This is a genomic window from Verrucomicrobiia bacterium, from assembly GCA_035629175.1.
Taxonomy (GTDB): Bacteria; Verrucomicrobiota; Verrucomicrobiia; order Limisphaerales; family DASXHY01; genus DASXHY01.
On sequence record DASPIL010000095.1, the window covers coordinates 1 to 51,204 of the forward strand.

Below are 51,204 nucleotides of genomic sequence, written 5' to 3' on the forward strand. Positions count from 1 at the left end.
TTGGTTTCATCGCCGAGCGCCTGAAATGAATCCGCCAGTACGCAGGCTTCAGCCTTATTCTTTGAGGTTTCCATGCCACCGAGCCTATGCAGCACCCTCGGACATCCGCGGTCCAAGCGTTTGCTAAATATATAAGCCCGATGTGTGTCCCCTTTTCAGCGCCGCAAAAACTTCGCGACCGCCTCCGTGCGCGTGCGCACCTGGAGCTTTTCGTAAATGCGCCGGATGTAGGTGTGAACCGTCTCGTAACTGATGCCCAGCTTCTCCGCGATCTCCTTGTACAGAAAACCCTGCGCCAAACAGTCCAGCACCTCCTGCTCGCGGGGCGAAAGATTCTCGGTCGCTGACGCGGATGCCGCGCTCTGCTGAAACGACAACACCACCTTGCGCGCAATGTGCGTTGTCATCGGCGAGCCGCCGCGATGCACCTCGCGGATGGCGTCGAGCAACTGCGCCTGCGGTGTGCGCTTCAGCATGTAACCCGTCGCGCCCGCGGCCAGCGCGTTGAATATGTTTTCAGTGTCCTCGTAAACCGTCAGCATCATCACCTGCACGGTCGGGAGCAGCTGCTTCAACTGGCGCACGCACTCAACGCCGTTCATGCCGGGAAGGTTGATATCCATCAAGACCACCTCGGGCTTGACCTGCGACAGGCCCTTGAGCGCGTCCTCTGCATTGGGATAATGGCTGACGCACTTGAACCCCTCCGCACGGTCGAGCACGCGCGCGAGCGTCGTGCGGAAACGATCGCTGTCCTCGACAATGGAAACTGTGATTGGCATGTGGTTATCGTGCTTTCTTGATTGGAGCGCTCAGCCGCACCCGTGTGCCCTTTGTTGCCGCGGGGTCGATCGAAAAACTGCCGCCAATATCCTCCAGCCGCTTTCGCATGTTGCGCAAGCCGTTTCTTCCCGTTTTCTGGTTCATGCCCGCGGGGCCCTTGCCGTCGTCCTCAATCTCAAGCGTGAAACGGCCGGGTTCCAGGTGCAGACGCAACCAGGCGGCGGATGCAGCCGCGTGCTTGATGACATTATTCACCGCCTCCTTCGCGGCGAGGAACACGTTGTGGCGCACTTCGGGCTCGAGCGTCAGCTTCGGCAATTCAGCTGGAACCTCGATGCGATAACGCAATCCAGCGAGCTCAAAATATTCCTGCGCATACTTGCAGAGATAATTCACGAGGCCATCCAACGTGTCGTTCGATGGATTCACCGCCCACACGATTTCATCCAACGCCTTTGTGGTTTCTCGTGCGGTGTCAGTGATCTGCCTCGCGTGGCCTTCCACCTCTTCTGGAAGTTCCTTGTCCGCCTCGGCCAGTTCACCGAGCAGCGCGACCTGTGTGAGGTTCGCGCCCAGCTGATCGTGCAGGTCTCGTGCAATCCGAGCGCGTTCCTTCTCCAATTCCTCCTGGCGTTTCAACTCCGCCAGTTCGCGCTGCAATCGCTGGGTCGAAAGATAATGGACCGTTCCCACAATCAGTCCGAGCGTCACCACCGTGACAAGGGCGAGGAACCATGCCGTCCGCCAGAAAGGCGGTTCCACGCGAACCAGCTGAATGGCGGGATTGGGATTCCAAACTCCATCTTCGTTCGCCGCAGTGACAAGGAATCGATACTCCCGCGGCGCAAGGCGCGTGTAACGCACGCTGCGCGTGGTGTCGGCATCGATCCAATCGTCTTCATGGCCCTCCAGCCGATACCTGAAACGCGACTGTTCCGCAGCGCCAAGGTTCAGGCTGGTGAAGTGAAACTCGAGGCTCTCGCGCCCGGGCGGTATCACGAGCACCTTGGGTGCGATCGCGCGCAGGCGATTCGTGATCTGCTCGATGCCCGCAACGAGAATCGATTCAATAATGACAGGCGGGTGAAAGGGATTCTGCCGCAATCGGTCCGGCTGCACCGAAACCAGGCCGCGTGTTGTTGGAAACCAAAGCGTCCCGTCAGCGGTTCGCGCAGCGGAGGGTTGCGATCCTTGCGTGCATTCGCGCGAAGGCAGGCCGTCGGCTTCAATGTAGGTTCGGCACAACACGCGAGCAGCGCGACCTTCCGCAAACGCATCAAGGCTTTCGCGTGTCACCCGCATGAGGCCCGCGTTGGAACCAATCCAGAGATTCTTTTCCGCGTCCTCGATGACATACCCGATGCTGTTGCCGCTCAGGCCCGAAGCAATTGTGTGATAGATCCATTTACCGCGATGCAACCGTGCCACTCCACTGCCGCGCGTCCCGACCCAGAGTTCGCCCGTTGAGTCGACGTAGAGGCACGAAAGATCATCACTGGGCAAGCCATCAGCTTTTCGAAACGTGGTGAAACGATTCGTCTCGAACATGCTGAGACCATTGCGGGTTGCGATCCACAAATGTCCCTCATGATCCTCGCGGATGGCACGCACTTCATCGCCCGCGAGGCCATCCTGCTGGGTGAATTTGCGAACGCTGGATTCCTGCACCCTCACGAGTCCATTCTGCAGGCCCACCCACATCACGCCCTTGGAATCCTGGAACAGCACGGAGACATTTTCGGTTGCGAGCTCATTATGCCCGAGCGGAATAAACCCCTCCCCTGCCCGCTCGAACAATCGCAGCGGCAACTCCCGCGGATCGCCGTTGTAGCGCAGTCCCGCCAGCAGGCGCTGGCCCGCATCCACGAAGACCGATTTGACGTCGCAGTTCTGCGCGATTCGCGGTTCCTGGATAATCCTCAGGGAACGATTCGTTCCGTCGCGAAAATAATCGACCCGGCTCTCTCCATTGTAGCCGACCCAGATCCCGCCCGCTGCATCTTCGGCAACACTTTGAACCACGCGCCCTTCCGAATCTGCAAGGATGCCGAACGTCCTGCGCTTGACGCGGTGCAACCCGCCGCCGTTGGTACCAATCCAAAGATTGCCTTCGCGATCAATGGTCACCGAAAGCACGGAGGCATGCTGCAACTCGTCGCGAATGTGGACGAACTGGCGGCTTGGCTGAAGCCAGTACACCCCATCGCCATACGTCCCCACGATCAAGTTGCCGTCCGCGTCTTCGCAAGCTGTGAGCACGGGGGTGTCGCCCCACGGATAACGGCCGAAGTCGCGTTCACGCTGGTCGCCGTTCCACTTCTGGATGCGGCCGTCGGCCAGGCGCCAATACCCTCCCTTGCGGCTCGCCAGCAGCAGATCCAGGCGGCCGCTGAGAGGAATTTCGCGTTCGTCCTGCAGCCGCACGAGTTTTGCATCCGTGCCCAGCCAGATGTCGCCCGACGCCTCCGCAACTATGGATTTCCAGGATCCGAAGAACCCGTTCAAGCCTCCGTTCTCGTGCCGCACCAGCAACTGCGCTGTCAGAATCCAAACGACGCCTTTCGAATCTTCGACAATCCTGCATTGCCCGCCGCTTTCCTGGCCCAGGGAAAAGTTCTGCACAGCGCCGTTCGTTTCGATGACTGCAACGCTGCCGTTCTCCATCACCGCCCAGAGCCGTCGCCGTGTGTCTTCGAAAACATTTAATACGCGGCTGTTGTTCAGACCAGGGGTGTTCGATTCATCGAACAGCGTGAACTTCAAGCCATCAAAGCGGACCAACCCAAGCGTCCCCAGCCAAAGATAGCCGTCGTGCGTCACGGTCACTGCGAAGACAGAACTTTGCGGGAGCCCATCCCCAATCCCCCAGGCATCGACGACGAATGGGGATCCCGGAAGAACCGTGGTTACCGCAGCGGGAGTGCGGCCGGAAAACAGGATCGCCAGGAGCATCCAAATTACAACAAGCGATCGTCGCAGCGGCATGCGGCCGATTGTCAGGAAGAAGCGGTATGCAGTAAAGCCGAACTCCAGCCGGGTCTGCGACCCGGAGCGCCGACTTGCAGCCGGCTTTCGATCATCGAAGAACTGATCGCGTCCACAGTGACAGTTGTGTGGGTTCCGCATAAGAGAGCCACGGGTGCAACGCAGCGCCGCAAGCACACTTGGAAGCGCTAAGCCAACGACTGCAAGCCGGCGCTCCGCCGCGGTCGGAATACAATCGCCACAAGCAACGCGAATCCCAGCACACACACGACGGCCGCGCCTGTCGGCAGATCCAGTCGAAACGACGCGTACAAGCCAGCCATGCTCGCGAGAGTCGCCACGCCCCACCCGACAAGCAGCCGCGCTGCAAGCGAGTTTGCGAGATACGTTCCGCACGCAGCGGGAACGATCAGGTACGAGAAGACCAGCAGCACTCCGCCGATCTGCACGAAGCTGGTGACAATCAATCCAAACAGCGCATAAAACAGAAAATCCCAAAGGCGAAAGGACAGCCCTTTATCCACGCGGTCATGAGTGAACGATAGCGCTATGAACTTTCGGCGAAAGATGAAGTGCACCGCCGCGATGGCTGCATACAACACGGCAGTTTTCCCGATTTGTCCGGGCGTCACCGTCAGGAGATCGCCCACAAGCGTGCGCTGCAGTTCCTCCTTGCCGTGCGGGCTTTTGCTCAGCAACAGGATCCCCGCGGCCGCGGCAACCACGTAGATGATTCCAATCAAAGCCTCCTGCGGCACGCGCGCCTGCTTGCTCGCACGGGTGAACGTGAACAACAGCGCGCCCGCAAGCGTGAAGCCAACGGACCAGATGTAGTTGTGTGGATCGTCCGCTTCATGCCCAAGGTACAAACACAAACATGTGCCCAGCGTCGCCACCTGGGCCAGTGCAAGGTCCACGAAGATCACTTCGCGCCGGATGATGTGCAGCCCGTAGTAGACCAGGATCCCTGGCAGCACGAGACACGCAATCATCGGCCACTTCATGACCGATAGGATTTCTGTCATGGCTTTGCTGCTCCGTTCAGCGCGTCCGCCACGGCGTTCACGAGATAATCCATCATGGCGATATAGCCGCCCTCGGTTCCTTTCACCCCTCCCGGGTATTGCGTGACGTTCACCACGGTGGCGCCTGTTCCGCGCGCGACTGTGTCGGCGGTTTTTCGATTCAGATAGGGATCGACAAGGATCACGCGAGCGCGCTCCGCCTTCATCTGCGTCATCACCTTTGCAAGATGTGCCGGCGAAGGCGGGATGCCGGGCTTCGGCTCAAGAAAGATTTCGGTCTTCAAATCGAAACGGCGCGCGAAGTAGAGCCAGGAATTATGGTAGGCCACCAGATGCTGTCCTTTGAACGGAAGCAGCTTCGTTTTCCAGGCAGTGAGTTTCGCCTCCACATCGCTCACAAATCTCTTCGCCTGCTCCTCATAGAACGCGCGGTTCGCCGCGTCCATCGTTCCGAACGCGTCTGCCAGATGATGCGCCACGATGCGGGCGTTCTCGGGATCAACGAGATAGTGCGGGTTGCCCGCAGCATGGATGTCACCACCCGATCGATCCAATTGCGCCGGGATCTCCAGCATCTGCACGCCTTCGCAACAGCGCACATCGCCCTTCGCCGCCGATACAATCTTCGCATTCCGCGCCTGCTGCAGCAGCCTGGGCAGCCAGCCTGACTCCAGCTCAGCGCCGCCATGGATCAACGCGTCAGCCTTGTTCAGCTTCACGATGAAGCTCGGTTTTGCATCGACGAAGTGGGGATCCTCCGTCGGCCGCGCCATGGTGGTGAGCTCAATTTTATCGCCGCCAATTTCCCGTGCGATCGATGCGAGGTCGGGCGTCGTTGCAACCACGTTCAACTTCGCCTGTATGACGAAGGGAAGAACGACGCACCAAAGGGTAATCAATGTTTTCATGGGCACGTTTTAGAATGGATGCGCACCATGCGCACCCAACAGGAATTCGAATTGCAGCCAGAGTGAATGATCCACGCCGATGTTCCGCCGATCGTCATAATTATACTGCAGCCGGAGCTTCGAAAACTCGGTCGGGTACCACGTGAGGTTTGGCGAGAGCCGCCATCGCTGGTCGCGCATCGGGTCCCGTCCAAGTGGCGCTCCATTGAAGCTCAATCCCGCCTGCTCGTAATCGCCGCGTTCGCCCGTGACATAATCCCACCGCACTCCACCGACCCAACCCTTCCGGAAACCATACAACACCTGCGAATAAAAGCCCCAATCGGTCACTGATTCGCGCCTTAGGCTTGCTGGCAGTCCACCCGGGTTGGTGACCTCGCCTTCGTCCGCTGCGTCGTTTTCATTCTCGTCCCAGTTAAACGCACCCAGTTCATAGCGCCGAACCATCGCTTCCGCCTGGAATGAAACAAACGGAAAGCCAGCCTGCGCACGCGCCGGCTTCCACTTCCAATACACATCAGCGCCGCCGATCGCAGTTCGAGTGTCGCCTCCTGCGCCGCTCGAATTCGGACCGAAGGCGCCGGACAAACCAAACAGGAGCGTCTGGGCTTCGGATAGGTCAAACGACAGCGCGTATCTGGGCGTGAACAGCAAATCGTCTATCGCCTTCACCCCACGATCGTTGTCCGGGTGGCGGAATCCCAACGGCAGAGCCTCGTGTTCATCGTCTCCATGGCTGTGTCCGCTGCTGCGAAATGACGCTGCGGTTTCGCCATGGCTATTTTGGATTCCCAAGGACAGTTCCGAGTAGAATGGCGTGGGGGCCAGCCACGAGATCCGCGCGCCGGGGTTGCGCAAGCCGTCAGCTCCGAGGAATCGAGCGCTTGCGAGTGGCGAATCCACGAAAGCCCACGAATGCGGATGCTGCGTATTGTGGCGGCCGAACTCGCTCAACAGCTGCCCCGCCCGAACCTGCAGGTTGCCCGGAAGCGAAACCGTTTCCAGCCACGCCTCCTCCAACTCCACGAACGACTCGCCTTCTGCATCGATGGAAAACAGAATGCTGGCATTGCCGCCGAAATAAGGATCGACCGCGCCTTGCAGATTCAATTCAACGCCTTGGACGGTGAAACCGCGTTGCGCGGGATCGTGTCCTCCAAGTTGCGTTCCACCCTGGATGTCTTCAGCCGTCGAGGTGCCTGCAGCGAATGTGGCGATCAGGCTGAGGTCCACGAATGATTTGCCGCCGTTTCCGATGCGGACGGGATCGGCGGCGTTCCATGCTGGTTCTGCTTCGGACAACGATGAGGCCGCGACACTTGCCGCACTCGCTGAAGCTTGATTCGTCAGCGAATTCAGCCGTTGCGAAAGGGCTTCAATCTGTTCGCGCTGTTCACGCTGCACGCGTTCGAAGTTCTCCTGCATCTGCTGCAACTGCCGCTTGAGAAGCTCCACTTCACTCTCCTGCGCAACGGCAGCCGCGGCCAGGCTGACGCACGCCACAAACAAAAATCGTTTCATAAAATCTCCGGTCTAAAAGGTTGATTCCAACACAACCCAACGCCCTTGAGTGGCATTGAGCTGATAACAGGTGGGGAAATCAACCGACGGGAGGTCCGCGCGTTGGAGCGAGAGAAGGATCGAAAACCGTGCTGGGCGCGCATGACGGCTCAAGTTGAGCCATCACTGTCCCATGTGCGGCATCCAGAACGAAGGCTGTATCGGGAGCGGCAAATCCGCCCTGGGCCAGCAAAGTCACCACGCATTCATGGCCGTGGGTGGCAGCGTCCATATGGACTGCCTGATGCAGGCTTTCGCAAGCGGCAAGAACGTGGACCGCCGCAAACAGCGCGAGGCAAAACACTGCGCAAAGGCGTCGAGAATCTCGCACCCATGCCAACAGCAGTTGCGGCTTGATCGTCATTGCGGCCTATATGTCGGATTCAAACACGTCAGGATCAAGCAGAATTCAGACCCGCAGACGGCACGCGGCGTTCACGCCGCTTCAGCGCTCTCAATCCCAACTCGGCGGCAATTGCTCAACGCGGTCGCAACGTTCCGCGCCCAGGCGGCCTGAAGGCACGCGCTCCGTTGCAGAGGGGTACGTGTCAGCGTCCGCAACACTGCTTGTACTTCTTGCCGCTGCCGCAGGGGCAAGGATCGTTGCGGCCCACCTTCGGGCCCGTCCTCACGGGCGTGGCCCTGGCTTTCTCCACGGCATCCACGGCTTCGCTGACGACATCGCTTGCGTTGTTTGGCTTCGCTGCTCCCGGCGCCTGCTGGGTGTCAGTACCCGTGGCTGGACCGCCGAACGCGCTTGTGGATTGATGGCTGGTTTTCTGCGGGATGTTGCGCAGGAAATTCTCGAAAGCCATGAGGCTCGATGCACTGCGGAAGATGTTGTGGCAAACCTCGGTTTTGATGTTGACCATCAACTCATCGAAAATCCGGAATGCTTCCGCCTTGTACTCGATCAGCGGATCCCGCTGCCCATGCGCGCGCAATCCAATGCTGTAACGCAGGCTGTCCATTTCATACAAGTGCTCCTGCCACAGCCGGTCAATCGCGCTCAGGATCGTGTAACGCTCAATCTCCTTGAGCGCAGCGGGATTCTCGCTTTGAACCTTCAGGTCGTACAGGTCGCGCACCTTGTCCGAAATGAAAGTCACCGCCGCGAACTGCGCATGCGTGAGCCCGTCAAACAACGAACCGGGAACAGGAGGCTCATTGCCGGACTGCGCGGCCTTGACGATTTCCTCCTCAGGAATCCCGAGCGGAAAGTTCAGGTTGACCCAGTCCGCCAACCCGCGAACGTTCCACTCGTTGTTGTCGAACTCGCCCTTGGTGAACGATTCGACCTTCTGCACGACCACTTCCTCCATGATGTCCATCAGGCGGTCGCGAACGTCGTTGGCTCGGATGATCTCGTTGCGGAAGCCGTAAATGACTTCGCGCTGCTTGTTCATCACGTCGTCGTATTCGAGCGTGCGTTTGCGGATCTGGAAGTTGTGCCCCTCGACCCGCTTCTGCGCCTGCTGGATCGAGCGATTCAACAGCGGATGCTCCAGCTCCTGGCCTTCCTCGAGGCCCATCTTTTCCATGTACTTGACGATCTTGTCCGACCCGAACAAGCGCATCAGGTCGTCCTCGAGCGAAATGAAAAAGTGTGACGAACCCGGATCGCCCTGGCGCGCGCAACGTCCGCGCAACTGGCGGTCGATGCGCCGCGACTCATGCCGTTCGGTGCCGATGACGTGAAGGCCGCCAATGTCCGGGACTCCTGCGCCCAGTTTAATGTCGGTTCCGCGGCCTGCCATGTTCGTCGCAATGGTCACCCCGCCCCGCTGGCCCGCGCGAGCGACGATTTCCGCTTCCTGCTCATGGTATTTGGCGTTGAGAACGGAGTGAATGATTCCCTCCTTCTTCAACATGCGCGAAAGGTGCTCGCTCACTTCGACTGAGATTGTGCCGACCAGGATTGGACGGCCCTTGCCGTGAATATCCTTAATCTCCTTCAGCACCGCCTGATATTTCTCGCGGCGCGTCTTGTAAACGGAATCGTTCGAATCCTTGCGCGCGACAGGACGGTTCGTCGGGATGATCAACACGCCGAGTTTGTAGATGTCGAAAAATTCCTGCGCTTCCGTTTCCGCCGTTCCCGTCATGCCCGCCAGCTTCAGATACAACCGGAAGTAATTCTGGATCGTGATCGTGGCGAGCGTCTGAGTCTCGCGTTCAATGGCCACGCCCTCCTTGGCCTCAACGGCCTGATGCAATCCATCGCTCCAGCGGCGTCCCGTCATCAGGCGTCCCGTGTTCTCGTCCACGATGATGACCTTGTTGTCCTGCACGACGTATTGAACATCCTTCTGGTAAAGCGTGTAGGCCTTCAGCAACTGGGAAATGGCATGGATGCGCTGTGCCTTGGCCTGGAATTCCTGCTGCACCTTGGCCTTCGCGTCCAGCCGTTTCTTGGGATCCGCCTCCGCTCCGACATCAATTTCGTGCAGTGCGGTGGTAAGATCGGGCAGCATGAACGCGTCGGGATCCTTTGGGCTGAGGAAATTGCGGCCTTTCTCGGTCAGGTCCGCCTCATGGCTCTTCTCGTCCATAGCAAAGAGCAGCTCTTCCTTTTCCGCGTAGAGCTCTGTCTTGCGCTGATCCGAATGCAACTGCAGCTCAGCCTGGTTCATGAGGCGGAGGTTCTCGGGATTCTCAAGAATCTTCAGGAGGTTTTCCGACCGCGGCTGGCCCATCTTCACCCGGAACAGAAGGCGCCCAATTTCCCGCTCCAGCGCCTCACGGTTCTGCGGGTTCGAACCGTCCTCGGGATGCAACTTCTTGATGAGCGCCTCAGCCTCGGTCAGCAGGCGATCGCACAACTTGACCTGTGCCGAGAAGAGCGTTTCAACGACAGGCCGGTACGTCGCATACTGCTCGTCGTAAGTCACCACGGCCGGTCCGCTGATGATCAAAGGCGTTCGCGCTTCATCGATCAGGATCGAGTCGACCTCGTCAACGATCGCAAAATAATGCCCGCGCTGGACCTGATCATCCTTGCGAGTGGCCATGCCGTTATCGCGCAGGTAATCGAATCCAAATTCCGCGTTTGTGCCGTAGGTGATGTCGCAGGCGTATTGCTGGCGGCGAACGGCGGGGGGTTGGTCATGGAGAATGCACCCGACGGTCAAGCCGAGGAACGTGTAAACCGCGCCCATCCATTCCGAGTCACGGGCGGCAAGATAATCGTTCACGGTTACGACATGGACCCCGCGGCCCGTCAGCGCGTTGAGGTAGACGGGCAAGGTGCCGACGAGCGTCTTGCCTTCACCCGTGGCCATTTCCGCGATTTTGCCGAGGTGCAATCCCATGCCGCCAATCAATTGCACGTCGAACGGAACCATTTCCCAGCGCAGCGGATGCCCGCGCACGATGACATCCTGGCCGCAGAGGCGGCGGCAGGCGTTCTTCACCACCGCAAATGCTTCGGGGAGGATTGCTTCCAGGCGGCGGGCCAGTTCAGCGTTGTCCTCGATCTTGGAAAGCTCTTCCTTCCAGGCCGCGGTTTTTTGGCGGAGGGCATCATCGGACACCTTCTGAAGTTCTGCCTCGAGCGCATTGATTTTCTGCACCAACGGACGCAGCTTCTTCAGCTCCCGTTCATTTTTGGAGCCGATGATCTTTTTGAAAATAAAACCTATCATGTGACCTTAGAAAAAAGTGCTTAACGCTACGGAAACGCCGCCAGTGCGTCAAAGACTTTACGGAGGGTAAGCGGGAGCGCCGAAAACTCAAGTTGCGCCACCCCCAGGGTCTTCGAAGGCGTTCGCCAACCAACGCAGACCTCCGACATTCTTTATCGCGGTCCCGACCTGCGGGGCGCAGTCGACGCAACCGGCCGTGCAGCTCGCGAAAAATCGCATTCTCATGACACAAGTCGTTACCTGCCTTGTCCAATTCCTCGAGACCATGAAAACACGCATCGCATTCCTTATCGGCGGAAGCTTGTTGCTGTCACTGGCCGCCCCGGAAACGCCGGCTTCAGCCGCGGATAGCAAGCTTGTCCTTCACGAATGGGGCACGTTTACGTCGCTTCAGGATGAATCTGGAAGGAGCGTTGGCGGAATCAACACTGACGATGAACCGGTTCCCCATTTCGTGCATCAGCTGGATCCCCAGCTGCTGCTATCCCCAAACGACATAAGGAACCGCTTCGACAAGGGTGCCCCGCACGGCCACCCCGACGCCACAATGCGCCTCGAAACGCCCGTGATCTATTTTCATCTGCCGCAAGGCGGTTCGATTCGGACGCTTGATGTTGAGGTCGGATTTCGCGGAGGCTGGTTAACGGAGTTTTATCCGCATGCGCGGGCTGCCGCTCCAGGTATTGAGGGTGATCGGAGACGATTCGGACTGTATCGATTCGGCCCGATCACGCCGAAGACTTTTGGTTCGCTGCAGTGGAACGGTTTGCAGGTGGGTGGAAACTGGGGTCTCACCAACACCTCAGACCGTGTCTGGACCGCCCCGCGTGCGGTCGATGCATCGCTGGTCCGCGCCACGAACAACGAAGCCGAAAAGTTCCTGTTTTATCGCGGGATCGGAAATCTGGACGCGCCGCTTCGGGTGTCCCGCGATCTCCCCAGCGGGCAGCTCGTCATACGGGGCCAGTTTGATCTTCCCTCGTGCAATCGCCTGGCCATATCCAAACTGTGGCTGGTCGACATTCGGCCGGACGGAAATCTTGCGTACCGCGTAATCCCCGGTTTCGACGCTCAACCCCATTCCACGCGGTTCCTGGGGCGGACGGCGGGGTCCTTTCCTGAGAAGGATTACAGCGCCGGAAATCTTCGACGCCTGCGCCGCGACTTGCGCAGGGCGCTCGTGGCGGACGGTTTGTTCGCCGACGAAGCGGATTCCCTGTTGAACACGTGGCAGCTTTCCTATTTCAAAAGCGAAGGAATGCGGCTGTTCTTCCTCGTTCCGCGCGAATGGACCGATCACGTTTTGCCATTGAAGATCTCGGAGCCTGCGCAGGTGACACGCGTCATGGTCGGCCGCATCGAACTTGTTACTTCGACACAGCAAAAGCTCCTCGCAACGATTGCAAGCTACAGTCCCGCCACGGTCGCCTCAGCCTCAAGCATGCTTGCGGCGAATTTTAATCGAACGCTGATGGCGTCCCCACACAGTTACGCGATGATGGCCCGCGGTTCGGGCTCGATGGCTTCGCATTTCAAGGTGCCAGCCGAATACCAGGCGTATCTGGATCTCGGACGCTTCCGCAATGCACTGGTATTGCACGCCGCGCAGCACCCCGCCACGGCACCCATTACCAACTTCATTTTCGCGTTCCGCCTGAGTGGCTATGATCCGACGCTTGCCGGCCAACCCCAGTAACATTTTCATGCTAACGTATCTTCAAATCAGGATGCGTTGATTTTAAACTTGCACGATGCGGCACGGGTCGCCTAAGTTCCGTGCGTGAATCCGAGTCAGAACTTCAGTGCGAACGCGCAGTTGTTGTTGAAAGCCTTGCAGGAACGCATCGTCATCATCGACGGCGCGATGGGCACCACAATCCGCACCTACGGGCTGGGCGAAGCCGAAATCCGCGGGGAACGTTTCAAAGATTCAAAGAAGGACCTGAAGAACAACGGCGACCTGTACTCGCTGACCCAGCCCGGCACGATCTGCGACATTCATCGGCGCTTCCTCGAGGCAGGCGCGGACATCATTGAGACCAACACCTTCTCCGCCACAAGCATCGGCCAAAGCGAGTTTTTCGTCGATGACCCGCGGGAACACGGCGGCCGCAAAAATCCCGAGTTCTATCAGAAGATCGTTGACGATAAGTGGCTCAATGACCTGGCATGGGAGATCAATGAGCAGTCTGCCAGGCAATGCCGCGAATGGGCCGATCGCATTGCCGACGCAACGGGCCGCCCGCGATTTGTCGCGGGCGCGATTGGACCGTTGACGGTGTCGCTCTCCAATTCACCCGATGCCGATGATGCCGGCTTTCGGGTCGTGACCTTCGACCAGGTCAAAACTGCGTATGTCAACCAGGTGCGCGCGCTGATCGCGGGAGGTTCAGACATCCTGCTGGTGGAAACAATCTTCGATTCCCTGAATGCCAAAGCGGCGCTGGTGGCGATCCAGGAAGTGTTCGCGGCCGACGGCAAGCACCTGCCGATCATGATTTCGGCGGCAGTCGGTCGAGGTGGCGAGACGATGATCTCGGCGCAGACGATTGAAGCGTATTGGAACGCCATGAAGCATGTGAACCCGATTGCCATCGGGTTGAACTGCTCGCTTGGGCCCGACCTGATGCGCCCATTCCTCGCGGATCTCGCACAAAAATCCAACACGGCGATCTCCTGTTACCCGAACGCAGGGTTGCCCAATCCACTTTCCGCAACGGGCTTCGACCTGAAGCCGGCAGACATGGGGAATTTCCTCAGCGAATTTGCGCAGAGCGGGTTGATCAACATTGCGGGAGGTTGTTGCGGCAACACGCCGGAACATATTGCCGCAATCGCGAAGGCGCTCGAGGGGCGGCATCCGCGCGACTTCGAACTCAAGGCATCGACACGAACCATCTTCCCCGCAACGCGGAGCGACGCAACGACGCAACAGGAACCTCCCCGTCCCCTGCGCCTTAGCGGCTCGCAACCGTTCACGCAGCAGATTGGCAATTTCATAATGATTGGCGAGCGGACGAACGTTGCCGGCTCCCCCAGGTTCGCCAAGCTGATCAAGGATAACAAATACGAGGAGGCCGTCGCCATTGCGCGGCAGCAGGTCGAGAACGGCGCCAACATCATCGATATCTGCATGGACGAAGGCATGATCGATGGCGTGAGCGCCATGTCGCGCTTCCTTCACCTTCTCGCGAGCGAACCCGAGGTCGCCAAGGTCCCGTTCATGGTGGACTCCTCCAAGTGGGACGTCATCGAAGCCGGTCTGAAATGCATTCAGGGAAAAGGCATCGTCAATTCCATCTCGCTCAAGGAAGGCGAGGCGAAGTTTCGCGAACACGCCGGCAAGGTGCTCAAGTATGGCGCCGCAGTGGTCGTGATGGCTTTCGACGAAAAAGGCCAGGCAGCGACTTACGCCGAGAAAATCCGGATTTGCGAACGTGCGTATCGGATTCTCGTCGATGAAATCGGTTTCCCGCCCGAGGACATCATCTTCGATCCGAACATCCTCACCGTCGGAACAGGCATCGAGGAGCACAACAATTACGCGGTCGATTTCATCGAGGCGACGCGCTGGATCAAGCAGAACCTCCCACACGCCAAGGTGAGCGGCGGAGTTTCGAACGTCTCGTTCGGCTTCCGCGGCAACAATCCCGTCCGCGAAGCCATGCACAGCGCCTTCCTGTATCACGCCATCCAGGCCGGCATGGACATGGGAATCGTGAACGCAGGCATGCTCGAGGTCTATGAAGAGATCGAGCCCGAACTGAAGGAACTCGTCGAGGACGTGCTGCTGAACCGCCGCCCCGACGCCACCGAGCGCCTCGTGACTTTTGGGGAGAAGCTGAAAGCGGCAAGCGCAGGCACAACCGAGTCCGACAAAAAGGTGGAGGAGGAATGGCGCAAGGGCACCGTCGAGGAGCGGCTCTCGCACGCACTGGTGAAGGGAATTGACGCCTACATCGAGCAGGATTCCGAGGAAGCGCGGCAGAAATACTCCAAGCCGTTGCTCGTGATCGAAGGCCCTCTGATGGCTGGAATGGGAATCGTTGGTGACTTGTTCGGCGCCGGGAAAATGTTCCTGCCGCAGGTCGTGAAATCGGCGCGCGTGATGAAGAAATCAGTGGCGTACCTGACGCCGTTCATGGAAGCCGAGAAGGCGCTGAAACGCCGCGCCCGTGAACTGCGCCTGCTGGCCGAGGAACAAGCATCGAGCGGAACTGTCACGCTCGTGGAAGGTTTCACTTACGAGCCGTTTCCAGAACTTTCTGCGGAGGAACGCGAGATCGAACAGAAGTTCGCCGCGGAACTCGCCGCAAACCTTGAAGGCGCACGCACCCGGTACGAAGCGGAGTTCCGCAACGTTTACGATCGCAACAATGCGCAGGAACTTTGCGCGGAATACGCGGTCGATGCACAGAGCCGGCAGCGCTGGAGCGTCGCGACGCTCGCGCCTGCGGGAGCGTTCATCGATTGGCTTTATCACAAGCGGTTGAGCGAGCTTCCGCCCGAGAGCCTGATCGCGTTCAACGCGGGCGGCCAGGGCAGCGGCAAGACCACAGCAACGCGTCAAACGGACGTTGAACGTTCCGCCGATATCCTGATGGACGGAACGCTCCAGGATGAACCGCGAAGCCTTCAGCACATCCGTGCTGCACTGCAATGCGGACACGCGGTTCGGATTCGATTCGTTTGGTGTCCCTGGACGCACGCTGTTCGAAACATAATCCGGCGGGCCGCGAAAGAAACTGGCCGTGTGGTTCCCTTGAAGCGGGCCGCGGGCGGCCACTTCCATTCGCCGCGCACAGCCATTGCCGTTGCAAGGGAACTTCAGGCTGGCCGCATGCAGCTTCAGATCCTCGTATTTGATAACTCTGATTTCTCGAAACCCGTTCTTCGCGATATGAACTGGCTTCGCGAACACCTCCATCCATCCGTTGAAAAACTCCTTGAATCAGGCCAGCAAGCAGCCGAATCTTATATCCATGAAAACAGCGACGACCCAGACTACCGGGCTGTTAGCAAACGATTCTTCCAAACGACCGACAGTGGAGGAACGCACCCACCAGTTGGTCGAAGCAACCCTGAACGCCTTGCGCGAGGCGGGCCTGGAGCGGCAGCGGAAGGAGCAGGCGGAACAGGCTCTCCGCGAATCTCAAAATCCGTATCCGACCGATCCGAAGAAAACGACGTAGCCGGAAAAGTCGTTCTCGCAACGGTCAAGGGCGACGTCCATGACATTGGCAAAAACATCGTCGGGGTCGTCCTCGCCTGCAATAACTACGAGGTCATCGATCTCGGAGTCATGGTGCCGTGCGAAAAGATCTTTGAAGTCGCACGCCGGGAAAATGCCGACATCATCGGCCTGAGCGGTCTCATCACACCTTCGCTGGACGAAATGGTCCACGTTGCGCGCGAGATGGAGCGCACGGGTTTCAAAATCCCCCTCCTCATTGGCGGCGCCACAACGAGCAAAGCCCACACCGCCGTCAAGATCGCACAGCATTACAGCGAACCCGTCGTTCACGTTTTGGATGCGTCACGCGCCGTTCCTGTTGTCAGCAGCCTCTTGAGTGCTGAAGGCAAGGCTCCGTTCGTCAAGCAATTGAAGGAGGATTACGAAAAGCTGCGGCTCCACCACGCGGGTCCAGCAGTGAAACTGTTGACCATCGAGGCAGCGCGCGCCAACGCACCCAAGTTGAAGCATGACGATCTGCCCAAGCCGGAGTTCACAGGCATTCGCACATTGTCGTCAGGAACCTTCGATGCCGGCCGATGCGACTGTGGCTCCTCACATGGCCATGCGGGCGCATTTCCGGTGTCGATTGAGGAGATTGTCCCGTTCATCGACTGGACACCCTTCTTTCACACGTGGGAGTTGCGCGGCGTTTACCCCAAGATTTTCCAGCATGAGAAGCACGGCGAAGAGGCGCGCAAATTGTTTGATGACGCGCAGGAACTGCTGAAGGAAATCGTCTCCAAAAAGCAACTTGGATTGCGTGCCGTTTACGGTCTGTTCCCCGCCAATGCGGTTGGCGACGACGTTGAAGTGTATACCAATGGTTCACGACGTCATTTGCGAGCGACGCTTCATTTCCTGCGGCAACAGATGGAGAAAGGCGACGGCACGCCGAATTGGTGCCTGGCTGACTTTGTCGCACCGCGCGGATCCGAAATACCAGCCGATCACATCGGCGCATTCGCCGTCACCTCGGGTCATGGCTTGAAGGAACTCGTCGAGGGCTTCAAAGCGAAGCACGACGATTACAACGCCATCATGGCGGAGGCTTTGGCCGATCGATTGGCCGAGGCGTTTGCTGAATACCTGCACAAGCGGGTGCGCGAGGAATGGGGTTATGGAAAGCTGGAGACGCTGACAACGGATGAGATGATCGATGAAAAATACCGCGGTATTCGTCCCGCCGCGGGTTACCCAGCGTGTCCCGATCACACCGAGAAGGAGACGATCTGGGATCTCCTCGATGTCGAGCAGCACACGGGAATTCAGCTGACGGAAAGCTTCGCCATGTGGCCTGGAAGCAGCGTCAGCGGCCTTTACTTCGCCCATCCGGAATCCAAGTACTTCGCGGTTGGCAAACTCGGGCAGGATCAAGTGGAAGACGCGGCCCGCCGCAAAGGAATGGCCGTCGCAGAACTCGAACGCTGGCTGGGACACTGGCTGAATTATTCTCCCGCACCTGTCCCCACACCCGCAACAGCTTAGGCCCATGCTCCTGCCGCGCGCGGCAGGAGCATGGCTGTCACAATCCATTTTCCCGCCGCGCTTTATCAGGACGCCGGGAACGCGCCTCAATTCGCTGACTGCTTCTGCTCGACGAGCCAGCGCATTGCCGGCATTTCGCCATACACCTTCAGCCGATCAAGATACGCCTTGAACTCCGATTCCGAGAGTGTCGGCAGCAACGTCATCGCCTGCCGCGTGAGTTCCTGATTGGAAGCCTTCTTATCGCGGAGGGCCCGTGCCAGCTCGGCTGGCGAACGGCCGTCCAAAAAGTCATAGGCCTGATCTTGCTCCAGGCCCGCAATCGCATTGGCTTCCAACGAATCCGCCACCATCTGCGTGATGAGAAGCTTGCCGCTCTCGCTGTGGCGCAATTGTTGCGAGACGATGAATCCCCGATGCGCGACATTCTGCGCTGAGCTCACGTCGCCTGCCATGACCAATGACTCCGAAACAGACTTCATGCCCTGTGACAATACTTTGAAGTTGCGGAACTGCGGCATGAGTTCACCCGACATCGCAGAGATCGACGCCTGCGCCGAATCCAGATCGCTCATCCCCATGGCGCGAGCCAGAGACTCGAGATCAATCATTGACTCCAGTGTGGAACCACCGAGCTCCGCCTTTTCCGAACCCGCTAGGAACTCGGCAATCGCGTCGTTGGTGCGCCCCTGCTTCAGGTAATCCTCGGCCGAAAGGTAATTCGCGAGCGATTTCGCCGGAGTCGATTCCCTGAATCGATCCAGCCACAGGCGCCGATCGTTGGGGAAGAAATCTCCAGAAAGGATCGCCAACTGAACCATCGGGTCATTTGGAAATTCGGCTGCCGCAGCGTGGAGGTAGTTTGTGTCATCGGTGACGCGGAACGCCGCGAGCAAGTTTCCTGCGGTGCGATTGCGGCCCGCCAGCCACTGTTCGACAAGGGAACCCACTGGTTTGACAGCTTCGGCCCCGTCCATCGATTCCGACGCCTGCTGGCTCCGGCCGCGTGGCGGTCGTGGTTCGGGTGTAGCGGATGCAGCCGAATATTCGGTGGCACCTTGAGGGACCGGAACTGGCAAAGGTTCCCGGCGCATCAGCCAATAGCCGATGCACACGGCGATCGCTGCTGCAAACAGTGGAATCAGAAATCGACGAGCCATGATTGATGAATTGGACCGAATGCCTGGTGCGTTGTCACGGCCGAACAATCAAGGTTTGCGGCGGCCGCAAACAGTATGATAAATCGCATCATGAAGCACCGTCTGACCGCCCTTCTTCAACCCTTCGCGCGTTTCGCCACGTTGCAATTCCCGACAACCTATCGCTCGCGCATTCAATCCTGGATCTGCATGGCCCTGCTGGTCGCGTCGACGGCTGCACATGGAGCAGTGTCGGTTGGGAAATTGCGCTGTGAGTATCTTGCCAACCCGGAAGGCCTGGATGTCGTCCGCCCGCGCCTCAGCTGGATTCTGGATGCGTCCAGCCGTGGGACCGTGCAGACGGGGTATCAGGTTCTGGCCGCCTCCACCGCGGAACTCCTCAAGCAAAACCGGGGGGATCTTTGGGACAGCGGGAAGGTGGAGTCTGATCAATCCATCCATGTTGAATATGGCGGCAAGCCGCTGCGCGCAGGCCAGCAATGTTTCTGGAAGGTGCGGGTTTGGGCGGGGTCTGCAAAGGCTTCCCGGTGGAGCGACCCAGCCAGGTGGTCCATCGGCCTTCTGAATTCGAGCGATTGGAAAGGTCAATGGATCGGAAACCCGGTTCCTGCCAACGATCTTCAGCTGAAGGCTCCCCTTCCTGCACCCTTGCTGCGAAAAAGTTTCGACATCAAGCGGCCGGTCCGCCGCGCCACCGCCTACATCTGCGGTCTCGGCTATTACGAAATGGAGCTCAACGGATCCAAGGTCGGCAATCGCGTCCTTGATCCCATGATCACGCAATACGACAAGCGCGCCGCTTATGTAACCCACGATGTCACACGCCTGTTGAACCGCGGGAAGAATGCCGTTGGCGTAACCCTTGGGAACAGCTGGTACAACGCAACCGTCAGCGAGGCATGGGACTTTGACAAGGCCCCGTGGCGCGCGCAGCCGCAATTGCTGCTGCAGATGAACATCGAATATGCGGATGGGTCCTCCGAGCAGGTCGTCAGCGATTCCACCTGGAAAATTTCCAGCGGCCCGATCGTGTTCGACCAGCTGCGCGTGGGCGAATTTCACGATGCCCGGCTGGAAAAACCCGGCTGGTCCAAACCAGGCTTCGACGATTCCGGCTGGTCCCCCGCCGCAGTCCGCGAAGGTCCGAAAGCCATTCTCACCGCGGCGAACGTGGAACCCATCCGCGTCATGAAAACGCTTGAACCCGTGAGCGTGAAGGAACCGAAACCCGGGGTCTTCGTGTTTGACCTCGGACAGAACATCGCCGGCTGGCCGCGCCTTCGCGTCAAGGGCGCCGCCGGAACAACCGTTCAAATGAAATGCGGAGAACGGCTCAATCCCGATGGAACGCTCGACCAGAAGGACATCGCGCAGCACGTTCGTTCAACCGATTTCCAGCTGACAACCTACACGCTCAAGGGCCAGGGAACTGAAGTTTGGGAACCGCGCTTCACCTTTCACGGATTCCAATACGTGCAGCTCGAGGGCTTCCCCGGCAAACCCGATTTCAGCGCCATCGAAGGCCGGGTTGTGCACACCGCCTTCGAGCGCGCCGGAAGCTTCAAATGCTCGAATGACCTGTTGAATAAAATCCAAACCGCGGCACTCTGGTCCTACGTCGGAAACTTCGTCGGCTTCCCGAGCGATTGCCCGCATAGGGAAAAGAACGGCTGGACAGGCGACGCGCAGCTCATCGTGCAGATGGGGCTCGAATATTTCGGGGCACAGGCGGCTTACACGGAATGGCTGCGGGACGTTGGCAGCATGGTTCGCGCGGACGGCAAACTGCCGAGCATCGTTCCCACCGGCGGCTGGGGTTACAACCGATTGGATGGCCCGGCATGGGAATCGGCCTTCGTTCTGATTCCGTGGGAACTCTACCTCCAGGCGGGAGACCACCGCATCCTCGAGACACACTATGACGGCTTCAAACAGTGGATCGGCTGGTATTCCGGGATCGCAACCAACCACATCGTGAACTACGGCCTCGGCGACTGGTGCCCCGCCCGGTCCCAAACCCCGCGCACTGTGACATCGACCGCCTATTATCACCAATGTCTGCGCATCATCTCAAAAACCGCCGACCTGCTGGGGAAGATCGACGAAGCCAGGCATTATGCAAAACTCGCTGACAACGTCCGCTCCGCATTCAACACACAGTTCTTCAACGCCGAAACGGGCTTGTATGCAAATGGCACCCAGACCGCGCTGTCCTGCGCTCTCTATCAGGATCTCGTGGACGATCCGCATCGAAGCGCCGTCTCGCAAAACCTTGCGGAACAGGTGCGCACGAACGGACACCGCCTGGATGTCGGGATCCTTGGCTCCAAGTACCTGCTGCGTGCACTCAGCGACCACGGGCACTTTGATGTCGCGTGGAAGGTCGCCACTCAAACGAATTCGCCCAGCTGGGGCAACTGGATCATGCTCGGCGCAAACACGCTGTGGGAGGATTGGCCCGGCGCCATGTCCCGCAACCACATCATGTTCGGCGACATCTCATCGTGGTTTATGGAATATCTCGCAGGCATCCGCTACGACTCCCGCGACGTCGCCTACAAACGCATTCTCATCCAGCCCAACATCGCGGACGATCTCACGTGGGCGCGCGCAACCCGTGAATCCATGTATGGCACCATCCGGAGCGAATGGAAACGATCCCCCGATCGCTTCGACCTGAACGTCACGGTTCCCGCGAACACCACGGCCACTGTCGTTGTGCCAGGAGTGTTCGATGGCAACCTCAGGGAATCCGGGCGAAGGATTTCCGGCGCACGCGGCGTGAAGGTCATCCGCCAGGGACTCTCTGAACACGTGCTGGAGGTCGGCTCGGGAACGTATCGATTCCGGCTCGAACGCCGCTGATGCGCAGATGCGCATCGAACGCGTCTGCGCGACAAACCGCGTCCCTAACGAGGGTGCTATTTGCTGACTCGAATCGCGGCCACAGAATGCGGCGGCAGGGCAAACCTCACCCTGTTCGCGTCCATGCGGGCGCGGGCGTTCACGGGCTTGATGTTTGCCTTTTCAGTCATTGAATTCCGCGCCTGCGTCGATGCCGGTGCGATCAGCTTCATCGCGGCCTTTCGTCCCTTGAACGCCCCCTCGAACGCAACGTTCACTTCGAGCGGTTCATCCGAGAGATTCACTGCCTTGAGGATGACCTCATCCCTGCCGTCGGTTGTGGTGGCGACCACGTTCAACCGTTCCTCGTTCGCATTCTGGGATTCCAAACGATTCGGTGCGAAGTGTTCGCGCCACAGCTTCATCACCACGTAATTGGGTCCCGCGAACCATTCCTTGTTGTCGAAGTTGATGAACGCATTGTCCCAGCCGTGCGCGCTCACATGGCGCGCCAACAGTGCAGGCCCCGCCATGGTCAGATACTTCCCGTGCTTCTCAAAAACGTTGAGAATGCCAGCCGCGTAAACGCCCGTCCGCCAGTCTGTCGTCTGCGCGTTCCACTCGGAGACATAGACCTGCACGTCGGAATTCCTTGAGCCCTTGATCAGCTCGGCGACGTCGGTGTAGAGCCGGTCCTGGTCGTTAATTCCAGACACGAAGCGTTCCGCGGCGGTGTAATGATGAATCGAGAGAATCGAGAAGTTCTCCGCCGCATCGTTCACGACGGGCCTGTTGTAATTGCGATCGGTCCCGTTGCCGCCATGGGCAATGATCGTGATGGATGGATCCTGCGCCTTCATGCGTTTGGCAAAGAGGTTCACCGCCTGTGCATAAACAGACGGATTGCGAACCCGCGAACGCCAGAGCTCATTGTCGATTTCCCAAAGCTTCACGTTGTAAGGTTCGGGATGTCCATTCGCAGCACGCACTGCGCCCCACCTGCTCGTTGCAGGGCCGTTGCAGTATTCAATCCATTCGCATGCCTCGACAACGAACGGCTCCCATTCCTCAGGCGTATCGATGAAGTCCCCGTCCTGGCGATTGCCGCCCGGCTTGACCTGGTGCATGCCTGTTTGGACGACGATCAATGGCTCCGAATTAAGCATGCGCGAGAGGCGAATGTATTCGTCAGTGCCGAGTGCGTTCGGATCGTATTCCTCCCACCAAGGCTGGAGGCCTTTCTTGCGGTCCTTCTGCGGTCCGATGCCATGCTTCCAACGATACGTCTCGGCGTAACAACCGCCCGGCCAGCGCATCGTAGTCGGTTGCAATCCGCGGAACGCCTCGAGCAAATCAGCGCGAAACCCGCCTGTGTCGCGCGCTGACTTGGGCATCAGCGACACCTGGTCAATCAACACCTGATGTTCGCCATCAAACACAATTCTCAGGGTGGCGGCATTTACGGTCCTGCGGCTGTTGAGACGAAGTGGAAACTCCTTCCATTCCGAAGCCGGCGCCGGGAGTTTCTGTTCCGCGACCACGGAATCCCCGTTCACCAACTGCACCGTAACGCCGTTGGGCGCACTGCCCTTGAGCCACAACGAACCTTCAAGTGGATCGTTTCTCTTCAAATTAAAATCCGGCTGCCAGAGATCGTCCGCCCCGTGCCTGAAAGTTCCAGGCAGCGCGCATCGTTCAATGCCTCTCCGGGTGTATCGACAACGCGCGCTTTTCCGCCCGTCACGCTCCAACGTTCAACAATCGTGCCGGGAACATTGGCTGCCAGCGGACGATTCCAAAACACGGTTCCGTCGAGGCCCTTGACCAGGAAATTGCGAAACTGAGCCTTGGCGCCCGCAACGCCAACTCCGATCCAACCAGCGCTGCGGATTCGGGAGGGCCCGCCATTGGTTGGCTGGACGTCAAAGATCCGCTTTCCGTCGAGCCAGGCTTCAACCCGCTGATCCTCCACTCGAACGCGGACCTTGTGCCATTTGTCAGGCGCGAACGCTCCCTGCACAGGCTCGGCGAGTGCAACCGGCCGGGAGTCGCCACCGCCCTGGCCGCGGCCACGAAGCGGCAGAACCTCCAGGACGTGAACTGAATTGCTCTCCGCTCCCAGCGTGAGCGCGGCCGAACCGCGGAAAAGAACACGCACGCCGCCCTCCCCTGCTGTCTTGCGGACTTCAACCGTGTAATCCAGGTCGCGGAATTCAAAGCCGCCAAGAAGGCGGGACTGGGGCTCGGCACCATCGTATGAGATGATCTCGCCACGCGTGGTCCAACCCGGCGATCCCATTGCGTTCTCGCGATCCTGTTCAAACGATCGGTTCCAAACCACGTCCCCCCACAAACCGTTGTTCGCCGAATGGTAAATGTGCTCAAAGAAATGGCCGTATACGAGCTTGTCGACTGTATTGGCCACGACATCGGTTCGCACACTCACCTTCACTTCCGCAGGTGGCGCAGCGTCGGCAACGCTCGGGAATGCCGCGCCCAGCCAGAGAACCGACAGGCACATCGACCAGCGGCAGCGAGGGGCCGTCCAGCGGGAAGAGTCGTTCAGGGATGCAGTTTTCATGATCATCGTCTATGCAGAGGGCAATCACTACCGGCAGGTTTCCGTGTTTTCGATTTAAGCCGCCTTCGCTCTTTTCCCCCGGATCCAAATCCTGAGGGTGCGATGTGCCTTGCGAATCCGTGTTCATCAGCCTCCTTCAGGGCTTCAACTCGTCTTCGCCGTTCTTGGACGTATTCGATCTTTGTTCGTGTGATTCGTGTGTTTCGGGTTAACCCCTCCTCACCGGAAACGTTTGCGTTTTGGCATCCGTGTTGATCCGTGTCCCTCCGAGGTTAAGTTCCTCTCTTCAATTCGCGTAATTCGCGTAAACCCGTTTTCACCCTTCCCGTTTCGTTGCGGCTCTGCCTCGATGTGGCTCCGTGATTCCCATCCAAGCGACGAAGAACCTTTTTTCGTCACACGTTTGTAACAATTCCGCCGAGGACCTGTAACACGGCGCTGTGATCCTGACGCCGTAACAGAATTGAAACACGCATGAATACTAAAACGGTCGCAAGGGTCCTGGTCTGCGGAGCCATCGCAGGTCTGATGGGATCCGCCTCGAATGCCGCTGACACTCCAGGGAAAGGCATCGATCCGTTGACAGACGCGCTGGTTCGCAAAGGAATCCTCACGCCAAAGGAAGCGGAGGAAATCAAAGCGGAACTGGGAGAAAAGCCGGCGAACACCCTGAACTTCGCATGGAAGGATGGCATCAGCATCCAGTCGGCCGACAAGGAAACCTTCAATGGCAAACTCGGCGGACGCATTCATTTTGACGCGGGATTTGCCTCCCAGGATGACGACCTTGAATCGTTGGCGGGCCAGACTCCCGCCGGCGTTGAATTTCGAAGAGCGCGGATCGCGTTGGAGGGCGAGCTCAAACTTTCCCTGCCGACGTTTTACAAAATCGAACTCGATTTCGGCGGGGCGGAAGTATCGTTCAAGGATGTGTTCATTGGATTCGCCGATCTGCCGTTCGTGGGCTCGTTCCAGGCCGGACATTTCAAGGAGCCCATCAGCCTCGACATGCTCACGAGCAGCAGGTTTATCCCATTCATGGAACGCGCGGCTCCCGTGGAAGCCTTTGCACCCGAGCGCAACACGGGAGCGATGTTCCAGAATGCCCTGCTAAAAGACCGGATGACCTGGGCACTCGGCGCGTTCACTGAAAGTGGCGAAAGCGGCAACAGCGAACTGGATGGCACCTTCCGTGTGTCCGGGCGAGTTACCGCTCTTCCGTATTGGGATGAAGCATCGAAGGGACGGAAGTTTGTACACGTGGGACTCAGTGGAAGCGTCATCGAACCATCGAATGGCGAGGCGCGATTCCGCTCGCGTCCCGAATCACACCTCGCGCCGCGGTTTGTCGACACCGGCGCTTTTGATGCCGATCAAACATATCTCGCCGCGGCGGAACTGGCGGCCGTGGTGGGACCGTTCTCCCTGCAAGCGGAGTATCTGCGGAACTGGGTTTCTCTTCCGGGATCGGGGGAAGTTTCGTTCGATGGCTACTATGTCCTGGGCAGCTTCTTCATCACGGGTGAGCATCGTCCTTACAAACGATCGAGCGCAGCCTTCGACCGGATCCGGCCGCGTCACAATTTTTCGCTAACGGAGGGTGGCGCCGGAGCGTGGGAACTGCTCGCCCGCTACTCACATCTCAACCTCAACGACGGGGCAATCAGCGGCGGAGAGATGGATGATATCACGCTTGGGTTGAACTGGTATTTGAACCCGAACACCCGCGTGATGTGGAACTATGTCTTTTCCGATGTGGAGCGGAGCGGGGTTGAGGCCAGCGCGCACATCTTTCAAACGCGGCTCGCAGTGGATTTTTAACCCGCCTGCAACGCGAACGAATCATCAGGAACAACAACACACGATCATGAAGAAAATACTTTCCAGCCAATTTCTCGTTGCGGCACTGAGCTGCGCCTGCAGCGTCGCTGTCGCGCAACCCGTCAAGGTGGACGAAAAACTTCCACCTTATGAAACCGTCTCCGGCGTTTCCGGCAACTTGAACTCGATCGGGTCGGACACGCTGAACAACCTGATGACACTCTGGGCGGAGAGTTTTCAGGCCTATTATCCGAACGTAAAAATCCAGATTGAAGGAAAGGGATCCTCAACAGCGCCGCCAGCCCTTATCGAAAACACCGCTCAACTGGGTCCGATGAGCCGTCCCATGAAACAGGCCGAAATTGACGCATTCGAAAGCAAGCACGGCTACAAGCCGGCGGAGATCAAAGTCGCAATCGATGCGCTTGCCGTTTACGTGCACAAGGACAATTCCATCCCGTCGCTGTCGATGAAGCAGGTCGACGGGATATTTTCGAGCACCCGGAAATCGGGCAGTTTGCCGCTCGCAACATGGGGCGACCTCGCCATGCCAGACACATGGAAAAGCCGGCCGTTGTCCTTGTATGGACGCAATAGCGCGTCGGGAACCTACGGATTCTTCAAAGATGTGGCACTGCGCGGCGGGGATTTCAAAGCCACAGTCAAAGAGCAACCTGGCTCCTCATCGGTTGTACAGGCGGTGGCGAACGACCTGGCAGGCATCGGCTATTCTGGAATTGGATACATGACTTCGGGCGTGCGCCCGCTGCCGCTTTCTGGCGCGGATGGGAAACCGCACCAGCCGTCGCTCGAGAACTGCGTGAGCGGCAAATACCCGCTCGCGCGATTCCTCTACATCTACGTTAACAAGAAGCCTGGCCAGCCCATGGACAAGCTGACGTCTGAATTCATCCGTTTCATTTTGTCGGGGCCCGGCCAGGAAATCGTTGTGAAAGACGGATACTTCCCCCTTCCCGCCGAGCCCGCAGCGGCCGAAACGAAAAAGGTGACAAACAACTGATTTGAGTTCCGTGCCGCCATTCAGACACTCGAGCTGGACGTGAAGATATGTCGCTGATTGAACCACCGGGCTCCATCAAGGCCCCCGCCGTTTCGGAAAGATTCCAGACGGCGAGGTCCACATTGTTGATGGACCGTTTCATGACGCAGTTCATCAAAATCGGCGGCGTCGGCATCATCACGGTAGTGCTCGGAATCTTTCTGTTCCTCCTGTGGCAGATCATTCCACTGTTTCGCACCGCAAAGGTCCAGGAATTACAATCGATTCAACTTCCGCCATCGACCTATCGGGTGCTCGCACTCGACGAGTACGCGCAATTGCCGATCCTGGCGGATGAGCGCGGGCGGCTCACTGTTGTGGATGCTGCAAACGGCGGAATACTTCTGACGAACGCGGGATTCACGGAAACCAATGCCGTGTTCACCTGTGTCAGTTACAACGCAGTCGCCCAGGAACTCATCTACGGAACCGATGACGGGCGGTTTGCGATCGTGAAAATTGGCTACCGCAGCGAGGTTCGGGATGGAAAACGCCATGTTTGGGCGCAGCCGCAACCTGGCCCATTTACCCCGATCGGAAAGCCGGGGCATCCAATTCGCGACATCAGTTATGGCGACGCAGGAGATTTCAAACTGGCGGCCGCGTTGCAGGAGATCGGGGGCCGCCTGGAATTGCATGTCACAAGCCTGTCGCAGCAGACCACCTTGTTCGGATCGAGCGAGGCAACGGGCGGGAGGACCTACGATCTGACGAGTAAAATCCGGGGCCACCCCAGGAAGGCTCTTGTCAATGATGAAGCAAACAGCGTGGTGGTGTTCAACGACCTCGGAGAAATATCTTATTTCCACCTCATTGATGAAGAGTTCCAACTGCGTCAGACGTTCACGCCTTTTGCCGGCCTGGCCGAGAAATCCATCGCCTCAATGGATTACCTCTTTGGCGACGTGACCCTGGTGCTGACCAGCAGCGAGGGAGTGAACCGGCTGTTCAGCCTCTACGTTCCCGCAGGTGGCTCGCAGCGGATGTTCGGCAAGACCAAGGAATTCGATCCGCTCACGTCAGGCGCCGCGTTCTATGCACGCAGTCTTCGCAACAAAGCCTTCCTGGTTGGATCGGGACAGAACGCGAGCCTTCGATTTGCAACCACAGAGCGGACTCGATGGGAACAAACGATGCCCTTCGAGGCGACGCTCGCCGCCATTGGGACCAAGTATGATGGCCTGGCGTTCCTGGATGCTGATCACCGTATTCATTTGTATTCCCTCGACGACCCGCATCCCGAGGCGAGCGTCAAGGCGATGTTCGGAAAAGTGTGGTATGAAGGCGCGAACGAGCCGCGATACGAATGGCAATCGACAGGCGGTTCAGATGAGTTTGAACCCAAGCTTTCCATGATCCCGCTCATCGTTGGGACGTTGAAGGGAACGATCTACGCGATGCTGTTTGCAGTGCCAATCGCGTTCCTCGCTGCTCTCTACACATCGCAGTTTGCGCACCCGCGTTTTCGATCCGTGTTCAAGCCCGCCATGGAGATGATGGCATCCCTTCCATCGGTCGTTCTTGGCTTCCTTGCGGCGCTGTGGCTCGCGCCTTTGCTGGAGACAAGGGTGCCGTCGATTTTGCTGATGGTGATTTTCCTTCCGTTGAGCGCAATTTGCTGGGGCTCACTCTGGAGTGCCTTGCCGGCGCGCCATCGTTCACTCATCCGGCCTGGTTTTGAATTTGCCGCGTTCGCGCCGCTGTTCATTGCGATGGTCTGGATGTGCTGGGAGATGGGGCCAGTCATCGAGCGGGGTTTGTTCGTGATCACGGATCCCGAAACGGGCCAGCGTGCGGGAGATTTTCGACTTTGGTGGACCCAGTTCACAGGCGCGGATTTCCAGCAGCGCAACTCACTGGTCGTGGGATTCGCGATGGGGTTCGCCGTCATCCCGATCATTTTCACGATTGCGGAGGATTCTCTCAGCAATGTGCCGGGCGCCTTGAAGAGCGGGTCACTGGCGTTGGGCGCCAGCCGCTGGCAGACGGCGTTGCGCATCGTTCTCCCGACTGCGTCCGCGGGCATCTTTTCGGCCGTAATGGTGGGTTTGGGACGGGCCGTCGGCGAGACCATGATCGTGGTGATGGCGACGGGAAACACACCGATCACGGATTTCAACCTGTTTTCCGGAATGCGAACGTTGTCAGCCAACCTTGCCGTGGAACTGCCCGAAGCCCCGCACCACGGCACTTTATATCGCACGCTTTTCCTGGGCGCGATGCTGCTGTTCCTGTTGACGTTTTCGGTGAACACAGTCGCGGAAGTACTGCGGCAAAAATTGCGCGAACGATACAAGACGATTTGATGAGCACAACGCCGTTGAACAACAGGCGGAGTCGGAGACCCGCGGGCGAATCCTTCGTATGGCTCGCTGCAATGGGCCTGACGATTGGGCTCGCGATGATCCTGGGACTGCTCGGACTCGTGGTCGTGAAAGGCGTGGAACCCTTCTGGCCGAAACGGGTGGTCGAGATCACGCTCCGCGCCGGCAGCGAACACGCATTGCAGGGCTCGCTCACCCTTGGAGGTGAAATCGTGATGCAGCGGGTGAAGACATCCCATGGCGTTTCGCAGGCCGGCGGCAACGCAGACGCGCCGAGGGAATGGCAGTTGTTTGTTGGAAACAAGGACGCTTATGGCCTGAGCTTTCGATTCGTCGATGCGACTGATATTGCGGCAATCCGGCATCCACAGGACGTTGTGCGTTTCGAACGGATCGAGTATGGCCCGGCCATTGGCATTCCCGTCGCGCTGGAGACCAGCCGGAACGGAATGATCTCGTCGACGAACGCCGAATTCGAAAGCGCGTTGCGACAGCGCATCGACGATTCCAATAAACGGCGGCGCGCGATTGAACGAATCGAGCGAACCGAGATCGGCACGATCAACCGGGAGATGAAGGATCTGGCGATTGAGCGAGCGGCGCTGGAACGAAGGGGAGTGGAGCGTTCGGAACCCGGCTCGCGGTGGGAAGCGATCGCCGCTCGCGAGGCCGGCCTTCAAAAAACATATGCGGCACTGGCAGCACGCGCTCGTGAACTCCGCGACCAGCATGACGATGACATCCTTGTTTATCGCCTGCTCACAGGAGCTGAAATGCGGATGCCGGTCGGAGGAGTGATTGATTTCATTTATCCCAACCAGGTTGGAAATCTGGAGCGTCTGCAAGTTTTCTTCAGGAACATCTGGGTGCTCCTCAGCGACGAACCGCGCGAAGCAAACACCGACGGCGGCATCTTTCCGGCGATCTTTGGAACATTCCTGATGACATTGCTCATGAGCATTGCCGTGACACCGTTCGGCGTGCTGGCTGCCATCTACCTTCGAGAGTATGCAACGCAGGGGCCGCTTGTTCGCGCAGTGCGGATTGCAATCAATAACCTCGCGGGCGTTCCGTCAATCGTGTTCGGAGTGTTTGGGCTCGGATTTTTTGTCTACTTCCTGGGCGGAACGATCGACTCCCTCTTGTTTCCAGACCATCCTTCCGCAGTTTTCGGAACGGGCGGCATCCTTTGGGCATCGTTGACCCTGGCCTTGATGACAGCGCCGGTGGTAATTGTGGCAACGGAGGAAGCGCTGGCATCCGTAACCCGCGGGGCTCGTGAAGGATCGCTGGCCTGCGGCGCCTCCAAGTGGCAGACCATTCAGCGCATCGTGCTCCCTGCTGCCGCTCCGGGAATCCTGACGGGTCTCATTCTCGCAATGGCGCGGGGCGCGGGCGAAGTCGCGCCGTTGATGCTGGTAGGCGTGGTGAAGCTCCAGCGTGACCTGCCGTTCAGCCTGGATTTTCCGTTCGTTCACCTCGATCAAAAATTCATGCACCTTGGGTTTCACGTTTATGACCTTGGATTCCAATCCCCGGATTCCGACGCCGCCAAGCCGATGGTCTTTGCGACAACGCTTTTGCTCATCGGCCTCGTGATCGTCCTCAACCTGATGGCGATTGTGATTCGAGAGAGGCTGCGCCGGAGATACGCAACCGGGGCATTTTGAAGCGTGATGAATTGAATATGCCTGCAAACCCTGCAATATCGCTGTATCAACGGCCAGAAACGATGGATGTGACCCAACATAACGGCGCGGATTCTTACGCCGGCAGCAAAGCGAAAGCACTGCATCCCGGGCCTGACAACGACATGCGCGCTAGCAACCCTTCGCAACCGTTCGATCCGCGCCTCGTCAGCATTGAGAACTACGATTTCTTTTACGGCACCGCGCAGGTTCTTCACAACGTGACCTTCGAAATCCCGGAGCGGAACGTGACGGCGCTGATCGGACCGTCGGGATGCGGCAAGAGCACGCTGCTGCGAAATCTGAACCGGATGAACGACCTCATCGATGGGGTGCATCACAGGGGCGACATCAAGATTCGCGAGCAAAGCATTTATCATCCGCATCTCGAAGTCATTGCATTGCGCAAACGCATTGGCATGGTTTTCCAAAAGAGCAATCCGTTTCCCAAGACGATTTATGAAAATGTGGTTTACAGCCTTCGCGTGGCGGGGTTGAAGAACAAGGCCAGGCTCGACGAGGCGGTTGAGCGCAGCCTCAGCGCTGCGGCGTTGTGGGATGAAGCCAAGGACCGCCTGCACACCAGCGCGTTGGGCCTTTCAGGCGGGCAGCAGCAACGTCTTTGCATCGCACGGGCCATTGCCAATCAACCAGAAATCCTGCTGATGGACGAGCCTTGTTCCGCTCTGGATCCCATTGCAACGAGCCGCATCGAGGACCTGATCCTGCAATTGAAAAAGCAATTCACCATTGTGATCGTGACGCACAACATGCAGCAGGCGGCGCGCATAGCGGATCGCACCGCCTTCTTCTATCTCGGCAGGTTGATTGAATACGATGCCACTTCAAAAATCTTCACCAGTCCTGCGAACAAGCAGACCGAGGATTACGTGACGGGGCGATTCGGCTGAACGGGAGCGCATCATCATGGAGCATCTCATCGATATGGAACTCGACGCACTGAAGCAGGCCTTGCTGACAATGGCGAGCCACGCTGAAACCGCGGTGAATCGCGCCGTGCGCGCCCTGCAGGAGCGTGACCACGCTCTGGCCTCGCAAGTGAACGACGATGATGTCGTGATCGACCGTTATGAAATTGAGATCGACGAAAGGGCGATCCAGCTTCTGGCGAAAGCTCCGCTGGCAGGCGACCTGCGGTTCGTAACCGTGGCAATGAAGATCTCTCAGAATCTCGAACGCGTGGGCGACGAGGCAGCGAAGATTGCCAAGCGCGCTCGTGACCTGAGCGGCGAGGCGCCCGTGCGGGTCCAGATCGACGTGCAGCCAATGGCGGCGCTCGCCATTTCCATGTTGCGGGATGCTTTGGATGCATTCGTCCGGCGCGATGCTGCTGCAGCTCGGGAAATTCTGCCGCGCGATCGCGGCGTCAATTCGATGAACAAGCAGTTCAGCGCCGTCCTTGCGGATCACATGTCGAACCATTCAAGTGAAGTGAAGGGGTGCTTGAAGCTGATGGTGGTGGTTAAGAGCCTGGAACGCATTGCCGATCACGCCAAGAATGTGGCCGAGGAAGTTGTTTTCCTTTGTGAAGCGCAGGATATCCGTCATGCCAGCAAAGCACGCTTTTCCCAGGGAAGCACTCGCTAGGATTGTCATTGTAACCATTTTGTTACATGCGTTCGACCGCCCCATCATGTTATGCAATGGCTGTGAAATCGAAGATACTCGTCGTGGACGACGAACCCGAAGCGGTGGAACTCGTCGAGTTCAACCTGCAGCAGGCGGGGTTCAAGGTCATCACCGCGGCTGACGGCGCTGAGGCACTGGAAAAGATTCGCACCGAGCCTCCTGATTTGATCGTGCTGGATTTGATGATCCCTGAGATTGGCGGATTGGACGTCTGCAAGATCTTGCGGCGCCAGCCAGTCACGGCCAGCATTCCGATCATCATGCTGACGGCGCGGGCTGCGGAAGTGGACCGCGTGGTGGGCCTGGAACTAGGCGCCGACGACTACGTTACGAAACCGTTCAGTCCCCGCGAACTTGTCCTGCGGATTCGAAAGCTGTTGCAGCGCGGCAAGGAGGATTCGCAGGACGTAATACGGTTTGGATCGCTTGTCATCGACATTCCGAGGCATATGGTCAGCTGGCAGGGTGAATCACTGGACCTTACGGCGACCGAATTCAAGCTGCTGACGCTTCTCGCGCAGCGCCGCGGCCGGGTTCAGTCAAGGGACCAGTTATTGCGGGACGTGTGGGATTACAACAGCCTGGTCGATACACGCACAGTCGATACCCACATGCGGCGCCTTCGAGAAAAGCTCGGACCTGCCGCAAAACATCTCGATACCGTGAGAGGCGTGGGCTACCGCTTCATCGAAGCTCAATAAAGTGCTCTGGCCGGCCCTTGCCATCCTGTTCCTGGTTGTCGCTGTCACGCTCCATTTCCGGTGGCAGAACCGATTCAATCGAGCACAATCCGACGCGCGGCGGCAGATTCGTGAACTCGAAGATCGCCTGCACAGCGAAGTCCTCGATCGCGAGGCGCGGCAGCAACGCGTCTTCGACAGCATGGTGGAAGGATTGCTCGTTCTCGATCCGAATGACAGGATCGAGTTGGCAAACCGCGCCTTCATTCGGCTGTTCCAGATCGACACCGATGTGCGCGGAAAGACGGTCCTGGAAGTCTTGAGACGCCATGAACTGGCTGAGTTGTTGAAGCGCGCCGACAGCAACACGCCTGGGCAGGAGTATGAATTCACCCTGGAAGGTTCGGCTGAGCGCTGGCTTCACATCAATTCTGCGACATTGCAGGACAGCGAGGGCACTCGCCAGGGCGCGATCCTCGTCTTCCATGACCTGACCCGCGTCAAGCAACTGGAACGCACGCGCGAGGAATTTGTTGCGAATGTGAGCCACGAGCTGCGCACACCGCTTTCGTTGATCAAAGGCTATGTAGAAACGCTGCTGGACGGCGCGCGCGATGATCCGGAGCTTTCAACAAAATTTCTCCACACCATCCGCCGCAATTCCGAACGTCTGCAATTTCTTATCGAAGACCTGCTGACCATATCGGAATTGGAGTCCGGACGGATGGCAATGAACGTTCAACCGGTTTCACTGCGCGCAGTCATCGATAGAGTGATCGACGATCATCGATCAGAAATCGCAGCGCGCCGCACTGTTGTGGAAAACGAATCGCCAGAGATGATGATTGATGCGGATAGCGACCGGCTGCACCAGGTGCTTGGAAATTTGATCAGCAACGCTTTGAAGTACGGGAAGCCCGATGGCACGGTTCAAATTGGCGCGCAACAACAACAGGGCGGATGGGTGCACGTGTGGGTTCAGGATGATGGCCCCGGAATTCCATTGGATGCGTTGGGCCGCGTCTTCGAACGGTTCTACCGGGTTGACAAGGCAAGATCGCGTGAAACAGGCGGCACGGGATTGGGCCTATCGATTGTGAAACACATCGTTCAAAGCCATGGCGGCACGGTCTGGGCCGAGAGTGACCCTGGGAAAGGCGCGACGTTTCACTTTACAATTCCAGCGCACGTCGAAAATCCCTGAGCACCGGAACGGCCTATTTTCTTTCGCTCACCGCATCCATCGCGTGAACCAGCCCGTAACTGCGGTCGTTGACCTGCTTCATCGCATCCAGCAACGGCCTGTACGGCAAATAGCGATTACTCACGATCCCCTTATTGGAATCCACGTTTGAAGGGTCAACCCCGACCGCGTCGGGGTCGTTGTCGGTGTATTTGAACCAATCCCAACCGACACAAATTTTGGATTCGAGCAGGCTCAGGGTGAAGTTCTGGTAGAATCGGCCGCGGTCAGCTTGTGTTTTCACGGTCCATCCGGCGCCGCTCCGATTCGCAAGTCCCGAGTCCATGCCCTTGGCATACCATTCCGTGATCATGACGGGACGGCCGGATTCCCGATTCCACATTCCCATCAAGTTCGCGTCAGGTGTCCATGCCCAATAATAATTCACTGCGATCACGTCCAGGTAAGGAGCCGCAGCACGAAAGATTTCAGGATACGTCGTGGCACGGCCATTGATGCGCGACCCGAGAAAGAGATGGTTGGGGTCGTATTTCTTGATGGCCCGCGAAACGATTCTGAAATAGCGGTCTGCAACGAATCCCAGAAAATCCCTTTCATCCTGCTCCGCGATATCCGCCACCGTTGCGTCCTGCCCATGCCTCTCGCGCAACCATTTCAAAGCGGCCTGATGTCCGGGATCATTCTCGGGGAACTTGAGAAATCCCTTCAGCGACGTGCGCCAGAGTGGAAGCTCGTTGTCCGAAAAATGGCCCAACAGCCAAGGGTCGTCCTTCTGCGCCGAAAGCCGTTTTGCGTGTTCATCGCAGAAAGCCTCGAACCCGGGATCAAAGACAAAAATGCAATCGTTTGGATACCCCATGTGCCCGGATTTTTGGTAGATGCCACCGCGTTTGGTCCCATAGCCGCTCATGAAGTTCCATATCCGGGTGTAAACAAGGGGCGGACTCGCCTGGCGCAAACGTTCCGTGTCGGACCACGCACCGAGCCCGTTGAATCCGTTGGAACGCATCAACTGCGCCGTATGCTGCGCCCATTGCTTCTCATTGCCAAAAATTTTCCCGTGTGCTGCACGCGCGCCGGGGGTGTTCAGCTGGGATACCGCCGCGATTCCTTTGTGCAGAAATAAGAAACCTTCGGGATCCGCAAGCCACCAGCGCCCGGCGATGTTCGTGGCATAGAAAAAACCCGTCGCCTGAACCTGCCTGCCCTTCCATCCGCCGTATTGACTCAGGTTCGCATCGGCCGGCAACGCGGCGAGTTCGGGAAGATCCTCGAGCGTCCGCGTTGCGTAAGCCGTGTAAGGGCCGCGCGGCTCCCGCGCCACTTCGACTTCGCTGCCAACCATCGCAGCGGGGACGATCAAGCTGAGGCACACCGCAATCCCAGCCCATTGTTTTCGTTCCAATATATCCATTTGATGGCCGCATTTTACGGTGTGGAAACAGCCTCTCCACCCCACAAAACGATAGGGAGGAACAACGCGAGGCGATCAACCTGGCGGCAGGCGCGCGCTGGATTGCCGCAATTTATTAACGGCCTGGACGCGGCTTTGCACATGCAGCTTGCGGTAAATCTCATGCAAGTACCAGCACACCGTACTCAAAGTAATCGTGAGCCGATCGGCAATCTCCTTGTTGGCGTAGCCGTTGGCAACCAACTCAAGAATCTCCCGTTCCCGCGGCGCCAGTGCTTCGGTCTCGTCGCGTTCGGGCTTCGGTTCGTGAAATGCCGCGATCACCTTGCGCGCAATTTCACTCGTCATCGGCGCCCCGCCCCGATGCGCCTCAGCGATGGCATCAAGGATTTCGGCGGCAGTGGCCTGCTTCAAAAGGTAACCACCCGCCCCCGCCCGCAACGCTTTGAAGATATGTTCGGCATCGTTGTAAACCGTCAGGACGACGACACTGAGATCCGGAAGCTGCGACTTCAAACGAGCCGTCACTTCAGGTCCCGACGAGTCGGGCAGATTCAAGTCCATGAGCACCACGTCCGGTGGATTTCGGGGAATCGCTTCAACGGCTTCCGCTCCTGTCGTGTACTCGCCAATGCAGGTGACGTCAGGCCTGGATTCGATCACCTTGCGCAGGCTTTTCCGAAAACGCACGTCGTCTTCAACTATGGCCACTTTGATCATCATCATCAAACCTTCGGCAGCGGAAGGCTGAAGGTTACTGCAGTTCCGCGGCCCTCGTCACTTGTGATTTCACAGTGACCGCCGAGGCGATCCAGGCGTGCGCGCATTCCTGCAAGTCCGTCCTGGCCCGCCTTGTGTTCGAACTTGCCGGCACCGTGTCCATTGTCCTCGATGCGGATTTGCAGTTGTCCGTCCGTTGCAAGAAACCGGATTTGGACTTCCGTGGCGCCCGAATGCCGCAGCACATTGTTCAATGCCTCCTTGAACGCGTGGAAGAGTTCATGGCGCCGCTCTGAATTGAGTGCCCGGCCCGTCAAAGGCCCGCTGATCTCAAGCCGGCATCGAATGCCAGCGCGGCCAAGCAGTTTTTGCGCGTATGGAAAAAGATAATCCACCAGCGACTCCGGCGTGTCGTTCGCAGGATTGATGGCCCACACAATTTCATCCAGGGAGGCCGCCAGCGACCGCGCGCGGCTGGAAATCTCACTGACGTGTTCGCGATGGGTTGATGCAAGACTGCCCGCGCCGGCGAGGTCGCCGAGGAGCCCGATCTCCGTCAACCCGATGCCGAGGTCATCGTGCAGATCCCGCGCGATGCGGGTGCGTTCCATTTCGACTGCGCGCTGGTGCTCGACACGTTCGAGCTGGAGTCGATGCCGCCGCCGCAGCGCGAACACGACGAGTCCGCACGCGATTCCGAAGCTGGCGGTGGTGGCAGCCACTTTGAACCAAAGCGTTTCCCAGACAAAAGGTTCGAACACGACTGGCAGCGAATCACCAACCTTGTTCCAGATGCCGTCGTTGTTACAGGCGGTGACTTTGAAGCGATATCGACCCGGGGGCGGATGCGCGTAACTGACTGTCCGGCGGTTTCCTGCATCGATCCAATTTTCGTCGAGTCCTTCAAGCTGGTAGCGGAATTGAACGTTTTCCGGGGCAACAAAGCTCAAGGCGGTGAATTCAAATTGGACCTGCTGCTTGCCAGGGCCGATGCGCAGTTCGCGCCGGGCCGGCCGGTTGCGCAATTCCACCGGCGCGGAAGTGTCGGAACGAGGCAGAAGCTGGTAGGCCGCGACCACGCGTTCATCCGCCAGCACACGTTCCACCACGACTTCCGGCGGGCGATAGTTCAAGCGGATCCGATCGAGGCGAACCTCGGCCAATCCCGACAGCATGGTGAAAATCAATCGTTGATCGAACGTTTGAATTGCAGCCGGGGCATAATCAAAGCTCGCCTGCAAGCCTGGCATCCCTTCGCCACGCCCATAAATCATCGGCGTCAGCCGCGTCACAAGTCCGCGCGCCAGGTCATCAAAGTCGCTCTCGCGCACCTGAAAAATTCCCTGGTTCCCGGCGAACCAAAGACTATCCCGATCATCGTGCAGAATTTGGGAGACGTAATCGTTCGGCAAACCGTGTTCCGTGGTGAAACGTTGGAGTTGTCCCGCCCGCAGGCGTCCCACGCCGCCGCCAGCAAAACCCAGCCACAGGTCCCCTTTCGGTGTTGCATGCAATCCACGAATCGACAGACCGGTGGTCTTGGAGGTTTCATCCACCAGGTCCTCTCCCGTCACGCGAATCAGCAGGCCATCCGATGCGCCCGCCCAGAAATTACCTGCTGCATCCTCCGCCATGGCGCGAACAAACCGCCGGCCCGAAGGCAGCGCAAAAGCACGCAACTGGTTTTCCCGAAGCCGGTAAATGAAGTCCGAGGCGTCCGTCCCAATCCACAAATCACCATTCCGTGCAACCAGGAATGCCCGCAGCGATTTCTCCTGCAACTGCTCGCGCACATTCAAGTTGGTGAACTTCCCGTCCTTCCATCGAAACAATCGCCCTCCCCGCGTGCCGACCCAAACGTTCCCCGCTTCGCCGGAAGCCACGCACGTAGCGTAGGCTTCCGGCCCACTGACCGCGATTGTTTGAATCTGCCAGCCCCCATTCTCCTCACGGGCAATGACTCCGTTGTCACCGACGGCCCAGAGCGCTCCCGTCGAATCCTGACAAACTGATTGAACGGCGGCGAAAGGCAGGCCGGCGTTCTGGCCCGTGAGCGTCGTCAGCCTTTGCCGGACACGATGCAAGCCGCCGCGCGAGCCCACCCAAAGATTGCCCTCGCGGTCATCCGTAAGACTCAAAATTCCCGCATTCGGCACCTCCACGCGTGTGACCTGGTTTGTTTCGCATCGATACAATCCAGCGGAAACGGTACCCACCCAGACAGCACCCGCCCTGTCTTCAAAAAGCACTGCGGGTTCCATCCCTGAGCGATCCCGCCTTTCTGCAGGAAGGCGGCTCCACTCTGTCGGTGCATTCGTGCCGTCGCATTTGAACAGTTGAAGGCCGGAACAAACCCAGACGCCACCATCGCGCGCCGGAGCCACCCGCAAGGATGAGGCGGCAAACACATGGCGCGGCTCGAAATTGCCGTCGCGGAAAATCCCAACGCTATTTCCCTTGGCGAACCACAACGTTCCGCTGCGATCGGTCGCGAGCCAGACGATGCCACTGCCGCGCGGCAGTCCTTCCGCCTGCGTAAAGATTTCGGCCTGTTCTCCCACCGCAAGCCGCACAAGTTTCCCGGCGCTATGGGCAATCCAAACTCCCCCAGCGCCGTCCACAGCAAGCGACCGCTGGGCTTCGTTCTTCAACAATCCCTGCTCGGCACCAAACATGCGCATCCCTGTGCCTTCGAAGCAAAACAGCACTCCTCCCTCCTCCTTCGCGAGCCAGATGCGGCCGTTCCGATCGAGCATTAACACCCGCATGGTGCCTGCTATCAACGCTGGGACACCGGGTCGATCGACGCGCTGGAACCGCACTCCATCAAACCGCACCAGGCCGCTCTGGGTAGCCACCCAGAGGAATCCGTCAGGAGCCTGCACCACTCCAATGACGCGATTCTCCGGCAATCCATCATCCGCCTGCCAGGTTCTGATGGAAAAGGATTCATCAGCATCCGTCGCCGATAAGGCGCATGTAACAAACAGGATCTGCGCCCCCAGCAAAAGAAGCGCACGCCAAACGGACTGGCTGCATCGGCGCATCAGACTGGGCTGGTGAGGGAACATGCTGAATTTCTAGTCATGGCTGCGTATCATTGAGCGACAAGTTCGCCCTGGTTGCAACCCGCTTCGTCACATCGAACTCGCAGCCCTTGCGCATGCGGGATCGGCCGCCGGGGAGCCGACTTGCAGCTTAAGGCTCAATACTGGCTGACGAGGATATTCGGCGCTGGTTGTCCTGTGCGGTATGGCTTTCAGTTTTCGTTTCAGCGTGTGGTTTGAGAATCCGTGTCCGTCCGTTGTTAACCTTCCTCTTCAATTCGCGAAAATGAGTGAAATTCGCGTAAACCTGTTTTTCCCCTTCCCGCTTTGGTTGCTGCTCTGCCGCGCGGTTGCAGGGCCGGTTCCACTGTCCACGCTTCACCGTAACCAGTCATGGTTCGCCGCGTCTCAACCGTTACGCCCGTGTAATCATCGATGTCACCTCGTGAACTAATGCAGTCCTCCATCCACAAAAAGCCATGCACCATGCCACCGCGGCGCTCACCCGCCTCTCTCACTATTCGAGCGTGCTCGCCATTGCCATCTGCGCGTCTGCGCTCACCGTCTCTGCCCAACTCGCACCGGTGAAACCCGGAGTGTACCGCTGGTCCGATCACACCGTGCAGGCGGACAGCAACCGCGAGACGCGGGCCATCCTGGAGGGGACGTCGCCGCACCTGTCATTTCTGAAGATCCATGCCACAACGCAGCCGGTCGGCGCCCAACCCCGGCCCGCGCGGGCGAACGACGACGCCGAGGAGTTGATCATCGTGAAGGAAGGCTTGCTCAAGATGACGTTCGACAATCACAGCGAAGTCCTCGCGGCCGGCAGCGTTGTGCACCTGATGCCGGGGCAGATGCATCAGATCGCCAACGTCGGCGATGTTCCGCTCACTTACTACGTGATGAAATATCGATCCGAAAAACCGATGCAGCTGGAGCGCGCCACGGCGTCCGGCGCCTCGCGCATGTTCGATGTGACGAAGCTCCCTCTCAAACCGAGCGCGCGCGGCGCGGGCCGTGCGTATTTCGACCGGGCGACAGCCATGTGCGAACGATTTGAACTGCACGTTACACAATTGCATCAGAGCGGCCCCAGCCACGCGCCCCATTCCCACGTGGAATCTGAAATCATCCTGGTCATTTCTGGCGACACGGAGATGAGCATTGACGGTAAGGATTACAAGGGTTCAGCAGGAGACTTTTACCTGGTTCCCTCGAACCAACCCCACGGCCTTCGCAACCTTTCGGACAAACCCTGCGCCTACTTTGCCTTCAAGTGGAAGTGACGCCTTCGGTCCATCCGTGGTTAAAGCTCCTCTCTTCAATTCGTGAAAATTCGCGAGAATTCGCGTAAACCCGTTTCCCCCTTCCGTTTCGTCGCGGCTCTGCCCCGCTGTGTGGTTCGTGGTTGCATTCGGTTTTGCAGGGTCGTCGAGGGTCGTGGAAATATCAGCGCGCTCGGTTTCGCACGTTGCCGCGCCCGCGGCAGGCACACTCCGTTCCGCGAAAGCCGCGTGTACAAAACAAAAGCCGGACAACAGGTCCGGCTTTACACACGGCGCAATGAGAACTTAACGCCGACGCCCATAACCTTACGCGAACCTTGGAATCGCGCATGTCCCCAGTGCTGGGGACAAAGCATGAAAAAAATGGTCGCTGCAGTCGGTGCTCCGAACATGGGGATCACCGCCGATGGCACATTCACCGGAATCAGGCTAGTGTCCGCCCATGTTCATCATCGGAATTGGAACTGCCGCCCCGCCAAATCGCTACTCGCAGATGCAATGCTGGGAGGCGCTTCAGTCGTCCATCCAGTTTCATCAGCTTGCCCCGCGTTCCCGCGCGATCCTTCGAAAGGTGCTCACGAACAACAATGGCATTGCGACTCGCCACCTCGCCTTCGACAACCTTTCCGAAGCCTTCGATCTCACGCCCGACGCCCTCCACCAGCGCTTCATCAAGACCGCGCCCGCGATTGCGTCGCAGGCAGCCGAACGCGCCATGAAAGATGCGGCAACGGATCCGAAGGACATCGATGCGCTCCTGATCAGCACGTGCACGGGGTACCTCTGTCCCGGCCTTACCAGCTACGTCGGCGAGCGGCTCGGGCTGCGGCCCGATGTCTTCGGCCTCGATCTCGTTGGCCAAGGCTGCGGAGCTGCGCTGCCCAATTTTCGTTCAGCCGAGGCACTGCTCAAGTCAGGCCAGGCAAAGCGGGTCCTTTCCATCTGCGTGGAAGTCTGCAGCGCTGCGTTTTACCTGGATGACGACATCGGCGTGCTGATCAGCGCGTGTTTGTTTGGCGATGGCGCGGGCGCCGCGGTGCTGGCAAATGAACCTTCCACCAACCGCCGCGTGAAGTGGCGAACCAGCCGCTCGATGCTTCAACCCAACGACCGCGAGTTGCTCCGCTTCGAACAGCGCAATGGAATGTTGCGAAACATCCTCGCACCGCAAGTGCCGTCGATCGCAGCCGGGCACGTCGAAAATCTCTTCACCTCCACGCTGCGCGATCATGCGGTGTCGCCCTCGGAAGTTGCAGGCTGGGTGTTTCATCCAGGCGGACGCGATGTCCTGACCGCGGTCCGTGATAAACTGAATCTGTCCGCCGATGACGTTCGCTGGAGCGAAGCCGTGCTGCGCGACTTCGGAAACATCAGCAGTCCGTCTGTTTACTTCGTCCTGCAAAATGCGCTTCAAGACAGCGTTCCTGACGGGCTGTGGTGGATGAGCTCGTTCGGAGCGGGGTTTAGTTGTCATGGCGCGTTGCTTGAGGTTGGGTAAACTCCACTGCAATGAACCGAGTTGTTCAACCTGAGTTGCTCGACGTCCTGTCGCCGCAAGATCCCAAGGCCATCCGCTCGCGCGAGGACCTGCGCCGTCTGAATGCCGCCATGGGCCATGCGCGGCTGCTTGCCGACAGCCTCCAGGCGCAACTGGAAAAACCAAAAGCTGTCACGCTCGTGGAGTTGGGCGCCGGGGATGGCATCTGCCTTCTGCGCGTCGCACAACGGCTCGGGCGCCGCAACCCTGCTGCGCGCGTGGACGTCACGCTGGTTGACCTGCAGAACCTTCTGACCGCTGAAACAGAACGGGATTTTGAGCGCCTCAACTGGCACGTGCGCGCTGTCCAATCGGATGTCTTCGATTTCCTGCAACGCGACCGTGATCGCAGCAACCTGATGTTCGCCAATCTGTTCCTGCACCATTTCACCGACCTGCAACTCAAGGATCTTTTGCAACTGATCAGCGAACGGACGGATTTCTTTCTCGCCCTGGAAACGCGGCGTGCCCGATTCCCGCTGATTGCCGGCTGGATGGTCGGGTTGATCGGCTGCAATTCCGTCACGCGCCACGATGCGGTCGTCAGCGTCGAGGGGGGATTCGCCGCCAACGAACTGGGCCGTCTCTGGCCGCGCGGTCCCGGCTGGCAACTCGACGAACACTCTGCTGGATTGTTCAGCCATCGATTCGTCGCAAAACGGGGTGGATGATGCCGGGAGACGCGCCCATTACAATCATTGGGGGCGGACTCGCAGGACTCGCTCTCGGGATCGGATTGCGCCAGCACCAGGTCCCAGTGACCGTTCACGAAGCCGGCAGTTATCCACGCCACCGCGTTTGCGGGGAGTTCATCAACGGGAAAGGACTCCGTGTTCTTGAAAAGCTTGCCTTGCGTTCGCGCCTGGAACAAGCGGGCGCAATCATCGCGACGACGGTTCAATTCCGGAGCCAGAATGCCTCGTCACCCGTGCGGCAAATTCCTCCTGCCTTTTGCCTGTCGCGCTATCGCATGGACCACATCCTTGCCGAAACTTTTCAACAGCTCGGAGGCACGCTCCTGACAGGCCAGCGCGTTCCCCGCTCGCTTGCCGGCGGCGAGGTCCAGGCGTCGGGCCGTCGCGCGAGTCCCACCGCTGCAGGGTGGCGGTGGTTCGGGATCAAGGCGCACGCGCGGGGAATTCACCTGGATGCAGATCTCGAAATGCATCTCTCAACCCGCGGATACATCGGGGTGAATCGCATCGATGCGGATTTGGTCAACGTGTGCGGGCTCTTCCGTGTGCGTCCAGGTGAAAGCCCGTCGGGCGCCCGACTCGACCTGTTGCGTCAAATGGCAGGAGCGTCGCTGAGGGCCAAACTCGAGCACGCACAGTTTGATGAACAGTCATGGTGTTCGGTCGCAGGCCTTTGTTTCCAATCGCACGCGCGCCCCGCGGACGAGCAACTCTGTCTCGGCGACGCGATGACAATGATTCCGCCAGTCACAGGAAATGGGATGTCGATGGCGTTCGAAAGCGCGGAGATTGCCATCGCGCCCCTGACGGCCTACTCGCGCGGCCAGTGCTCCTGGACCGAGGCCCGGCGAACGATTCAACGTCAATGTGAGGCCGCATTCGTGACGAGATTGCGATGGGCGGCATTGCTTCAGGCGTTGATGTTTGCACCGCTGGTGCATTCCCGCCTGGGCGCGTTTCTGTTCAAGTCCGATTTTTTATGGAATACGATGCTTTCGAGAACTCGCTGATCGGCGGAATCATTTTCAAACTCGAAGGCGATTCCATTATTCTCGATGTCAATGAAACCGCTCGCTGAGTGCCGCCTTTACACATTCGTTGATACCAGCTGTTTGAACGGACGGAGTCCTGAATTGATTGCGCAACAATTGTGCGACGGCGGCGCCGACCTGATTCAACTGCGCGCCAAGGATGCTCCGCTGGATGATGTCCGCCGCATGGCGCAATCGATTCTTTCGATCACCCAGCGCAACGGCGTGGGCCTTGTGATCAACGATCATCCCGCTGTTGCAGTGGAACTGGGAGCGGAACTTTGCCATCTCGGCCAGGAGGATTTTTTCGATGCAGGGCGCACGCATGTTTCGGAACTGAAATCGGCGGGCGTGAATCTGCACATCGGCTTAAGCACGCATGAGCCCAGCCAGGCGAAACGCGCGATCGCTGCAGGGGCGGATTACATCGCCATCGGTCCCGTCTTTGCCACGCCCACCAAGCCGTATGCGACGGCTGTGACGCTCGATTACGTCGGCTGGGCGGCGGCCAATGTGACGATCCCCTGGTTCGCAATCGGAGGAATCAATCTTACGAATATAGACGCTGTGATTGCGGCAGGGGCCCGGCGCATCTGCGTCGTCTCCGCAATTTTAAACGCACCCGACGTTGCAGAAGCCTGCCGCGCCTTTCGCGAGCGCCTGTTCATCCGTGGTTAAACTTGGTCTGTAATTCGCGGCAATTAGCGTAAACGCCGTTTTGGTTCGATGTTGGCATTTCAGGCTTTAGCGTTTCACGCCTTCTGGCAGTGCGTGTTCATCTGTGTCCATTCGTGGTTCAATCCGAAATGCCTCACGCGGAGGTCGCAAAGGGCGCGAAGGAAAGAAAGGTTGAACAGGAGCACGCAGAGTCAGCAGAGATGGCAGAGAGAAGGCCGCGAAATTGGCGTAAGACAATTTTTGCCTTTTCGGAATCCGTACTGCTATCCCGCAACTTCTTGTTCTTTTGGCAACATTTTACGAGGCGCATGTTTATCCGTGGTTGGACGATCCGCTCAAACTCTTCGTCCTCTATCTCTGCGAGCTTCTGTTCAACGCCCCTGCAGCAAACGGCTTCACGCGAATCCCGCTAATTTCGCGGAGTGCTGCTAAAACGATTCATCGCATTCAGCCTTCGCATGCGCGGGGTTTCGTGTGGTTCGTGTGGTTCGTGGTTAAAATCGGATACGCCGAAACCTTGAACAGGAGCACGCAGAGATGACAGAGAAAAGGCAGACGACGCTGTTTCCGAATCCGTGTTTCTCCGTGTCCATCCGTGGTTAAGTTCCTCTCTTCAATTTCGTGAAATTCGCGTAGACCCGTTTTCCCATTCCGGCCGTTTTGGTTGCGGCTCTGGCGCGCTGTGTCCATCCGTGGTCAAAGGCTTTGGTTCTGTACGCGGTGCGCCGAAGTTTTTCGGCTTTCCGCGTTCACCGGCTCCCTTTATGTTGCGCGCCATCCGTTTGAACCCTGAACTGCCAATCTGTTGTTGAACACTGCATGAGCGTTTTAATTGTCGGCTCCACCGCCCTGGATTCCATCAAAACTCCCAAAGCGGAAAACCCGCGCCTGCTCGGCGGCTCAGCCAGTCACGCCGCGGTCGCCGCGAGCTTCTTCAGCCCGGTCAAACTCGTAGGCGTCGTCGGCAAGGATTTTCCAAAGCGCTACATCGACCTCTACCGCCGCCACAAGATTGACATCGAAGGCCTGCAAATCCTGGAGGGAAATACGTTTCACTGGTCGGGCGAATACGAAGTGAACATGAACAATCGGCGCACCCTGCTCACCGAGCTCGGCGTGTTTGAAACGTTCACCCCGACGCTGCCGAAGTCCTACCAGAAATCGGAATTCGTGCTGCTGGCCAACATCGCCCCCGCACTGCAATCGCACGTGCTCACGCAGATGGAAAAACCCAGGTTCGTGGCCGCCGATACCATGGACCTCTGGCTCAACATCGCAATGCCGGACCTGCTCAAGCTGCTGAAGAAGGTCGATGGTTTCGTGCTGAACGATAGCGAAGCGCATCAGCTCACGAAGGAAGACAACGTGTTCGGGGCCATCCGCAAAATTCACAAGCTCGGGCCGAAATACGTCATCATCAAGAAAGGCTCGCACGGTTCCGTGTTGTCGAGCCCGCGCGGCTTTTTCATCTGCCCCGCTTACCCGCTTCAGAAAGTGGTGGATCCCACGGGCGCCGGCGATTCGTTTGTCGGAGGCATGATGGGATACCTCGCAACTGCAAAGGGATCGATCGACGACAACATCCGCCGAGGCATGGTGTTCGGCAGTGTCACGGCATCGTTCTGCTGCGAAGGTTTCGGGCTCACGAAAACGACGCACGTCACTCGCGCACAGATCAATCAGCGCGTGAAGGAACTCGAGAAGCTCGTGAAGTTCTGAAAGGCCGCGCGGCAGCCGTGGCGGAACGGTGGCCTAGATCTGGAAATCCAATCCAGTGGTCTTTTCGGCCTTGTTCAACACCCGCATGTCCAGTCCGTCGTAGATGACGAGGGAATTGGGGGCGACACTGTTCATGATGAACACGTTTCCGCCGATCGTGCTGCGCGCCCCGATGACGGTTTCGCCGCCGAGGATCGTTGCGCCAGGGTAAATTGTCACGTGATCCTCAATGGTCGGGTGCCGCTTCGCGCCGCGAAGCTGCTGCCCTCCAGCCGTGCTTCGCGCCCCAAGCGTCACGCCGTGATACATCTTCACATGGTTGCCAATCACGGCGGTCTCTCCCACGACCGTTCCCGTCCCGTGATCGACGAAGAAGTGCGTGCCAATCTTCGCGCCCGGATGAATATCCATTCCAGTCCGCGCGTGGGCCCATTCCGTCATGATGCGCGGGATCAACGGAATGTTCTTGCGATACAACTCGTGCGCGAGCCGCTGCACGGCAATCGCTTCAATGAAGGGATAGGCCACGATGATCTCCTCTCGGCTCAACGCGGCGGGATCGCCGTTGAACGCAGCCTCCGTGTCGGTCTGCAGCAACTCGCGAATTGCGGGAAGGCTTCCGAGGAATTCCATGGTGAGCTGGTGAGCATGCTGGCGGAGATGCGTCCGCGGGGCATCCGGCGGCGGGCTGTATTCCAGGCTTTTGTAGACTTCGTCCTCGAGCGCGCCAAGCACGGTGTCCAGCAACGCTGCGGTTTCCACCTTGATCTCTGACGAATGAATCAGTTTCTCATCGAAGAATCCCGGGAACAGCAGGCGGAGCAGGTCAATGGTGAGAACGGTGATCGTCCGCTTAGACGGGAGGTTTTTGCCGTCGAGATGGTTAATGCCGCCGGACTTGGCGTAGGAGGCGATGAGGCGATCTGTCAACTGTGTGACCGTAGGCTGCACGGGCGCAGTATTCCGCAAGCCGGTTCAAAGTTCAAAGGGCAAAGTGCGTTCTGCGAGCGAACTGCGAGGCTAAAGGACTGCGGGACTACGGGACTACGGGACTACGGGACTACGGGACTACGGGACTCGACGTCTCGAGCAGCTGAACGCGCTGGGTCTTTCGTCGCCATATTCCCTGTGAGTGGCCAAACAAAATAACCTCACGCGGAGGCCGCGAAGCGCGCGAAGGAGCCGGCTTTGAACGGGAGGGCAGGCTTCAGCCTGCTTCAGCGTGACCCACGCGGCCGTAGTGGAACTTTCAGTTATCAGCGTTTGGTTTGACAATCCGGGTCCATCCGGGGTCAGATTTCATTTCCAATGGCAGCGCCCTATTTCGTGTGATTCGTGGTTACTTGTCTTTCCCCCTTCCAATTAGCGAAAATTCTCGTCATTCGCGTAAACGGCGTTTCGTCTTTTCTGATCCGTGTTCATCCACGATCCAAGAAAACACATCGAACAGGAGCACGCAGAAATAACGGAGAGGGGAGCGTGGACGGTTGAAAGTTGAAGGTTTGCGGGTCCGCGGTCCATTGCTATTTGTTTCTTTAGCCCCTTGGTCTTTTAGTCTTTTAGTCTTTTAGTCTTTTAGTCCTTTGGTCCTTCAGTCCTTCAGTCCTTTAGTCCCTCCCCGGTCTGCATGCGTGGCAAGCCTCAGCGGCCCATCGCCTCACTTCCGAATAACGCTATCCCGCTGCGACCAGTCTGGCAGGGCTTCGGGATGATCCAGGTTGTAGTTCAATCCCCTGCTCTCTGGACGCCCCAGTGCACAGCGAACGATCAATTCAGCCACCGTCGCAATATTGCGCAGCTCCAACAGGTCGGCCGTGACAATGAAGTCCCAATAGTATTCCTGGATTTCCTCCTGAAGATTGGCGATCCGCTTCAGCGCGCGCTGAAGCCGCTTGTTGGTCCTGACGATTCCAACGTAATCCCACATGCAGCGGCGAATCTCGTCCCAGTTATGCGCCACGACAACGAGCTCGTCAGGATTGTTCGCCTTGCCGGAATGCCAGTCAGGAATCTCCAATCCATTCGCCGGGTGTTCGTGGCCAATGACTTTTCTCGATGCCCGATGCGCGCAGACCAGCGCTTCCAGCAATGAATTGCTTGCCAGCCGATTCGCGCCATGCAAGCCGGTGCAGGCTGCTTCGCCGACAGCATACAGGCCCGCGATTTCGGTCTCGCCATCCACATTCGTCTGAACGCCACCGCATTGGTAATGCGCCGCAGGAACGACCGGAATGGGCTCCTTGGTGATATCAATCCCATAACGCAAACACGTTTCGTAAATGTTCGGAAAACGCTCGATGATGAACTTTGCAGGCTTGTGCGTGATGTCGAGATGCACGCAATCCGCGCCGCTCTTTTTCATTTCACTGTCGATGGCGCGGGCCACCACGTCGCGGGGAGCGAGCGATTTGAGCGGATGGTACGCGTCCATGAATTCGCGGCCGTCGAGAGTCCTGAGAATGCCACCTTCGCCGCGCACCGCTTCACTGATGAGAAACGACTTCGCGGCAGGATGATAAAGGCAGGTGGGATGAAACTGAACGAACTCCATGTTCGCGATTGCAGCGCCAGCCCGGTAAGCCATGGCGACACCGTCGCCCGTGGCGATATCGGGATTCGTCGTATAAAGATACACCTTCCCGCAGCCGCCCGTTGCCAGCAGCGTCACGGGCGCGGCGAACGTCTCCACGCGTCCGGCCGCCTTGCTAAGGACGTAAACACCCACGCAACGGTTTTCGCCGAGATAGCCAAGTTTCTGGCTCGTGATGAGATCGATGGCGAGGTGATTTTCGAAGATGGTGATGTTGGGTTGCGCGGCGATGGCCGCGAGCAGCGCGCGCTCGATTTCACGGCCTGTTACATCCTTCGCGTGAAGAATCCGGCGGCGGGAATGTCCTCCTTCGCGCCCGAGATCCAGCTCGCGCCCGCCTGGCGAATCCGCAGCTTCGCGTTCGCTGAACTTCATTCCCAGCTCGATGAGTTCCTGGATGCAAGCAGGCCCTTCCTCGACGATCGTTCGAACCACATCTTCATGACACAATCCCGCGCCCGCTTCCAATGTGTCGCGCACGTGCATCTCGAAGGAATCCTCCTTGCTCGTCACGGCCGCGATGCCGCCTTGCGCGTAATTGGTATTCGACTCCGCTTTGTTCTTTTTGGTGATGATTCCGACCCGTCCGTGCGGCGCGACTTTAAGGGCGAACGACAGCCCGGCAATGCCACTGCCCAGAACGAGGAAATCGAAGTGCTTCATGAGGCGCCAAAGTTCAAACTTCGATGTTCAAAGATCAAGGACGCTCTTGAAGGTCATAGCAGCGCGTTGTCAATCAGCCGTGTCTTGCCGATGAAAACCGCCAGCGCCATCTGCACGCCCCTGCCCACCTGTTTCACGGGCAGCAGCGTTTTGGGATCGAAAAACTCGATGTAATCCACCCGCGCTGCGGGTTCTGCCTGGATCAGCTGGCACAACTGCGCCTGCAATCGGTCCGCGGTGATTCGCTGCCCCCTGGCAACGCTGACGCGGGCCTTCTCGATGCAACGCCAAAGGACCAGGGCCTGGGTTCGCAGTTCCCCTTCCAGGTATTTGTTGCGCGAACTCATTGCGAGCCCGTCGGCTTCGCGCAGAGTCGGCGCGACAATGACTTTCACGGGGAAGTTCAAGTCGGCCGTCATGCGCCGGATAATTGCCGCCTGCTGAAAATCCTTTGCGCCAAACACGGCGGCGTCGGGCACAACGATGTTAAACAGCTTTGCCACAATCGTTGTCACCCCGCGAAAATGGGCTGGCCGCGATGCGCCTTCCATTCGTTTTGACAAGGATTCCTCCACCACATAGGTGCTGTACAATCCGTCGGCGCGGCCTGGATACATGGCGTCGTCGGTTGGCGTGAACACCACATCGACTCCAGCATCGCGACAGAGATTGCGATCGCGTTGCAGGTCGCGCGGGTAGCGGGAAAAATCCTCGTTCGGTCCAAATTGTGTCGGATTGACGTAAATGCTGATTACCACTTTGCCATCGTCGCCCACGAGCCGCCGCGCGCGCTGCACGAGGCTGATGTGTCCCGCATGCAGGTAACCCATTGTGGGAACAAACCCGATGCTGATCCGTTGCCCGCGCCAAGCCAGGGCGCGGAGTTGCATGGCACGAACGCTCGAAATTGTCTGCATGATTCCGAACAGTGCGGAAGGCGGTGCTGGGTGGCAATTGGAAATGCATGTCCCACTCCACCGGGGATGGACTAACCGTCTGTAAAATCCTGGTGATCTGTAATAACCAACTGACCCTCTCGCCCGGTCAAGTCCTGATCTAAATTTGTCACTTCGCGCGGAGCGGAAGTGACCTGATTATCTTGTCCGCGAAGCGGCTCGACGGGGTGGTCGGCGAGTGGGGTAGCGCCGATCGGAGCCGGACCTCGAACGCTCGTTCGCGGCTC

At 58.5% G+C, this 51,204-nt stretch carries 33 protein-coding genes; 17 read left to right on the plus strand and 16 right to left on the minus strand.

The features are described 5' to 3' along the window. Positions 1-155: 155 nt before the first annotated feature. From VEH04_16340 to secA, 7 genes are all read right to left on the minus strand, one after another. Positions 156-782, minus strand: a complete 627-nt coding sequence (locus VEH04_16340) for a response regulator transcription factor (GenBank protein ID HYG24347.1) — start codon at positions 780-782, stop codon at positions 156-158. A 4-nt stretch (positions 783-786) separates the two neighbouring features. Then, positions 787-3,909: a two-component regulator propeller domain-containing protein gene (locus VEH04_16345; protein ID HYG24348.1), complete on the minus strand. Its 3,123-nt coding sequence runs from the start codon at positions 3,907-3,909 to the stop codon at positions 787-789. Positions 3,910-3,956: 47 nt separating this feature from the next. Next, positions 3,957-4,793: a metal ABC transporter permease gene (locus tag VEH04_16350; protein HYG24349.1), complete on the minus strand. Its 837-nt coding sequence runs from the start codon at positions 4,791-4,793 to the stop codon at positions 3,957-3,959. Next, positions 4,790-5,701: a metal ABC transporter substrate-binding protein gene (locus VEH04_16355; protein HYG24350.1), complete on the minus strand. Its 912-nt coding sequence runs from the start codon at positions 5,699-5,701 to the stop codon at positions 4,790-4,792. The genes VEH04_16350 and VEH04_16355 overlap by 4 nt, the downstream gene beginning before the upstream one ends. A 9-nt stretch (positions 5,702-5,710) precedes the next feature. After that, positions 5,711-7,222, minus strand: coding sequence for a hypothetical protein (locus VEH04_16360; GenBank protein ID HYG24351.1), 1,512 nt, complete (start codon positions 7,220-7,222; stop codon positions 5,711-5,713). Positions 7,223-7,301: 79 nt separating this feature from the next. Further along, complete coding sequence (locus VEH04_16365; protein HYG24352.1) at positions 7,302-7,625, minus strand: hypothetical protein; 324 nt, start codon at positions 7,623-7,625, stop codon at positions 7,302-7,304. 184 nt (positions 7,626-7,809) lie between these two features. After that, the gene (gene secA / locus VEH04_16370) at positions 7,810-10,905 is read right to left on the minus strand and encodes a preprotein translocase subunit SecA (GenBank protein ID HYG24353.1); all 3,096 of its coding nucleotides are present in this window, start codon (positions 10,903-10,905) and stop codon (positions 7,810-7,812) included. Between the two features lie 223 nt (positions 10,906-11,128). Here secA and VEH04_16375 point away from each other — a divergent pair, with 223 nt between their 5' ends. Both VEH04_16375 and VEH04_16380 read left to right on the plus strand, forming a co-directional pair. Beyond that, entirely contained in the window at positions 11,129-12,601 is a 1,473-nt protein-coding gene (locus tag VEH04_16375; GenBank protein ID HYG24354.1) for a hypothetical protein, read from the plus strand. Between the two features lie 84 nt (positions 12,602-12,685). Further along, positions 12,686-17,626: a vitamin B12 dependent-methionine synthase activation domain-containing protein gene (locus VEH04_16380; protein ID HYG24355.1), complete on the plus strand. Its 4,941-nt coding sequence runs from the start codon at positions 12,686-12,688 to the stop codon at positions 17,624-17,626. An 86-nt stretch (positions 17,627-17,712) separates the two neighbouring features. Here the strand turns inward: VEH04_16380 and VEH04_16385 are convergent, their stop codons facing one another. Continuing rightward, positions 17,713-18,786, minus strand: coding sequence for a hypothetical protein (locus VEH04_16385; GenBank protein ID HYG24356.1), 1,074 nt, complete (start codon positions 18,784-18,786; stop codon positions 17,713-17,715). Between the two features lie 90 nt (positions 18,787-18,876). On the opposite strand from VEH04_16385, the gene VEH04_16390 reads away from it, so the two are divergent. Next, a complete protein-coding gene (locus tag VEH04_16390; GenBank protein HYG24357.1) occupies positions 18,877-21,651 on the plus strand; it encodes a family 78 glycoside hydrolase catalytic domain in 2,775 nt (924 codons plus the stop codon). Positions 21,652-21,707: 56 nt separating this feature from the next. On the opposite strand, the gene VEH04_16395 is transcribed toward VEH04_16390, so the two are convergent. Beyond that, a complete protein-coding gene (locus VEH04_16395) occupies positions 21,708-23,261 on the minus strand; it encodes an alpha-L-arabinofuranosidase C-terminal domain-containing protein (protein ID HYG24358.1) in 1,554 nt (517 codons plus the stop codon). Next, positions 23,258-24,211: a family 16 glycoside hydrolase gene (locus tag VEH04_16400; protein HYG24359.1), complete on the minus strand. Its 954-nt coding sequence runs from the start codon at positions 24,209-24,211 to the stop codon at positions 23,258-23,260. The genes VEH04_16395 and VEH04_16400 overlap by 4 nt, the downstream gene beginning before the upstream one ends. A gap of 474 nt (positions 24,212-24,685) precedes the next feature. Here VEH04_16400 and VEH04_16405 point away from each other — a divergent pair, with 474 nt between their 5' ends. From VEH04_16405 to VEH04_16440, 8 genes are all read left to right on the plus strand, one after another. Next, a complete protein-coding gene (locus VEH04_16405; GenBank protein HYG24360.1) occupies positions 24,686-26,032 on the plus strand; it encodes a porin in 1,347 nt (448 codons plus the stop codon). 46 nt (positions 26,033-26,078) lie between these two features. After that, complete coding sequence (locus tag VEH04_16410) at positions 26,079-27,053, plus strand: phosphate ABC transporter substrate-binding protein (protein HYG24361.1); 975 nt, start codon at positions 26,079-26,081, stop codon at positions 27,051-27,053. Between the two features lie 47 nt (positions 27,054-27,100). Continuing rightward, positions 27,101-29,398 carry an ABC transporter permease subunit gene (locus VEH04_16415; GenBank protein HYG24362.1) on the plus strand — a complete coding sequence of 766 codons (2,298 nt, stop codon included), beginning with the start codon at positions 27,101-27,103 and terminating at the stop codon, positions 29,396-29,398. After that, positions 29,398-31,086 (plus strand): phosphate ABC transporter permease PstA, encoded by a 1,689-nt coding sequence (pstA, locus tag VEH04_16420; protein HYG24363.1) that lies wholly within the window; start codon positions 29,398-29,400, stop codon positions 31,084-31,086. Before VEH04_16415 ends, pstA begins: the two co-directional genes overlap by 1 nt. A 143-nt stretch (positions 31,087-31,229) precedes the next feature. Further along, positions 31,230-32,015: a phosphate ABC transporter ATP-binding protein PstB gene (pstB, locus tag VEH04_16425; GenBank protein HYG24364.1), complete on the plus strand. Its 786-nt coding sequence runs from the start codon at positions 31,230-31,232 to the stop codon at positions 32,013-32,015. A 16-nt stretch (positions 32,016-32,031) separates the two neighbouring features. Next, a complete protein-coding gene (gene phoU / locus VEH04_16430) occupies positions 32,032-32,712 on the plus strand; it encodes a phosphate signaling complex protein PhoU (GenBank protein ID HYG24365.1) in 681 nt (226 codons plus the stop codon). A 56-nt stretch (positions 32,713-32,768) separates the two neighbouring features. Then, positions 32,769-33,455, plus strand: coding sequence for a response regulator transcription factor (locus VEH04_16435; protein ID HYG24366.1), 687 nt, complete (start codon positions 32,769-32,771; stop codon positions 33,453-33,455). A gap of 1 nt (position 33,456) precedes the next feature. Continuing rightward, positions 33,457-34,638, plus strand: a complete 1,182-nt coding sequence (locus VEH04_16440) for an ATP-binding protein (protein ID HYG24367.1) — start codon at positions 33,457-33,459, stop codon at positions 34,636-34,638. A 13-nt stretch (positions 34,639-34,651) separates the two neighbouring features. Here the strand turns inward: VEH04_16440 and VEH04_16445 are convergent, their stop codons facing one another. From VEH04_16445 to VEH04_16455, 3 genes are all read right to left on the minus strand, one after another. Next, on the minus strand, positions 34,652-36,052 hold the full coding sequence (locus tag VEH04_16445) for a hypothetical protein (GenBank protein ID HYG24368.1): 1,401 nt from the start codon (positions 36,050-36,052) through the stop codon (positions 34,652-34,654). 75 nt (positions 36,053-36,127) lie between these two features. Beyond that, entirely contained in the window at positions 36,128-36,778 is a 651-nt protein-coding gene (locus tag VEH04_16450; GenBank protein ID HYG24369.1) for a response regulator transcription factor, read from the minus strand. Continuing rightward, positions 36,778-39,843, minus strand: coding sequence for a triple tyrosine motif-containing protein (locus tag VEH04_16455; protein ID HYG24370.1), 3,066 nt, complete (start codon positions 39,841-39,843; stop codon positions 36,778-36,780). Before VEH04_16455 ends, VEH04_16450 begins: the two co-directional genes overlap by 1 nt. 455 nt (positions 39,844-40,298) lie before the next feature. Here VEH04_16455 and VEH04_16460 point away from each other — a divergent pair, with 455 nt between their 5' ends. From VEH04_16460 to VEH04_16485, 6 genes are all read left to right on the plus strand, one after another. Next, complete coding sequence (locus VEH04_16460; protein ID HYG24371.1) at positions 40,299-41,108, plus strand: cupin domain-containing protein; 810 nt, start codon at positions 40,299-40,301, stop codon at positions 41,106-41,108. 442 nt (positions 41,109-41,550) lie between these two features. Then, entirely contained in the window at positions 41,551-42,606 is a 1,056-nt protein-coding gene (locus tag VEH04_16465) for a 3-oxoacyl-[acyl-carrier-protein] synthase III C-terminal domain-containing protein (GenBank protein HYG24372.1), read from the plus strand. Positions 42,607-42,617: 11 nt separating this feature from the next. After that, positions 42,618-43,316: a methyltransferase domain-containing protein gene (locus VEH04_16470; protein ID HYG24373.1), complete on the plus strand. Its 699-nt coding sequence runs from the start codon at positions 42,618-42,620 to the stop codon at positions 43,314-43,316. Beyond that, positions 43,313-44,350 carry a hypothetical protein gene (locus VEH04_16475; protein HYG24374.1) on the plus strand — a complete coding sequence of 346 codons (1,038 nt, stop codon included), beginning with the start codon at positions 43,313-43,315 and terminating at the stop codon, positions 44,348-44,350. The genes VEH04_16470 and VEH04_16475 overlap by 4 nt, the downstream gene beginning before the upstream one ends. Positions 44,351-44,401: 51 nt before the next feature. Further along, positions 44,402-45,049, plus strand: coding sequence for a thiamine phosphate synthase (thiE, locus tag VEH04_16480; protein ID HYG24375.1), 648 nt, complete (start codon positions 44,402-44,404; stop codon positions 45,047-45,049). 819 nt (positions 45,050-45,868) lie between these two features. Then, positions 45,869-46,768 carry a PfkB family carbohydrate kinase gene (locus VEH04_16485; GenBank protein ID HYG24376.1) on the plus strand — a complete coding sequence of 300 codons (900 nt, stop codon included), beginning with the start codon at positions 45,869-45,871 and terminating at the stop codon, positions 46,766-46,768. A 33-nt stretch (positions 46,769-46,801) separates the two neighbouring features. Here VEH04_16485 and epsC read toward each other — a convergent pair whose 3' ends face one another. The 3 genes from epsC to panC form a co-directional block, all read right to left on the minus strand. Then, the gene (gene epsC / locus VEH04_16490) at positions 46,802-47,719 is read right to left on the minus strand and encodes a serine O-acetyltransferase EpsC (protein ID HYG24377.1); all 918 of its coding nucleotides are present in this window, start codon (positions 47,717-47,719) and stop codon (positions 46,802-46,804) included. Positions 47,720-48,425: 706 nt separating this feature from the next. Continuing rightward, the gene (gene nadB, locus VEH04_16495; GenBank protein HYG24378.1) at positions 48,426-50,021 is read right to left on the minus strand and encodes an L-aspartate oxidase; all 1,596 of its coding nucleotides are present in this window, start codon (positions 50,019-50,021) and stop codon (positions 48,426-48,428) included. Between the two features lie 53 nt (positions 50,022-50,074). Continuing rightward, a complete protein-coding gene (panC, locus tag VEH04_16500) occupies positions 50,075-50,938 on the minus strand; it encodes a pantoate--beta-alanine ligase (protein ID HYG24379.1) in 864 nt (287 codons plus the stop codon). Positions 50,939-51,204 lie beyond the last annotated feature (266 nt).

Excerpts from the sequence above, each read along its gene's own strand:
- VEH04_16340 (HYG24347.1), bottom strand. The coding sequence starts at position 782 with ATGCCAATCACAGTTTCCATTGTCGAGGACAGCGATCGTTTCCGCACG.
- VEH04_16345 (HYG24348.1), bottom strand. The coding sequence starts at position 3,909 with ATGCGGAACCCACACAACTGTCACTGTGGACGCGATCAGTTCTTCGAT.
- VEH04_16350 (HYG24349.1), bottom strand. The coding sequence starts at position 4,793 with ATGACAGAAATCCTATCGGTCATGAAGTGGCCGATGATTGCGTGTCTC.
- VEH04_16355 (HYG24350.1), bottom strand. The coding sequence starts at position 5,701 with ATGAAAACATTGATTACCCTTTGGTGCGTCGTTCTTCCCTTCGTCATA.
- VEH04_16360 (HYG24351.1), bottom strand. The coding sequence starts at position 7,222 with ATGAAACGATTTTTGTTTGTGGCGTGCGTCAGCCTGGCCGCGGCTGCC.
- VEH04_16365 (HYG24352.1), bottom strand. The coding sequence starts at position 7,625 with ATGACGATCAAGCCGCAACTGCTGTTGGCATGGGTGCGAGATTCTCGA.
- secA (HYG24353.1), bottom strand. The coding sequence starts at position 10,905 with ATGATAGGTTTTATTTTCAAAAAGATCATCGGCTCCAAAAATGAACGG.
- VEH04_16375 (HYG24354.1), top strand. The coding sequence starts at position 11,129 with ATGACACAAGTCGTTACCTGCCTTGTCCAATTCCTCGAGACCATGAAA.
- VEH04_16385 (HYG24356.1), bottom strand. The coding sequence starts at position 18,786 with ATGGCTCGTCGATTTCTGATTCCACTGTTTGCAGCAGCGATCGCCGTG.
- VEH04_16390 (HYG24357.1), top strand. The coding sequence starts at position 18,877 with ATGAAGCACCGTCTGACCGCCCTTCTTCAACCCTTCGCGCGTTTCGCC.
- VEH04_16400 (HYG24359.1), bottom strand. The coding sequence starts at position 24,211 with ATGAAAACTGCATCCCTGAACGACTCTTCCCGCTGGACGGCCCCTCGC.
- VEH04_16405 (HYG24360.1), top strand. The coding sequence starts at position 24,686 with ATGAATACTAAAACGGTCGCAAGGGTCCTGGTCTGCGGAGCCATCGCA.
- VEH04_16410 (HYG24361.1), top strand. The coding sequence starts at position 26,079 with ATGAAGAAAATACTTTCCAGCCAATTTCTCGTTGCGGCACTGAGCTGC.
- VEH04_16415 (HYG24362.1), top strand. The coding sequence starts at position 27,101 with ATGTCGCTGATTGAACCACCGGGCTCCATCAAGGCCCCCGCCGTTTCG.
- pstA (HYG24363.1), top strand. The coding sequence starts at position 29,398 with ATGAGCACAACGCCGTTGAACAACAGGCGGAGTCGGAGACCCGCGGGC.
- pstB (HYG24364.1), top strand. The coding sequence starts at position 31,230 with ATGCGCGCTAGCAACCCTTCGCAACCGTTCGATCCGCGCCTCGTCAGC.
- phoU (HYG24365.1), top strand. The coding sequence starts at position 32,032 with ATGGAGCATCTCATCGATATGGAACTCGACGCACTGAAGCAGGCCTTG.
- VEH04_16435 (HYG24366.1), top strand. The coding sequence starts at position 32,769 with ATGGCTGTGAAATCGAAGATACTCGTCGTGGACGACGAACCCGAAGCG.
- VEH04_16445 (HYG24368.1), bottom strand. The coding sequence starts at position 36,052 with ATGGATATATTGGAACGAAAACAATGGGCTGGGATTGCGGTGTGCCTC.
- VEH04_16450 (HYG24369.1), bottom strand. The coding sequence starts at position 36,778 with ATGATGATGATCAAAGTGGCCATAGTTGAAGACGACGTGCGTTTTCGG.
- VEH04_16455 (HYG24370.1), bottom strand. The coding sequence starts at position 39,843 with ATGTTCCCTCACCAGCCCAGTCTGATGCGCCGATGCAGCCAGTCCGTT.
- VEH04_16460 (HYG24371.1), top strand. The coding sequence starts at position 40,299 with ATGCACCATGCCACCGCGGCGCTCACCCGCCTCTCTCACTATTCGAGC.
- VEH04_16465 (HYG24372.1), top strand. The coding sequence starts at position 41,551 with ATGTTCATCATCGGAATTGGAACTGCCGCCCCGCCAAATCGCTACTCG.
- VEH04_16470 (HYG24373.1), top strand. The coding sequence starts at position 42,618 with ATGAACCGAGTTGTTCAACCTGAGTTGCTCGACGTCCTGTCGCCGCAA.
- VEH04_16475 (HYG24374.1), top strand. The coding sequence starts at position 43,313 with ATGATGCCGGGAGACGCGCCCATTACAATCATTGGGGGCGGACTCGCA.
- thiE (HYG24375.1), top strand. The coding sequence starts at position 44,402 with ATGAAACCGCTCGCTGAGTGCCGCCTTTACACATTCGTTGATACCAGC.
- VEH04_16485 (HYG24376.1), top strand. The coding sequence starts at position 45,869 with ATGAGCGTTTTAATTGTCGGCTCCACCGCCCTGGATTCCATCAAAACT.
- nadB (HYG24378.1), bottom strand. The coding sequence starts at position 50,021 with ATGAAGCACTTCGATTTCCTCGTTCTGGGCAGTGGCATTGCCGGGCTG.
- panC (HYG24379.1), bottom strand. The coding sequence starts at position 50,938 with ATGCAGACAATTTCGAGCGTTCGTGCCATGCAACTCCGCGCCCTGGCT.